At 72.1% G+C, this 43,980-nt stretch carries 44 protein-coding genes and 1 riboswitch; of the genes, 18 read left to right on the top strand and 26 right to left on the bottom strand.

Going from position 1 to position 43,980, the window contains the following annotated elements; all coding sequences use genetic code 11:
* The 3 genes from ACGWYJ_RS31245 to ACGWYJ_RS31235 all read right to left on the bottom strand — a co-directional run.
* On the bottom strand, window positions 1-2,416 hold a 2,416-nt coding region (locus ACGWYJ_RS31245), incomplete at its 3' end, for a hypothetical protein (RefSeq protein WP_395110042.1).
* Window positions 2,413-4,203: an HSP90 family protein gene (locus ACGWYJ_RS31240; RefSeq protein ID WP_395110041.1), complete on the bottom strand. Its 1,791-nt coding sequence runs from the start codon at window positions 4,201-4,203 to the stop codon at window positions 2,413-2,415. The genes ACGWYJ_RS31240 and ACGWYJ_RS31245, both read right to left, overlap by 4 nt.
* A 325-nt stretch (window positions 4,204-4,528) precedes the next feature.
* Window positions 4,529-5,518, bottom strand: coding sequence for a malate dehydrogenase (locus ACGWYJ_RS31235; protein ID WP_395110040.1), 990 nt, complete (start codon window positions 5,516-5,518; stop codon window positions 4,529-4,531).
* 100 nt (window positions 5,519-5,618) lie between these two features.
* Between ACGWYJ_RS31235 and ACGWYJ_RS31230 the strand changes: the two genes are divergently transcribed.
* Entirely contained in the window at window positions 5,619-6,581 is a 963-nt protein-coding gene (locus ACGWYJ_RS31230) for an ornithine cyclodeaminase family protein (protein WP_395110039.1), read from the top strand.
* Window positions 6,582-6,642: 61 nt separating this feature from the next.
* On the opposite strand, the gene ACGWYJ_RS31225 is transcribed toward ACGWYJ_RS31230, so the two are convergent.
* Together ACGWYJ_RS31225 and ACGWYJ_RS31220 are read right to left on the bottom strand one after the other, a co-directional pair.
* The gene (locus tag ACGWYJ_RS31225) at window positions 6,643-7,860 is read right to left on the bottom strand and encodes an NADP-dependent isocitrate dehydrogenase (protein ID WP_395110038.1); all 1,218 of its coding nucleotides are present in this window, start codon (window positions 7,858-7,860) and stop codon (window positions 6,643-6,645) included.
* Window positions 7,861-8,008: 148 nt separating this feature from the next.
* Window positions 8,009-8,473 carry a DUF3017 domain-containing protein gene (locus ACGWYJ_RS31220; RefSeq protein WP_395110037.1) on the bottom strand — a complete coding sequence of 155 codons (465 nt, stop codon included), beginning with the start codon at window positions 8,471-8,473 and terminating at the stop codon, window positions 8,009-8,011.
* A 293-nt stretch (window positions 8,474-8,766) separates the two neighbouring features.
* Here ACGWYJ_RS31220 and ACGWYJ_RS31215 point away from each other — a divergent pair, with 293 nt between their 5' ends.
* Complete coding sequence (locus ACGWYJ_RS31215; RefSeq protein WP_285694549.1) at window positions 8,767-9,489, top strand: FHA domain-containing protein; 723 nt, start codon at window positions 8,767-8,769, stop codon at window positions 9,487-9,489.
* 153 nt (window positions 9,490-9,642) lie between these two features.
* On the opposite strand, the gene ACGWYJ_RS31210 is transcribed toward ACGWYJ_RS31215, so the two are convergent.
* From ACGWYJ_RS31210 to purN, 4 genes are all read right to left on the bottom strand, one after another.
* Window positions 9,643-10,497: a bifunctional methylenetetrahydrofolate dehydrogenase/methenyltetrahydrofolate cyclohydrolase gene (locus ACGWYJ_RS31210; RefSeq protein ID WP_395110036.1), complete on the bottom strand. Its 855-nt coding sequence runs from the start codon at window positions 10,495-10,497 to the stop codon at window positions 9,643-9,645.
* A 63-nt stretch (window positions 10,498-10,560) separates the two neighbouring features.
* Window positions 10,561-10,646: riboswitch (ZMP/ZTP riboswitch) on the bottom strand.
* Between the two features lie 61 nt (window positions 10,647-10,707).
* The gene (locus ACGWYJ_RS31205) at window positions 10,708-10,953 is read right to left on the bottom strand and encodes a hypothetical protein (protein WP_395110035.1); all 246 of its coding nucleotides are present in this window, start codon (window positions 10,951-10,953) and stop codon (window positions 10,708-10,710) included.
* A 64-nt stretch (window positions 10,954-11,017) separates the two neighbouring features.
* Window positions 11,018-12,619 (bottom strand): bifunctional phosphoribosylaminoimidazolecarboxamide formyltransferase/IMP cyclohydrolase, encoded by a 1,602-nt coding sequence (gene purH / locus ACGWYJ_RS31200; RefSeq protein WP_395110034.1) that lies wholly within the window; start codon window positions 12,617-12,619, stop codon window positions 11,018-11,020.
* Window positions 12,564-13,256, bottom strand: a complete 693-nt coding sequence (purN, locus tag ACGWYJ_RS31195) for a phosphoribosylglycinamide formyltransferase (RefSeq protein WP_395110033.1) — start codon at window positions 13,254-13,256, stop codon at window positions 12,564-12,566. The genes purH and purN overlap by 56 nt, the downstream gene beginning before the upstream one ends.
* A 140-nt stretch (window positions 13,257-13,396) precedes the next feature.
* On the opposite strand from purN, the gene ACGWYJ_RS31190 reads away from it, so the two are divergent.
* Entirely contained in the window at window positions 13,397-13,870 is a 474-nt protein-coding gene (locus ACGWYJ_RS31190) for a hypothetical protein (RefSeq protein ID WP_395110032.1), read from the top strand.
* 21 nt (window positions 13,871-13,891) lie between these two features.
* On the opposite strand, the gene ACGWYJ_RS31185 is transcribed toward ACGWYJ_RS31190, so the two are convergent.
* The 3 genes from ACGWYJ_RS31185 to sucC form a co-directional block, all read right to left on the bottom strand.
* A complete protein-coding gene (locus tag ACGWYJ_RS31185) occupies window positions 13,892-15,679 on the bottom strand; it encodes a DUF6350 family protein (protein WP_395110031.1) in 1,788 nt (595 codons plus the stop codon).
* Between the two features lie 183 nt (window positions 15,680-15,862).
* Window positions 15,863-16,750 carry a succinate--CoA ligase subunit alpha gene (gene sucD, locus ACGWYJ_RS31180; protein WP_395110030.1) on the bottom strand — a complete coding sequence of 296 codons (888 nt, stop codon included), beginning with the start codon at window positions 16,748-16,750 and terminating at the stop codon, window positions 15,863-15,865.
* Between the two features lie 3 nt (window positions 16,751-16,753).
* Complete coding sequence (sucC, locus tag ACGWYJ_RS31175) at window positions 16,754-17,941, bottom strand: ADP-forming succinate--CoA ligase subunit beta (protein ID WP_395110029.1); 1,188 nt, start codon at window positions 17,939-17,941, stop codon at window positions 16,754-16,756.
* Window positions 17,942-18,259: 318 nt separating this feature from the next.
* On the opposite strand from sucC, the gene ACGWYJ_RS31170 reads away from it, so the two are divergent.
* A complete protein-coding gene (locus tag ACGWYJ_RS31170; RefSeq protein ID WP_395110028.1) occupies window positions 18,260-19,711 on the top strand; it encodes a glycoside hydrolase family 15 protein in 1,452 nt (483 codons plus the stop codon).
* Here the strand turns inward: ACGWYJ_RS31170 and ACGWYJ_RS31165 are convergent.
* Window positions 19,676-20,545: a TrmH family RNA methyltransferase gene (locus ACGWYJ_RS31165; protein WP_395110027.1), complete on the bottom strand. Its 870-nt coding sequence runs from the start codon at window positions 20,543-20,545 to the stop codon at window positions 19,676-19,678. The genes ACGWYJ_RS31170 and ACGWYJ_RS31165 overlap by 36 nt on opposite strands.
* A gap of 289 nt (window positions 20,546-20,834) precedes the next feature.
* Here ACGWYJ_RS31165 and ACGWYJ_RS31160 point away from each other — a divergent pair, with 289 nt between their 5' ends.
* On the top strand, window positions 20,835-21,992 hold the full coding sequence (locus tag ACGWYJ_RS31160; protein WP_395110026.1) for a Tm-1-like ATP-binding domain-containing protein: 1,158 nt from the start codon (window positions 20,835-20,837) through the stop codon (window positions 21,990-21,992).
* Between the two features lie 15 nt (window positions 21,993-22,007).
* Here ACGWYJ_RS31160 and pcrA read toward each other — a convergent pair whose 3' ends face one another.
* The 4 genes from pcrA to dhaK form a co-directional block, all read right to left on the bottom strand.
* Entirely contained in the window at window positions 22,008-24,269 is a 2,262-nt protein-coding gene (pcrA, locus tag ACGWYJ_RS31155; RefSeq protein WP_395110025.1) for a DNA helicase PcrA, read from the bottom strand.
* A gap of 81 nt (window positions 24,270-24,350) precedes the next feature.
* The gene (dhaM, locus tag ACGWYJ_RS31150; RefSeq protein WP_395110024.1) at window positions 24,351-24,731 is read right to left on the bottom strand and encodes a dihydroxyacetone kinase phosphoryl donor subunit DhaM; all 381 of its coding nucleotides are present in this window, start codon (window positions 24,729-24,731) and stop codon (window positions 24,351-24,353) included.
* An 11-nt stretch (window positions 24,732-24,742) separates the two neighbouring features.
* Window positions 24,743-25,408: a dihydroxyacetone kinase subunit DhaL gene (gene dhaL, locus ACGWYJ_RS31145; protein ID WP_395110023.1), complete on the bottom strand. Its 666-nt coding sequence runs from the start codon at window positions 25,406-25,408 to the stop codon at window positions 24,743-24,745.
* Window positions 25,405-26,400 carry a dihydroxyacetone kinase subunit DhaK gene (dhaK, locus tag ACGWYJ_RS31140; RefSeq protein WP_395110022.1) on the bottom strand — a complete coding sequence of 332 codons (996 nt, stop codon included), beginning with the start codon at window positions 26,398-26,400 and terminating at the stop codon, window positions 25,405-25,407. The genes dhaL and dhaK overlap by 4 nt, the downstream gene beginning before the upstream one ends.
* A gap of 160 nt (window positions 26,401-26,560) precedes the next feature.
* Between dhaK and ACGWYJ_RS31135 the strand changes: the two genes are divergently transcribed.
* Window positions 26,561-27,244 (top strand): PIG-L deacetylase family protein, encoded by a 684-nt coding sequence (locus ACGWYJ_RS31135; RefSeq protein WP_395110043.1) that lies wholly within the window; start codon window positions 26,561-26,563, stop codon window positions 27,242-27,244.
* 82 nt (window positions 27,245-27,326) lie between these two features.
* Window positions 27,327-27,800, top strand: a complete 474-nt coding sequence (locus ACGWYJ_RS31130) for an SRPBCC family protein (protein ID WP_395110021.1) — start codon at window positions 27,327-27,329, stop codon at window positions 27,798-27,800.
* A gap of 23 nt (window positions 27,801-27,823) precedes the next feature.
* Here the strand turns inward: ACGWYJ_RS31130 and ACGWYJ_RS31125 are convergent, their stop codons facing one another.
* Together ACGWYJ_RS31125 and ACGWYJ_RS31120 are read right to left on the bottom strand one after the other, a co-directional pair.
* On the bottom strand, window positions 27,824-28,453 hold the full coding sequence (locus ACGWYJ_RS31125; RefSeq protein WP_395110020.1) for a LuxR C-terminal-related transcriptional regulator: 630 nt from the start codon (window positions 28,451-28,453) through the stop codon (window positions 27,824-27,826).
* A 58-nt stretch (window positions 28,454-28,511) separates the two neighbouring features.
* Complete coding sequence (locus ACGWYJ_RS31120) at window positions 28,512-29,705, bottom strand: PspC domain-containing protein (RefSeq protein ID WP_395110019.1); 1,194 nt, start codon at window positions 29,703-29,705, stop codon at window positions 28,512-28,514.
* A 144-nt stretch (window positions 29,706-29,849) separates the two neighbouring features.
* Between ACGWYJ_RS31120 and ACGWYJ_RS31115 the strand changes: the two genes are divergently transcribed.
* Window positions 29,850-31,154, top strand: a complete 1,305-nt coding sequence (locus ACGWYJ_RS31115) for a PspC domain-containing protein (RefSeq protein ID WP_395110018.1) — start codon at window positions 29,850-29,852, stop codon at window positions 31,152-31,154.
* Window positions 31,147-31,383, top strand: coding sequence for a hypothetical protein (locus ACGWYJ_RS31110; protein WP_395110017.1), 237 nt, complete (start codon window positions 31,147-31,149; stop codon window positions 31,381-31,383). The genes ACGWYJ_RS31115 and ACGWYJ_RS31110 overlap by 8 nt, the downstream gene beginning before the upstream one ends.
* Window positions 31,384-31,409: 26 nt before the next feature.
* Here the strand turns inward: ACGWYJ_RS31110 and ACGWYJ_RS31105 are convergent, their stop codons facing one another.
* A complete protein-coding gene (locus ACGWYJ_RS31105) occupies window positions 31,410-31,898 on the bottom strand; it encodes a cysteine dioxygenase (RefSeq protein ID WP_395110016.1) in 489 nt (162 codons plus the stop codon).
* A gap of 299 nt (window positions 31,899-32,197) precedes the next feature.
* Here ACGWYJ_RS31105 and ACGWYJ_RS31100 point away from each other — a divergent pair, with 299 nt between their 5' ends.
* Window positions 32,198-33,751 carry an alkaline phosphatase D family protein gene (locus ACGWYJ_RS31100; RefSeq protein WP_395110015.1) on the top strand — a complete coding sequence of 518 codons (1,554 nt, stop codon included), beginning with the start codon at window positions 32,198-32,200 and terminating at the stop codon, window positions 33,749-33,751.
* 61 nt (window positions 33,752-33,812) lie between these two features.
* Here the strand turns inward: ACGWYJ_RS31100 and ACGWYJ_RS31095 are convergent, their stop codons facing one another.
* The 4 genes from ACGWYJ_RS31095 to ACGWYJ_RS31080 all read right to left on the bottom strand — a co-directional run bounded on the left by ACGWYJ_RS31095 (window position 33,813) and on the right by ACGWYJ_RS31080 (window position 35,881).
* The gene (locus ACGWYJ_RS31095) at window positions 33,813-34,616 is read right to left on the bottom strand and encodes a hypothetical protein (protein WP_395110014.1); all 804 of its coding nucleotides are present in this window, start codon (window positions 34,614-34,616) and stop codon (window positions 33,813-33,815) included.
* Between the two features lie 67 nt (window positions 34,617-34,683).
* A complete protein-coding gene (locus ACGWYJ_RS31090) occupies window positions 34,684-34,815 on the bottom strand; it encodes a hypothetical protein (protein WP_395110013.1) in 132 nt (43 codons plus the stop codon).
* On the bottom strand, window positions 34,812-35,642 hold the full coding sequence (locus ACGWYJ_RS31085) for a radical SAM protein (protein WP_395110012.1): 831 nt from the start codon (window positions 35,640-35,642) through the stop codon (window positions 34,812-34,814). Before ACGWYJ_RS31085 ends, ACGWYJ_RS31090 begins: the two co-directional genes overlap by 4 nt.
* Window positions 35,639-35,881 carry a hypothetical protein gene (locus ACGWYJ_RS31080; RefSeq protein ID WP_395110011.1) on the bottom strand — a complete coding sequence of 81 codons (243 nt, stop codon included), beginning with the start codon at window positions 35,879-35,881 and terminating at the stop codon, window positions 35,639-35,641. Before ACGWYJ_RS31080 ends, ACGWYJ_RS31085 begins: the two co-directional genes overlap by 4 nt.
* A 234-nt stretch (window positions 35,882-36,115) precedes the next feature.
* Between ACGWYJ_RS31080 and ACGWYJ_RS31075 the strand changes: the two genes are divergently transcribed.
* Window positions 36,116-36,883, top strand: coding sequence for a helix-turn-helix domain-containing protein (locus ACGWYJ_RS31075; protein ID WP_395110010.1), 768 nt, complete (start codon window positions 36,116-36,118; stop codon window positions 36,881-36,883).
* Between the two features lie 131 nt (window positions 36,884-37,014).
* Here ACGWYJ_RS31075 and ACGWYJ_RS31070 read toward each other — a convergent pair whose 3' ends face one another.
* The gene (locus ACGWYJ_RS31070) at window positions 37,015-37,599 is read right to left on the bottom strand and encodes a TetR/AcrR family transcriptional regulator (RefSeq protein ID WP_395110009.1); all 585 of its coding nucleotides are present in this window, start codon (window positions 37,597-37,599) and stop codon (window positions 37,015-37,017) included.
* 70 nt (window positions 37,600-37,669) lie between these two features.
* Between ACGWYJ_RS31070 and ACGWYJ_RS31065 the strand changes: the two genes are divergently transcribed.
* From ACGWYJ_RS31065 to ACGWYJ_RS31045, 5 genes are all read left to right on the top strand, one after another.
* Window positions 37,670-38,350, top strand: a complete 681-nt coding sequence (locus tag ACGWYJ_RS31065) for an SDR family oxidoreductase (protein WP_395110008.1) — start codon at window positions 37,670-37,672, stop codon at window positions 38,348-38,350.
* 289 nt (window positions 38,351-38,639) lie between these two features.
* Window positions 38,640-39,215: a UTRA domain-containing protein gene (locus ACGWYJ_RS31060; protein ID WP_395110007.1), complete on the top strand. Its 576-nt coding sequence runs from the start codon at window positions 38,640-38,642 to the stop codon at window positions 39,213-39,215.
* A gap of 89 nt (window positions 39,216-39,304) precedes the next feature.
* On the top strand, window positions 39,305-39,829 hold the full coding sequence (locus tag ACGWYJ_RS31055; protein ID WP_395110006.1) for a PadR family transcriptional regulator: 525 nt from the start codon (window positions 39,305-39,307) through the stop codon (window positions 39,827-39,829).
* A complete protein-coding gene (locus ACGWYJ_RS31050; RefSeq protein ID WP_395110005.1) occupies window positions 39,826-40,512 on the top strand; it encodes an ABC transporter ATP-binding protein in 687 nt (228 codons plus the stop codon). Before ACGWYJ_RS31055 ends, ACGWYJ_RS31050 begins: the two co-directional genes overlap by 4 nt.
* Window positions 40,509-42,776, top strand: coding sequence for an FtsX-like permease family protein (locus ACGWYJ_RS31045; protein ID WP_395110004.1), 2,268 nt, complete (start codon window positions 40,509-40,511; stop codon window positions 42,774-42,776). The genes ACGWYJ_RS31050 and ACGWYJ_RS31045 overlap by 4 nt, the downstream gene beginning before the upstream one ends.
* Window positions 42,777-42,779: 3 nt before the next feature.
* On the opposite strand, the gene ACGWYJ_RS31040 is transcribed toward ACGWYJ_RS31045, so the two are convergent.
* Window positions 42,780-42,965 (bottom strand): hypothetical protein, encoded by a 186-nt coding sequence (locus ACGWYJ_RS31040; RefSeq protein ID WP_395110003.1) that lies wholly within the window; start codon window positions 42,963-42,965, stop codon window positions 42,780-42,782.
* 164 nt (window positions 42,966-43,129) lie between these two features.
* Here ACGWYJ_RS31040 and ACGWYJ_RS31035 point away from each other — a divergent pair, with 164 nt between their 5' ends.
* Together ACGWYJ_RS31035 and ACGWYJ_RS31030 are read left to right on the top strand one after the other, a co-directional pair.
* A complete protein-coding gene (locus tag ACGWYJ_RS31035) occupies window positions 43,130-43,273 on the top strand; it encodes a hypothetical protein (RefSeq protein WP_395110002.1) in 144 nt (47 codons plus the stop codon).
* Window positions 43,273-43,980: CHAP domain-containing protein (locus ACGWYJ_RS31030; RefSeq protein WP_395110001.1), on the top strand; the 708-nt coding region annotated here is incomplete at its 3' end. The genes ACGWYJ_RS31035 and ACGWYJ_RS31030, both read left to right, overlap by 1 nt.

The following is a 43,980-nucleotide window of genomic DNA, read 5'->3' as shown; positions in this document are numbered from 1 at the left end:
CCTGCCTGCGGGCGCGGACGGCGCCGTACGGGTCGCCCGCCGTCTCGAACGCGTCGGCCGCCGCGCCGAACCTCTCGGCCGCGAGGGCGTCCTTGTCGAGGGCGGTCAGCACCTCCCCCGCCATCTCCAGCAGGCCCGCGGCGGACAGCGGGTCGTCGCCCTCCTCGCCCGCCAGCTCGGTGAACAGGTCGGCGGCCTGTTCCTCGCCCAGTTCCCGCTGGGCGTGGGCCAGCAGCAGCCGTGCCCTGCGGAAGGCGTCGGGGTCGCCGAGCCGGCTCAGGACCGGCATGGCCTCCTCGGCCGTCTCGGCGGCCTCCAGGTGGCGGCCGGTCGAGTAGTACGCGCCGGCCAGATCGAGCCGCGCGTACGTGGCCTGGGGCATGGCGCCCGCCGCGGTGAACCCGGCGACCGCCTCCGCCGAATCGGGTACGGCGTCACCCGGGCGCTCCATCATCAGCAGCAGGCTGCCGCGCTCGGCGTGCGCGACGGTCGCCGGCCAGGCGTTGCCCGCCTCCCGGGCGGACGAGACAGCCTCGTCGAGCAGGCCCAGCGTCTCGTCCAGGATCTCCTTCCGCCCTTCGGCGGTCTGGCCCGCCCGGTGCGACAGCACCTTGGCCAGCAGCAGGCACGTGTCCGCGAGCTGCCCCTTCTCATCGAGGTCGGCGAAGAGCGCGCGGGCCTTGCGCAGCAGCGGCTCGGCGGTGTCCGTCTCGCCCGTGGTGAGGTACGTACGGGCGCGCATCAGCAGAATCTCACCCGCGTCCAACGGTGCCTCGGGGTCCAGGCCGTCCAGGGCCGCCCGTGCCTCTTCGGCACGGTTCTCGTTCAGCAGCGTGCCCGACAGGCGCAGGCGGGCGGCGAGCGCACGCCTGGTGCCCGCGGCGTGCTCGTCCAGGTAGGCGGCACTGGCGTTCAGCAGCGGGAAGCCCTCGTCGGTCCGGCCCTGACCGCACAGCAGCGCGCCGACCCGGCCCAGCGCGGCATGCCGGGAGACCAGGTCATCGGCCTCCTCGTAGAGCTCCGCCGCGCGCCTCCACTCGGCCACGGCCCCGTCGATGTCGGCCTCGCCGTACCGCCGCGCGCCCTCCGCGTCCGTCCGCCGGGCCCGCTGCAGCGTGGTGAGCTCGGCGGACGCCGCCAGCTCGTCGAACCGCAGCCAGGCGGGGACGGCGCGGTCGATTCGCCCGTCCTGCCACTCCCGCTCGCCGATGTCCAGCAGGGCGTCCAGGTCGTGGACGTCCGCGTGCGCCCCGACGGTGCCCGTGGGCGGCGAGGGGACGGTGACGCTCGCCGGAGCCCGGTCGTACTCGGTCAGCGGCAGGCGCTCCACCCAGGGCTCGGCGTTCAGCACGTCCCGGACGACCGCGCTCTGGTGCTCGTTGCCGTTGCGCGCGTCGAACCTGGCGGCCAGTTCCTCGGCCCGCTTGGTCAGCTCGGCGCGCAGCTCCCCGACGGCCACCTCCACCGGCTCGGCGCCCTCCTCCGCCGCCGGGCGGACGATCGTCAGCCCGCCGTGCCCGATCTCCTCCACCCTCCGCAGCAGCAGCGCGGCGGTGGCCGAGAACCACAGGTCGGCGTACGGGGTGGGCGCCCGGTCGAGCCACCCCAGATGCCGCTGGACGATCTCCAGTCCGCGCGCCTCGTTGCCCGTCCGGGCGCAGAACTCCACATGATCGCCGATCAGCTCCAGCTCGCTCAGCCGGGACCGCAGCAGCCGGTACGCCCGCAGGTGCGCGCCGCGCGCCTCCTCCAGCCGCCCCGAGCGCACGTACACGCGCAGCATCTGGGTCAGGATCGTCTGGGGCTGCTCCGTACAGGTCAGATCCTCGGTGACCACCGGTTCCGCGATGGCCAGCGCCTCCTCGTCGCGGCCCCGCCAGTCCAGGAAGGAGACCTTGAGGCCCGGGTCGCAGCCCTCGCAGTCCGACAGCGCGTCCCGCGGGGTGGTGTGCCACAACGCGAACCAGCGGTCGGCCGCGTCGGCGTTGCCGAGATGCTTGGCCACCAGCGTGCGCCGCCCGTACACGGCCTGAAGGCTGTGCCCGCCCATCTTGTAGCGGCGCTCCATGTCGTCCAGGACGGCACGGGTCCGGTCCAGCGGCACCTCGGGGAAGTCCGTCAGCGAGTCCACGATGCCCTTGAACTCCCACAGCAGCAGATGCGCCGCTCGGGCACCGTAGAACGCCGGGTCGGCGTCGTACTCGGCCAGGCACCGGCTGAACGCGCCGAACCGCTTCACCGGCTCGGCGCCGTACCCGTAGGCGGTGCCGAGGGCCATCCGCACGTCGAAGATCAGCGCCCTGTCGCCGGCCTCCTCCGCGCGGCGCAGCGCCTCCTCCACCACCACCGTCCGCGCCTCGCCGTAGGGCAGTGAGTACGCCCGTTCCATCAACTCCTGGACCTGCTCGAAGCTCACGTGCCCTCTCCAGATTCCTGTCCACCCGTACCGTGCACGGCCCACTCCAGCAACCCGAGGAAGGAGCGGTTCAGCGCCGCGGTGTCGGCGGGTCGCAGCGGATGCCGGCCGTACAGCAGCGCCTGCCCGTACAGGCCCTGCACCGCCAGCTCGATCAGCGCCTCGTCGGTGAGGGAGGTGATCCTCCGCGCCAACGGGTTGCGGTGGTTGAGCACGAGCTGCGGACGGTCCGCGGTGACGGCGCCGCTCAGCGCGCCCAGCACGTCCGACCACAGCTCGTCGGCCATCTCCCTGGCCTCGGTCATCTCCTCCTGGTACTGGGCGGCGCGACTGGTCAGGTACAGCGCGGGCAGCGACGCCGGGTCGAAGTCGCGGATCACCACCTCGCACCGGAGCCGTTCCACCGCGCGCTGCGCCGCCGCCAGGAACGGCCGCAGCTCCAGCTCCGCCGCGGGGTCCAGGACGCCGAAGTGGGTGGTCAGCTCGGCGGCGTCCAGCCGGAGCAGCGCCGCGTCCGGGTCGATCGCGGGCAGCCGCTCGATGATCTCGGTGTCGTGCACGTAGCCGCCGTTGACCAGGCCCACGCCCTGCGCGCCCGACACCGCCGACAGCCGCCGGAACTCCTCCACGCTGGTCACGTACCGCGCCTTGGGGTGGCGGCGGCGGAACTCGGCCAGCGTCATCGGGCCCGCCGAGGTCTCGAAGTCCAGCCAGCGGTCCACGATCCGCAGCATGTCGTCGTCCTGCAACGCCATGGCCTTGACGCCGAGCTGGTGGAGCCGCAGGAAGCCGCGCAGCCGGACCGGGTCGGTCTCCGAGAGCCGCACCAGCCACTGCCGCAGCCGCTCGCCCAGGGCCCGCCGCGTGGACTCCAGCAGCTCGTCCTCGTACAGCGCCTCCCGGCTCGCCGTGGGCCGCAACTCGCTCGCGTCCACCACGCACCGGACGAAGAACGCCCACTCCGGCAGCAGCGCCTCGACGTTCTCGGCCAGCAGCATCCGCTTGAGGTACACACGATGCGCGCCGCGTGCCGTGGGCGCCACCGGCTGGGGCAGCACGAACGCCACGCCCGTCAGGCCCGCCTCGGGAACGTCCAGATCGATCACGTCGTAGGGGACGAACCCGTACAGCTCCTGGCAGTAGGCGTCCAGGGCACGGCGGCGGCGCGCCGGATCGGGATGCGCCGCCTGCCACACCGGCCCCTCACCGGTGATCGCCTCGCCGTCCACGGTGAGGCCGACCGGCAGCAGCGACCCGTACGAGCGCGCCAGCCCCTTCACGATCTCCGGCCGCAGCAGCTCGGCCGACCCGGGACGGGCGCGCAGCGAGACCGTCGTGCCCGGCGCGTCACGGTCGGCGGGATCCACCCGGTAACGACCGTCGGCGTACCCGGTCCACCGCACGGCCCGCTTCGGCGCCCCGTCCCGCGCCGACCGGGTCACGACCTCGATCTCGTCGGCCACCAGGAAGCCCGACAGCAGCCCGATCCCGAACTGGCCCAGGAAGTCGTGCCGGGCGAACCCGAGCTCGTCCCGCTTGGACGACCGCCCGATCGTGGCGAGCAGCCGGTGGACCTCCTCCTCGGTCAGCCCGATCCCGTCGTCGTGGACCCGCAGCCCACCGCCGCTCGTCTCGATCCGCACCGTCCCCGGCCCGCCACCGCGCGCCGTGATGGCGTCCACCGCGTTCTGCAGCAGCTCCCGCAGGTAGACCCGCGGGCTGGAGTACAGGTGCCTGCTGAGCAGGTCCACCACACCACGGAGATCGACCTGAAACGCCTGTTCCACGCTGCCGTCCCTTCACCCCGAGATCAGGGTGAAGCCTAACGGCGACTTCGGACACCTATGCCCCGATTTTCCCCGCCCGCACGGCCGCCCGACCACCGAGACCGCCTCCGGCGATCCCAGCACAACCACCCCAGCCCGCAACCCCAGCCCCGAACGGTCGCCCAAGCGCTGCGATCGCGACCGAAGGCAGGTTCCGAGCCTGCGAGGAACCTGATCGCGAAGCGAGCCCCTAGGGCGAGTCGAAGCGATGCAGCGATCGCCGCAAGCACGACAAGCGACGAGCCCCCAGGCGAGGAGCACAGCTCGTGCTTGCCATAAAACCAGACTAGATCAGCCCGAGCTTTTGGACGGCTTCGCGTTCTTCCGCGAGTTCGGCGACGGAGGCGTCGATGCGGGCGCGGGAGAAGTCGTCGATCTCCAGGCCCTGGACGATCTCCCATTCGCCGCCGCGGGTGGTCACGGGGAAGCTGGAGACGAGGCCCTCGGGGACTCCGTACGAGCCGTCCGACACGACGGCCATGGAGGTCCAGTCGTTGTCGGGGGTTCCGTGCACCCAGGTGTGGATGTGGTCGATCGCGGCGGAGGCGGCCGAGGCGGCGGAGGACGCGCCGCGGGCCTCGATGATCGCGGCGCCGCGCTTGGCGACGGTCGGGATGAAGTCGTTCTCCAGCCAGTCCTGGTCGTTGACGGTCTCGGCGGCGTTCCTGCCGGCGATCTCGGCGTGGAACAGGTCGGGGTACTGGGTGGCGGAGTGGTTGCCCCAGATCGTCAGCTTGGTGATCTTGTTGACGGGGACGCCCGCCTTCTTGGACAGCTGGGCCAGTGCCCGGTTGTGGTCGAGCCGGGTCATCGCGGTGAACCGGGACGCGGGGACGTCCGGCGCGTGCCGCTGCGCGATCAGGGCGTTGGTGTTGGCCGGGTTGCCGACCACGAGGACCTTGATGTCGTCGGCGGCGCCCGCGTTGATCGCCTCGCCCTGCGGCTTGAAGATGCCGCCGTTGGCCTCCAGCAGGTCGCCGCGTTCCATGCCCTTGGTGCGGGGACGGGCGCCTACCAGCAGCGCGACGTTGGCGCCCTCGAAGGCCCTGGTGGGGTCGTCGAAGATGTCGATCCCGGCCAGCAGCGGGAACGCGCAGTCGTCCAGTTCCATGGCGGTGCCCTCGGCCGCCTTCACGGCCTGCGGGATCTCCAGCAGGCGGAGGCGTACTGGGGTGTCGGCGCCCAGCATCTGGCCCGATGCGATACGGAACAGCAGCGCATAGCCGATCTGACCTGCGGCGCCGGTGACGGTGACGTCCACTGGGGTGTTGGTCATTGCCTCTGTCTCTCGCTGTCGAGATAGTTCCCGGTCAGGCTATCGCGCACGGCGACCCCGCTTCTGGGTGCCCCCATGGGCGGACATTAACCTGCGGGCCGTGACGGAACTCCTCATGCTCAGCGCCGCCGATGTCGAGAAGGTCTTCGATGTGAGCCTGGCCATCGAGTCCCAGCGGGAGGCGTTCGGCGCGCTCGGGCGGGGGGACGCCCGGCTCGCGCCCCGCGCGCTGCTTCCCGGGCCGGACGGCGACATCGCCTTCTCGTACGCGTCGCGGCTGCCCGGGACCGGTCCCATCGGCAAGTTCGGCAGCGTCAATCCGGGCAACGCGGCGCGCGGCCTTCCCAGCGTGCACGCCCTGGTCACGGTGCTCGACCCGGACGACGGACGGCCCGTCGCGATCATCGAGGGGGAGGCGGTGACCACGCTGCGCACCTCCGCGGCCAGCGCCGTCGCCGCCGACCACCTCGCGGTGCCGGACGCCTCGTCCCTCGCGGTCATCGGCCACGGCGTCCAGGGACGGGCGCATGTGCGCGCCCTGGCTCAGGTCCGTCCCCTGACAAGGGTGCGCCTGGCGGGGCGCGACAAGGCGGCGTGCGCGCGTGCCGCCGCATCGCTCGGCGCCGAGCTGGATCTGCCCGTGGAGGCCGTTTCCTCGGCGCGTGAGGCCGTTTCCGGCGCCGGGCTGGTGGCGACGTGCACGACGAGTTTCACGCCCGTTCTGGAGGCGTCCTGGCTGGCGCCGGGCTGCACCGTGCTGAGCGTCGGCTCGTTCGCCCCCGACCGGCGCGAGGTCGGCCCCGACCTGCTCGACCGTGCCGCCGCCGTCGTCGTGGACGATGTCGCGACCGCCCGCGCCCAGGCCGGTCCGCTGGTGGACGTCCCGGACCTGGACCTGGTCCCGCTCGGCGACGTCGTCACCGGCGCCGCCGCCCCGCGCCGCTCCCCCGACGACGTGATCTTCTACAACAGCGTGGGCCTGGGCGTGCAGGACGCCGCCGCGGCCGCCCGCATCGTCGCCCTCGCCGCCGAGGCGGGCGTGGGGCGCCGCGTAGCCCTGTAAGGGCGTCCGGGAACGCCGAAGGCCGCCCCGGGATCGCCGGGGCGGCCTGCGTGGGCACGGCTCAGCCGTTGATCTTCTTCTGCAGGTTGGTGTCCAGCGCCTCGAGGAACTGCTGGGTGGTGAGCCAGGGAGTGTCGCCGCCGACCAGCAGGGCCAGGTCCTTGGTCATCTGGCCGGCCTCGACGGTCTCGACGCAGACCTGCTCCAGGGCGCGGGCGAAGCCGATGACCTCGCTCTGGCCGTCGAGCTTGCCGCGGTGCTCCAGCCCCCGGGTCCAGGCGAAGATGGACGCGATCGGGTTGGTGGAGGTCGGCTTGCCCTGCTGGTGCTGCCGGTAGTGGCGGGTCACCGTGCCGTGCGCGGCCTCGGCCTCGACGGTCTTGCCGTCCGGGGTCATCAGGACGGAGGTCATCAGGCCGAGCGAGCCGAAGCCCTGCGCCAGGGTGTCGGACTGGACGTCGCCGTCGTAGTTCTTGCACGACCAGACGAAGCCGCCCTCCCACTTGAGCGCGGCGGCGACCATGTCGTCGATCAGCCGGTGCTCGTAGGTGAGGCCCTTGGCGTCGAAGTCGGCCTTGAACTCGGTCTCGAAGACCTCCTGGAAGATGTCCTTGAACCGGCCGTCGTACGCCTTGAGGATCGTGTTCTTGGTCGACATGTAGAGGGGCAGCTCGCGGTCCAGCGCGTACCGCATGCTGGTGCGGGCGAAGTCCCTGATGGAGTCGTCGTAGTTGTACATGCCCATGGCGACGCCGCCGCCGGGGAACTTGGCGACCTCGAACTCCATCGGGTCGGAGCCGTCCTCGGGGGTGTAGGTGATCGTCACCGTGCCCGGTCCGGGGACCACGAAGTCGGTGGCCTTGTACTGGTCGCCGTGCGCGTGACGGCCGATGATGATGGGCTTGGTCCAGCCGGGGACCAGCCGCGGGATGTTGGAGACCACGATGGGCTCGCGGAAGATCACGCCGCCGAGGATGTTGCGGATCGTTCCATTGGGGGAACGCCACATCTTCTTCAGGCCGAACTCCTCGACCCGGGCCTCGTCGGGAGTGATGGTCGCGCACTTGACGCCGACGCCGTACTTGGCGATGGCCTTGGCGGCGTCGACGGTGACCTGGTCGTCGGTGGCGTCACGCTCCTCGATCCCCAGGTCGTAGTACTTCAGGTCCACATCGAGGTAGGGCAGGATCAGCTGGTCCTTGATGAATTTCCAGATGATCCGCGTCATTTCGTCGCCGTCGAGTTCGACGACCGGGCCCGCTACTTTGATCTTGGGCATGCTGTGGCTGTCCCTTTCCTACACCGGCCGGCTTGAGCCGTTCCGTCCTCCGCGAGGCCGCTGGTTCCGCCCCGGGGCCGAGGCCGGACGAACGTGACTCATCCTTGTAAGGCTCAACTCGGAAGGCTATCCGAGTGCGGCCGCAGCCTTAGACCTGGGCCTGACCCGTACCATGCCTGCGCAGCAGGAACCGTATGCCCCGCACCACGAACACCACCGCGATCAGCACCCCGAAGCCCGCGGCGATCATCAGTCCGGCGCGGTGCATGGGCGGGACGCTGAGCGCGACGAACGCCACGGCCTCGCCGAGGATCACCAGCGTCCAGCAGTCGAAGGAGCGGCTCCGGACGGCCAGCATGCGCAGCCGCGACTCCGGCAGCACCAGCCGGGCCAGCGCGCCGAACAGCAGCGCGGCGGCGATCAGCACCGAGCCCTTGCGGAAGTAGTGCAGCGAGCACAGCCCCAGCCCGGCCGTCACGCCGGTCAGCACGATCATGTACGGGATCCGCGCGACCCAGTCCTGCGCGGACGTCCCGGGCGCGCCCGGCCGCCGCCGGCGCCGGCGGCGCACCTCGGTGCCCGCGTACCCGATCCCGTCCGGCCTTTCCGACATGAAGGTGACGTTAGCCGGTTCCGGCCCGTCCTGGAGCCCATCCCCGGGCGGGTGCCCGGCCCGGCGCCACATCGTTGCAACGACGGCGCCGTTACGTGGGAGGTTTCCGCCACGGGGGACCTTCTCACCGGAACCCCTTCACCCTTCCGGGCGTGACTGCTGAGGCCCAGAAGGTCCCGATGGACGCCACATGCCCCGTGCCATCGGTCCTACTGGCCAGTAGGAGGGTGTGACGGTTTACCCGGACGGGTAACCCGCCAGACAGGGGTCGCTAACTAGCTGGGAGGACTGCCGTGGAGGGGCCGTTCATGCGGATCGAGGACAGCGGGCTGGTGATGCCGCTGCGCCCCGATGTCACGACGGTCGGGCGCGGGCGGGGAGTCGACATCCGCCTCGACGACCCGAGTGTGTCCCGATTGCACGCAGAGATCGTTCGGCGCGGCCCGTACGTGTACGTCGTCGACATGGGACTGTCCCGGAACGGGACCCGTGTCAACGGCCGGCCGATCGCCCGCCGCGTCCTGGAGGACGGCGACGTCGTCAGCTTCGGGACGGCACGCTGCCGGATGGGGGGCATCCCCCGTGAGGAGGTCGATCCGGACGTCGAGCTGCGCCGCGCCGTGGCGCCCGAGCTCACCCGCCGCGAGGTGGACGTGCTCACGTCGCTGTGCCGTCCCGCGCTGTCGGACGAGGCGTTCGTCGCCCCCGCCACCGCGCGGGAGATCGCCGGGGACCTCGTCGTCACCGAGGCCGCGGTCAAGCAGCATCTGCTGCGGCTCTACCAGAAGTTCCGTATCCCCGAGGGCGCCAACCGGCGCACCCGGCTCGCCAACGAGGTCATCGCGATGGGCCTCGTCCGTCCCCTCCCTCCGGTGCACGTGCCTCAGCAGAACCGGCCGCCGATCGACGGCGCCCGCCGGGGACCCGAGGTACGCCGCCCCGGGGCGCCCCATCCCGCGAGTCACGTGACGGGACCGGGCCGCCACCCGACCGCGGCGGGCAGGAGGGCGAGCTGATCTGACCGTGCGATCGCCTCGCCCGGGTAGCGCAAACTCTGAGGCGATCGTCACATCACACGTACGGGGCCGCGCAGCGTTCGCGGCCCCGTACGTGTGAGCAGAACGTGAGCAGGGCCGATCGGGACGCCCGGGACGCCCGGGACGCCGGGCTCAGGCGGACGCGGCGCGCTCGGCGGCCTCGACGACGTTGGACAGCAGCATCGCGCGGGTCATGGGCCCGACGCCGCCGGGGTTGGGCGCCACCCACCCGGCGACCTCGCGGACATCGGCGGCCACGTCGCCGGCGAGCTTGCCGTCCACCCGGGAGACGCCCACGTCCAGGACGGTGGCGCCGGGCTTGACCATGTCGGCGGTGATCAGGCCGGGCACCCCGGCGGCGGCCACGACGATGTCGGCCCGGCGGGTGTGCGCGGCCAGGTCGCGGGTGCCGGTGTGGGCGAGGGTGGGCGTCGCGTTCTCGCCGCGCCGGGTGAGCAGCAGGCCGAGCGGGCGCCCGACGGTCACGCCACGGCCGATCACCGTCACCTCGGCGCCGCGCAGCGGGACGTCGAACCGCGCGAGCAGCTCGACGATGCCCTTGGGCGTGCAGGGCAGCGGCGCGGGCTGCATGAGGACCAGCCGGCCGAGGTTGACCGGGTGCAGGCCGTCGGCGTCCTTGAGCGGGTCGATTTGTTCCAGCACCCGCTGCTCGTCCAGGCCCTTGGGCAGGGGTAGCTGGACGATGTACCCGGTGCAGGACGGGTCGGCGTTCAGCTCGTCCACGACGCGCTCGACGTCGTCCTGGGACGCGTCCGCGGGCAGTTCGCGCCGGATGCTCTCGATGCCGACCTCGGCGCAGTCGCGGTGCTTCATGTTCACGTACGAGTGGCTGCCGGGGTCGTCGCCGACCAGGACCGTGCCGAGGCCGATGGTCACGCCGCGTTCCCGCAGCGCCTCCACGCGTCCCTTGAGCTCGGACCTGATCTCGGCCGCCGTGGCCTTGCCGTCCAGGATTCGTGCCGTCATCCGCACCTCCGCGCTGAATCGTGGCCGGGAACTCGCGGGGCGCGCGGGAACCCGGCTCTGGGTCCCGTCCGCCCAGGCGCGCGGCGTACGGACTGTTCCGCTCCCCGGTGGTCGCCTCCACCTTGATCGCGCCAGTCGCGTAACACCAGCTTAGCGAGGCGGGCCGTGCGGACGGGAAGGCGTGACCCGCCAGGCGGAAGCCCGGCCCGCTCAGTCCTTGCCGGTCTTGGAGCGGTCGGCCTTGGAGCGCCGGGCGAGGACGCGGTCGGTGCCGTGCCAGCCGAGCCGGGCGGCGGCGATCGCGGCGACGAAGGCCGCGACCAGGCCGGCCACCTGGCGCAGGTCGGTGAGCAGCGCGGCGGTCTGGGCCGTGCTCACCACCAGCAGGGCGATGAGGACATCCATGGACTGCTCCAGCGAGGGGACGATCGCGCGTGACCCGGCCGAGGCTACCAACGGGCAACCGTAAAATCGCCCATGATCGGTCAAACCGCCCGGCCGGGGCCGTCCCCGTGCGGGCTCAGTGGAAGAAGTGCCGCACGCCGGTGAAGTAGAGCGTGACCCCGGCCCGCTCCGCCGCGTCGATCACCTCGTCGTCGCGGATGGAGCCGCCCGGCTCGACGATCGCCCGTACCCCCGCCCGTGCCAGCACCTCAAGGCCGTCCGGGAACGGGAAGAACGCGTCGGATGCGCCGACCGCGCCCATCGCCCGCTCGTCCCCGGCGCGCGACACCGCCAGCCGGGCCGAGTCGACCCGGTTGACCTGGCCCATGCCGACGCCCACCGTGGCGCCGTCCGCGGCCAGCAGGATCGCGTTGGACTTGACCGAGCGGCACGCCCTCCAGGCGAAGGCCAGATCGCGCAGCGTGTCCTCGTCGGCGGCCTTGCCCGCCTTCAGTTCCCAGGTGGACGGGTCGTCCCCGGCGGCGTCCACCCGGTCGACGGTCTGAAGGAGCAGGCCACCGTCGATCCGGCGGTACTCGGCCCCGCCCTTCGGCCCCTCGGCGGCCCGCAGCAGCCGCAGGTTCTTCTTCCGGGTCAGGAGCTCCAGCGCCGCGTCCTCGAAGCCGGGCGCCACGATCACCTCGGTGAAGATGTCGGCCACCTGGCGGGCCATCTCCGCGGTCACCGGACGGTTGACCGCGATCACCCCGCCGTACGCCGACACCGGGTCGCAGGCGTGCGCCTTGCGGTGCGCCTCCGCCACGTCCGCGCCGATCGCGATGCCGCACGGGTTGGCGTGCTTGATGATCGCGACCGCGGGCTCGGCGAAGTCGTAGGCCGCGCGGCGGGCCGCGTCGGCGTCGACGTAGTTGTTGTAGGACATCTCCTTGCCGTGCAGTTGCTCGGCCCCCGCCAGCCCCGGCTCACCCGCCGTGGTCATGAACAGCGCGGCCCGCTGGTGCGGGTTCTCGCCGTACCGCAGGACGTCCGAGCGTTCCCAGGTGGCGCCGAGGAAGTCGGGCCAGCCCGCGTCGGCGGCGGTCTCGTCGGGCGCGTAGGCGCTGGCGAACCAGGACGCCACGGCCACGTCGTAGGACGCGGTGTGCGCGAACGCCCGCGCGGCCAGGCGGCGGCGCTCCTCCAGCGTGAAGCCGCCCGCCCTGACGGCCTCCAGCACGTCCCCGTACACGGACGGGTCGGTGACGACGGCGACGCTCGCGTGGTTCTTGGCGGCGGCGCGGACCATGGCCGGGCCGCCGATGTCGATCTGCTCGACGCACTCGTCCGGGCGCGCGCCCGAGGCGACGGTCTCGGAGAACGGGTAGAGGTTCGCCACCAGCAGGTCGAACGGCTCCACCCCGAGGTCGTCGAGCTGCTGGAGGTGGTCGTCCTTGCGGCGGTCGGCCAGCAGCCCGGCGTGCACCTTGGGGTGCAGCGTCTTCACCCGGCCGTCCAGGCACTCGGGAAACCCGGTCAGCCTCTCCACCCTCATCACCGGCACGCCGGCGGCGGCGATCCGGCCCGCCGTGGAGCCGGTGGAGACCAGTTCCACCCCCGACTCGTGCAGGCCCCTGGCCAGTTCCTCAAGCCCGGTCTTGTCGTACACGCTGATCAGCGCGCGCTTAATCCCCACCCGACTCACCGGCCGAGCTCCCCTCCGTGTTGGCGGACGTCCCATCGGCGGACGACGGCGTTCCGCAGACCCTGCACTTCATGGAGACCCGGCGGCCCTTCTCGGTCCAGCCGTCGCGGGCGAGCCTCCCGACGACCTCCACGAGGAGCCGCCGCTCCACCTGCTTGATGCGCTCGTGGAGGGAGTCCTCGTCGTCGTGCCAGCGGACGGGCACGGCCTCCTGGGCGATGATGGGCCCGGTGTCCACGCCTTCGTCGACGAAGTGCACCGTACAGCCCGTCAGCTTGACCCCGTACTCCAGGGCGGCGCGTACGGCGTGCATGCCGGGGAACGCGGGCAGCAGCGCCGGGTGCGTGTTGACGGTGCGGCCGCCGTACCGGGCCAGGAACGCCGGGCCGAGGATCTTCAGGAACCCGGCGGACACCACCAGGTCGGGCCGGTGCTCGCCGACGGCCTCGGCGAGCGCCTTGTCCCACGCGGCGCGGTCGGGGAAGTCGGAGACCCTGACGGTGAAGGTCGGCAGCCCGGCGCGCTCGGCGCGGGCGATTCCACCCGTACCGTGGCGATCGGCGCCCACGGCGACCACCTGGGCGCCATAAGCTGGATCCGCGCACGCGTCGAGCAGCGCCTGGAGGTTGGTCCCCGCTCCGGAGACGAGGACGACGAGCCGGGCGGACACCATGACTCCTTGAACGGTGCTGGTGGACGGATGGGACGTCGGGGCAGGTGGCGTGGCTTCGCCGGGCCCCGCCCCAGCCTAACGGGACTGCTGGACGCGTCGTCATCCGCACGGACCCAGGCTCGGCGTCAGGAGGATCCAAAGTGAGTGAGCAGCCCGGACGGGGCGACGGCGGGGCCGGGCAGGGAACCGTCCAGACGACCGGCGGAGGGCCCGGACGGCAGGGCGAGGACCCCAACCGGACCGGCGTACGGGCTCTGTGGCTGGGCGCCGGGGCGCTCGTGCTGTCGCTCTTCGTCTTCCCGATCGGACTGGTGCTGGGCATCGCCGCCATCGTGATCGCGATCAGGGCGCACAAGCTCGGCGCCGGCTCGCGCACCCCGGTGACCGGTGTGGTCCCGGCGATCGTGCTGGCCTCGTTCGGGCTGGCGGTGGCGGGCCTCCAGCTCGTCGTCACGGCGATGCTGTTCCCCGAACTGAACAGCCGCCAGGAGTGCCTGTCCTCCGCCAACACCACGACCGACGAGCAGGTCTGCAAGGACCGCTTCCTCACCCAGGTCGCGAAGAAGTTCGGCATCCCCAAGGAGCAACTGGAGCCCTACAGCGACTTCTTCTGAGCCTGAGCCGTCCGGGCGGCGTCAGCCGTCGTGGCCGTGCGGGCGGTCTTCGGGCTCGTTCTTGAGCACGTAGATGGCGCCGCCTCGGGTCTCGGTGCGTTCCCCGTCCTCGGCGTCCCCGCGCGGCGCGGGAACGGCGCGTCCCGGCGGGGCGGCCTCCCTTTCGGGGTGGGCGGCGGTGGGTCCGTCCACCAGGACCTCCTCCTCGGCGGGCGCCGCGGGCGGTTCGGGCGGTTCGGGCGGGGGCTCGGGCGACCGGGGGCGGCGCCTGGCCTTGGACCTGGCGGGCTTGCGCGGCCCGAGGACGGGCTCGGCCTCCTCGAACTCCAGCGGGCTCGGGACGTGCGGAGAGGGCTTGCGAACCGGCGCGGAGCGTTCCGGCGCCGGACGCGAGGACCGGGACGGTGACGGGGACCCGGACGGCGCGGGCGACGGAGACGGCGGGGCCGGGACGACCGGCGGCGGGGGCTCCTGACGGCGCCTGACCCGTCCCCGCCTGGCCCCCTCAGACCGGCCCGACCGGCCTTTCCGGGCCCCGTCCGGCGCGTTCTCCAGCGCGCGGAGGACGCGCCAGTTGGCCAGCCACGCCGCGATCGCCGCCGCGATCCCGACCTCCAGGGCGGCCAGCAGCCCGACCTGCCACGCGGACGGGCCCACGGTGGCCATCCGCCCGTCGCCGAGCGGGCCGCCCGCGAGCGCGCTCAGCACGGCCGCGACCAGCCCCGTCAGCGCCCCGGTCAGGAAGCCCCAGAGCGGCGCGCCCTCGTACACCGGGCTCGGCATGGCGCGGATCGTCAGCACCCCGCCCACGGCTCCGGCGATGAACGGGGCGGCCAGCGCCGGCAGCGAGACCAGCGGCGCGGGACCGGGCTCGGGCAGCGCGGCCAGCGCCGGGAACATGGGGACGACGTCGAAGAACACCCCCGAGGTGGACACGCCCGTGCCCGCGCCGACCGAGAAGCCGGGGCCGATCGTGTACGCCATTCCCCAGATGACCGCGTTCGGCAGGAACGCCATCTCCAGCAGCAGGAGCAGGACCCCGCCGACGATCCCGGGCGCCAGCACGTCGTAGATCTCGGCCGCCTCGCTCAGATGCAGCGCCAGCGACGCCCCGACGAGGACGGCGCCGGACGCGAGCAGGACGGCGGTGGCGCCGGACACGCCGATCACCAGCGAGCGGGGGCGTGCGGGCAGCAGCCGCAGCAGCGCGCCGAGCCCGGACCTGACCCGTCCGCGCCGCGCGGCGACCAGCGCCCGTGCCGCGCCCAGGGCGCCCGCGACGAAGGCGACGACGAAGGCGGCGACCAGTGCCTGCCAGGCGGACGGCCGGACGGTGTCCGAGGAGGCGGCGAGCGCGAGCAGCACGGCCAGCAGGGAGTACGGGACGGCCAGGGCCGCCGCGACCCGCACCACGCCCGTCGAGCCCTTCCGCGCGCCTCCCGGATGGCCCGGCGTCCCGGCGGCACGGATCATCCAGCCGCCGCTGCGGTAGAGCGGGGCGCCGGGCAGGACGATCAGGCCGAGCGGCAGCAGCCCGACCCTGCCCTGCGGCGCGGAGAAGCCGGCATGGTGGGCGACCAGCCACAGGTTGACCGCCGTGCGGAACACCCCGGGCAGGCCCGAGCCGATCGCGGCCCCGGGCGCGGCGATCCAGCCGACGAGCGTGAGCGTGATGACCACGGCGAGCCCGATGCCGATGCACCACAGCGAACCGACCAGCCCCGACACGTACAGGGGGCGCGGCGCCACGGCCGCCGCCGCCCGGAGGTCGTCCGCGGTGGCGCCTTGTCTGGGGCTGGCTTCTCTCACGCGGTCAATGCTGGCAGCCCGGCGCCCGCGGGACGGGAGGCCCGCCCGGCGTGTCGCCGTTGCGGCGGGCGATCACTCGGCGTAATGGGCGCGCGGGCGCGGGCCTCGCCCGTGGGGGCCCGGAAGCGAAAGACGCCCGGCCGCCGGGCGGCTCGGGCGCCTTTCGCCGTCTCTGATCGGGGATCAGAGGTTCTTCATGATCTCGCGCATCAGGCGGGCGGTCTCGCTGGGGGTCTTGCCGACCCGGACGCCGACCTTCTCCAGCGCCTCCTTCTTGGCCTGCGCGGTGCCGGCCGAGCCGGAGACGATCGCGCCGGCGTGGCCCATGGTCTTGCCCTCGGGGGCGGTGAAGCCCGCGACGTAGCCGACGACCGGCTTGGTCACGTGCTCCTCGATGTAGGCCGCCGCGCGCTCCTCCGCGTCCCCGCCGATCTCACCGATCATCACGATGGCGTCGGTGTCCGGGTCGTCCTGGAACGCCCGCAGGGCATCGATGTGGGTGGTGCCGATGACCGGGTCGCCGCCGATGCCGACGCAGGTGGAGAAGCCGATGTCGCGCAGCTCGTACATCATCTGGTACGTCAGCGTGCCCGACTTGGACACCAGCCCGATCCGGCCGGGGGTGGTGATGTCGGCCGGGATGATGCCCGCGTTGGACGCGCCGGGGGACGCGATGCCGGGGCAGTTCGGGCCGATGATGCGGGTCTTGTTGCCTTTCTTCTGCGCGTACGCCCAGAAGTACGCGGTGTCGTGCACCGGGATGCCCTCGGTGATCACCACGCACAGCGGGATCTCCGCGTCGATGGCCTCCACGACCGCGTCCTTGGTGAACCTCGGCGGGACGAACACCACCGAGACGTCGGCACCCGTCCGCTCCATGGCCTCGGCGACGGTGCCGAACACCGGCAGCGTGGTGCCGTCGAAGTCGACGCTCTGCCCGGCCTTGCGGGCGTTGACGCCGCCGACGACCTTGGCGCCGGAGGCGAGCATCCGGCGGGAGTGCTTCATGCCCTCCGAACCGGTCATGCCCTGCACAATGATCTTGCTGTTCTCAGTGAGCCAGATGGCCATCGGTCATGCCCCCGCCGCCAGTTGAGCGGCCCGCCTGGCCGCGTCGTCCATCGTGTCGACCTGCTCGACGCCCGGCAGCGCCGCGTCCTTGAGGATCGCGCGCCCGAGCTCGGCGTTGTTGCCGTCCAGCCGGACCACCAGCGGGCGGTCGACGGTCTCGCCCCGCTCGTCCAGCAGCTTGTAGGCGGACACGATCCCGTTGGCGACCGCGTCGCAGGCGGTGATGCCGCCGAAGACGTTCACGAACACCGACCGGACGTCGGCGTCCGACAGCACGATCTCCAGGCCGTTGGCCATCACCTCGGCGGACGCGCCGCCGCCGATGTCCAGGAAGTTGGCGGGCCTCTGGCCGCCGAACTCCTCGCCCGCGTAGGCGACCACGTCCAGGGTGGACATCACCAGGCCCGCGCCGTTGCCGATGATGCCGACGCTGCCGTCCAGCTTGACGTAGTTGAGGTCCTTCTCCTTGGCGCGCGCCTCCAGCGGGTCGGCGGCGGCCTTGTCGGCCAGGGCCTCGTGCGACTCCTGGCGGAACCCGGCGTTGTCGTCCAGGGTGACCTTGCCGTCCAGGGCCATCACACGCCCGTCGGCGGTCAGGATCATGGGGTTGACCTCGACCAGGGTGGCGTCCTCGTCGGCGAACACCGCCCACAGCCGCTCGATCAGCTCGGCGGCGCCGTCCACGGCGGCCTCGGGCAGCCGGCCGGCCAGCGCGATCTCGCGGGCCTTGGCCCGGTCCACGCCGTCCAGCGCGGAGATCTCCACCTTGGCGACGGCGTCGGGGTTGGTGGCGGCGACCTCCTCGATCTCCATCCCGCCCTCGGCGGAGCAGATCGACAGGAAGCCGCGGTTGGCGCGGTCGAGCAGGAAGGAGAAGTAGTACTCCTCCGCGATCGCGCTGCCCTGCTCGACCAGCACCTTGCGGACCGTGTGGCCCTTGATGTCCATGCCGAGGATCCGGTCGGCCAGCGACTCGGCCTCGGCGGCGTCATCGGCCAGCTTCACACCGCCGGCCTTGCCTCGGCCCCCGGTGAGGACCTGGGCCTTGACGACGACCTTCTTGCTGCCCGCGGCGAAGAGCTCCTCCGCGATGGTCCGGGCTTCTTGGGGAGTATGGGCGACCTTGCCGGTGGGCACCGGTACCCCGTACTCGGCGAAGAGGTCCTTCGCCTGATGTTCGAACAGGTCCACGAGGCGTCCTTCTCGGGATTCGACAGCCGATGACCGCACGAGTGTGGGGCACGGGGGGCGCCCGTGCGGAGTGCCAACCCTGCGGTCCGCTCCGTCGATGCAGCCTAGTCTCCTCGTGTCCCTGATGAGGCGGCCGGGGTCCATCCAAGCTCTGACCTGGGTGTTTCTCGATGTGACGGGGGATGACCGAGTGAATTGTGAGGGTATGGGTCTTAAGGAGGAGGAACTCATTTGTGTCGCCTGATGTACTTAACCCGAACTTAGTCTCGACGATGGGGGCCGTGCGGTGGAGCCGGGCCGGCAGGGGGAGTAACGGCGGTGGCCAAGGACCTGGTCAGGGTGCCTCGGGGCACCACACTGCGAAGGGTCCGGCGCATCGCCGTATTGCTTCTGGTCGCGGCGCTCGTCGCCACCTGTGGCGCGACGCTCCCCGACCAGGGCGGGCCGGGCTGGTCCAGTCCCGGGCTGGTCGGCGGTGGCGGCTGGCCCTACAACGGGGTGCCGCTCACGCAGGACGACGCCGAGGGGGCCGCGTACCTCCCCGGCAGTTCCGTCGTACGGCTGAGGGACGGTCGGGTGCGGCTCGTCCCCTTCGGCACCGATAGCAGCATCACAGTGGAAGCGAACGACCCGAGGGTCATGCAAGCCGTGCTTTCCGACAGGCAGTGGCTGCTGGCGGGCACCATCCCCAATGGGGGCGCCGCCGTCCCCACGGACAGCAGGCAGGTGTTCGGGGAGATGGCCGCGCGGGCCTTGCTCGACCTGCGCCTGCTCACCCGTCCCAACGGGGCGTCCCTGGCGTCCTGGTACGGGGCATGGCGCTACTCGTGGCCACGGGACTCGGCGTTCACGGCCGCGGCGTTCACCATGACCGGCCGTCCCGAGGAGGCGCGGCGGATCCTCCGCTTCCTCGCGAACGTCCAGCACGAGAACGGGCTCTGGGCGGCCCGCTACCACCCTGACGGGACGGCGGTCACCGATGGCCGCGAGCCGCAGCTCGACTCCCTGGGGTGGGTGCTGTGGGCGGCCTGGCTGTTCCACGTCCAGGACCCTTGGGCCGCGGCCAGACTGCCGCAGCTGTGGCCGATGGTGGCCCGTGCCGCCGACCACCTCGCCGGTGCCCTGGACGCGGAAGGGCTGCCGCCGCCTTCGTCCGACTACTGGGAGCGCAAGCCCGGCACTGAGCAGGACCCGCGCCGTCCCACTCTGGGCGTCGTTGGGCCTGTCCTGACGGGGCTTCGCTCGGCCGCGTCCTACGCCTTCGACACCGGCCGCAGGGACAAGGCGGCCGCCTGGTCGCAGGCGGCCTCACGGTTATCGGACGCCGTGACGCGTCAGTTCACCCCCTACGGCTACCCACGCTCCCCCATCCCGGGCGGGCTGATGGACACGTCGGTCACCTTCGTGGCACCACCGTTCGCACCGCCCGACCCCGGGGTGACCGCGGCCATCGCCAACGCCTTCCACCGGCTGCGCCTGCCCAACGGAGGTGTCCTCCCAGGAGAGAAGTGGTCGGGCAACCCGGAGGTGGCCTGGACCCCGGAGATGGGCCTGTTCGCCTTGGCGGCCGCCTCCTCGGGCCGCACCCTGGACGCCCTCGACCACCTCGACTGGCTCGCCTCGCACCGCACCCCCTTGGGCGTCCTGCCCGAGAAGGTCGACGCGGCGGGAGAGCCCGCCTCCGTGGCGCCGCTCGGCTGGACGGCGTCCCTGGTCCTGCTGACCCTGGCCGCCCTAGAGCGTCCCCTGCCGATCCCGCCCGCCTCCTGACGGGCGCGCTCCGCGCTGGCGGGCCGCCTCGTACAGGGCGACCGTGGCGGCGCTGGCGGCGTTGAGCGAACTGGCCGTCCCGGTGATCGGGATCCGCGCCATGATGTCGCAGCCCTGCCGCCAGCCCGCGCTCAGCCCGGACGTCTCGTTCCCGACCACCAGCAGCGTGGGGCCCGTCAGGTCGACCTCGTGGATGTCGGCGCTGCCGTCCTCGTCGGTCCCGACCACGGTCAGCGGGCGCCCGGCCGCGCGCCACCGCCGCGTCCACTCCAGCACCTCCCGGTGCGAGCGGACGCGCACGACCGGCACCGCCATCAGCGACCCGGTGGACGCACGCACCGCCTTGGGGTCGTACGGGTCGGCGGCATGCCCGGTGACGATCAGGCCCGCGCCGCCGAACGCGTCCACCGAACGCACCATCGTGCCGATGTTGCCCGGCCCGGCCGGCCGGTCGAACACCACGCCCAGGAACGACGGCCCGACCGGGATCCGTGACAGGTCCTCGTCCGGCAGCGCGACCACGGCCACCAGCTCGGGGACCTCCTGCTCCTTGCCGCTGAGCTCCCGCAGCAGGTCGGGGGCCATGGCGACGCGCTCGCCCCCGGAGCGCTCCAGCATCTCGGACGCCCACCGCGACAGCGTCCGCTCGGCGTCGTAGATCAAGGCCACCACCGGCCAGCCGCGCTCCACCGCCAGGGTGATCGGGCGGACGCCCTGCACCAGGAACTGCCCCGCACGACGGCGCTTGTTCTGGTTCCGGGACAGCGCCTCCCATTGCTGGAACCGCGCGTTACGCCGGGTGATGCGCAGCCCGCCCGCCACCGAACGCCCCATTTCCTTGTGTCTTCCCGTGTCTCGTGTCTTCGCCGTGCCCCATCGGCGAACGACAAGGCTCCCACATGTCCCGGCAGGGACAGGGATGGGGCGTGAACTCTAGGATGGCCGGATGTGTGTCGCGGCGGCGCCGCGCGGCGGGTAAGGAGCCAACGGCCCGTCGTACCTGAAACCTGCTGGGCGCCGCGCCCGCACCTGTTCACCGGGTAAGCCCTGGACGCCCAAACGCCAGAAAACTGCGGCGGCGCCGCCGCTTGTCCGGCCGCCGGAGGCGACGAACAGTGCTCATATGCCCGTCGTCGTACTGATCGGTATGTTGGACGTCCAGGGCCTGGAGTACGCATGGCTGCGCGACAGGCTCGTCTCCCTGGGCACCGAGGTCGTACTCGTCGACACCGGCATCCTGGACGCCCCGCGGGTGCCGCCCGACATACCGCGCGAGGAGGTGGCCGGGGCCTCCGGCGTCCCCCTCGCCCGCGGCACCGGCCGCGACAGGGCGATCGGCGCCATGGCGGGCGGCGCCGCCGAGGTGGCGAGCCGGCTGTTACGGTCCGGGCGGCTGGACGGGGTCCTGGCCGTCGGCGGCCAGGGCAACTCCGCGATCGCCGCCGCCGCGATGCGCGCCCTGCCGGACGGCGTGCCCAAGCTGTTCGTGCACGATCCGGGCGACGCGCCTCCCGACGCGACCGGGCTGGTCCTCATGGACGGCATGGACCCCCTCCCCACGGCCGCCGCCGCGATGGCGCGCATGGTCACCGGCCATCCCGCCGAGGGCGGCGACGGCCCGATCATCGGCGTCACGGCCGCGGACGTCACGGCCGAGGGCGTCCAGGCGTCCCGTGAGCTGCTGGGCATCCTCGGATACGAGGTCCTGCTGTTCCAGGACGCGGGCCGCGCCTACGAGACGCTGGCGGCCGGGGGCATGCTGACCGCCGCGCTCGACGCCACACCCGCCGGCCTGGCGGCCGACCTGCCGGCGGGCGACCCGTACCCAAGGCGTCTCGCGGGCGCCGTGCGCGGCGGCGTCCCCCAGGTGGTGAGCCTGGGCGGGCTCGACCTGGCGCGCTTCGGCGGCGCCGTCCCGGCCCGGCCGGCCGGAAGGCGCTTACGCGTCGACGGCGCCCGGTCCGCGACGCTGGTCCGCACCACACCCGCCGAGGCCGCCGAACTGGGACGCCGCGTCGCCGCCAGGCTCCGGGACGCCGTCGCCCCCACCGCCGTCTACGTCCCGCTGCGCGGCCTCTCCTCGCTGAGCGCGCCCGGTGGGCCCTTCCACGATCCGGCCGCCGACGCGGCGCTCTTCGACGCCGTACGGGACGGCCTGTCCGGCACCCGGGTGGAGATCCACGAGCTGGACACCGACATCAACGACCCCGTCTTCGGCCGCGCCATGGCCGACCACCTGCACGCCACCCTCAGCGGCTTCCCCGTCAGCGCCGCGTCCTAGCCGCCAGAGCTTCTGTCAGAGCTTCTCGACCGGGGCGTAGCGCAGGATCAGGCGCTTGACCCCGTACTCGCCGCCGAAATCGATGCTGGCCGCGGCGCGCTCACCGGCGCCGTCGACCGTCACCACGGTGCCCAGGCCGAACGAGTCGTGCGTGACCTTGTCACCCGGCGCCAGGGAGGGCACGGGACGGTTCCCCGCGGACTGGACGCCGGGACGGGCCGCCATCCTGGTCATCGCCGACCCCGACACCGACGACGCCGACCGTTCCCACCGCACCAGCGACTCGGGCACCTCGCCCAGGAACCGGGACGGCGGGTTCACCTGAGGCGCGCCCCACGAACTCCGCATCGTGGCGCGGGTCAGGTAGAGGCGCTGCCGGGCCCTGGTGATGCCCACATAGGCCAGGCGGCGTTCCTCTTCGAGCTCCTTGGGGTTGCTCATGGCCCGCAGGTGCGGGAAGACGCCGTCCTCCATGCCGGTGAGGAACACCACCGGGAACTCCAGGCCCTTGGCCGTGTGGAGGGTCATCAGCGTGACCACGCCCTGGTCGGTCTCCTCCGCCCGCTCGCCGGGCGGGACGGGGCCGCCCTTGGCGCCACCGGGGATCGAGTCGGCGTCGGCGACGAGCGCCACCTGCTCCAGGAACTCGACCAGGCGGCCCTCGGCGGACTCCCCGTCCAGGCGCTCCTCGAACTCGCGCGCCACGGCCTCGAACTCCTGGAGGTTCTCCAGCCGGGTCTCGTCCTGCGGATCCTTGGACGCCTGGAGCTCGGCGACGTACCCGCTCTTGACCAGGACCTGGTCGATCAGCGCGGCGGGGGTCATGGTCCCGGCGGCCTCCCGCAGCTCGTCCAGCAGCGTGACGAACTCGCGGACGGCGTTGATCGAACGGGTCGCCATGCCGGGGACGTCCTCGGGGACCCGCAGCGCCTGCCAGAACGAGATCCGCTCGCGCGACGCGTACGCCTCGACGCACGCCTCGGCGCGGTCGCCGATGCCGCGCTTGGGCACGTTCAGGACGCGGCGCAGCGAGACCGTGTCCTCGGGGTTGGCGAGCACGCGCAGGTAGGCCAGCAGGTCGCGGACCTCCTTGCGCTCGTAGAACCGGACGCCGCCGACCACCTTGTAGGGCAGCCCGACCCGGATGAACACTTCCTCGAACACACGGGACTGGGCGTTGGTGCGGTAGAAGACCGCGACATCGCCGGGGCGGACGTCCTCCTCGTCCGTCAGCCTGTCGACCTCCTGAGCGACGAACGCGCCCTCGTCGTGCTCGTTGTCGGCCACATAGCCGATGATCTTGTGCCCCTCGCCCTGGTCCGACCAGAGCTTCTTGGGCTTGCGGTCGGCGTTGCGCTCGATCACCGCGTTGGCCGCCGACAGGATCGTCTGGGTGGAGCGGTAGTTCTGCTCCAGCAGGATCGTCCGGGCGTCGGGGTAGTCGCGCTCGAACTCCAGGATGTTGCGGATCGTGGCGCCCCGGAACGCGTAGATCGACTGGTCGGCGTCGCCCACCACGCACAGCTCGCCCGCGCCCAGCCCGTCGACCGGCGCCGTCAGCTCCCGCACCAGCTCGTACTGGGCGTGGTTGGTGTCCTGGTACTCGTCCACCAGCACGTGCCGGAACCGGCGGCGGTAGTGCTCGGCGGCCTCCGGAAACGCCTGCAGCAGGTTGACCGTCATCATGATCAGGTCGTCGAAGTCCATCGCGCCGGCCTGCTGCAACCGGGCCTGGTACATCTCGTACGCCTCGGCGAGCGTCTGCTCCATGTGCGTGGACGCCCGGTCCTTGAACGTCTCGTAGTCGATCAGCTCGTTCTTCAGATTGCTGACCTGGGCGGAGAACGACTTGGGCGGATACCGCTTCGGATCGAGGTCGAGCTCCCGGCAGACCAGCGCCATCAGCCGCTGCGCGTCCGCCTGGTCGTAGATCGAGAACCCCGACGGGAACCCGAGCCGCCTGGCCTCCCGGCGCAGGATCCGCACGCACGCGGAGTGGAAGGTCATCACCCACATGGCCCGGGACCTGGGCCCCACCAGCGCGTCCACCCGCTCCTTCATCTCGGCCGCGGCCTTGTTGGTGAAGGTGATCGCCAGGATCTGGCCGGGATGGACGTCCCGCTCGCTCAGCAGGTACGCGATCCGGTGGGTGAGCACGCGCGTCTTACCCGACCCCGCGCCCGCGACGATCAGCAGCGGCCCGCCGGAGTGGACCACGGCGTCACGCTGCTGCGGGTTCAGGCCGTCGAGCAGGGAAGGGGCATCGGTCTTCGACATCATGTGCGAGTCTACGGTGGGGGCACGACGGACGTTGCCCACCACACTGTTTTGCGGGCGGCTTCGCCCCCTGCCACGGCCTTATCTCTTGCGGTGGTCGTACGCCGATTCGGCGGCGGCTACCACGGTGGCCAGGTCGGCGCCGGTCGCGGCCATGGAGGCGGCCGCGACGGCTCCTTCGGCCAGGGGCGCGTCGGCGAGGACGACCTCGCCCTCGGCGTCGTCGATCACCAGTTTGGCGGTCAGCACGGAACTGCCCAGGTCGGCGAGCAGCACCACGCCGTCGCCGTCCTGGACCGTCTCGACGGCCTGCTCGACCAGCTCGATGCTGGTGCCCATGCCGCCTTCGGCGTCGCCCCCGGCGGGTTCCACCGCGGCCTTCCCGACGCCCAGCTCGCGGGCGAGCTCGGCGACGCCTTCCGAGAGCGTCCGGCTGTGAGAGATCACCACGATCCCGACCATGCGCGTTCCCCTCAGTCCTCGATCGCGGTCTCGGCGCCCGGGAGGGTGCCGGTCACGGTGTCGGCCAGGGCGCGCAGGATCAGGGCGGTGGAGGCGGCCCCGGGGTCGAGGTGCCCGGCGCTGCGGGCGCCCAGGTAGCTGGCCCTGCCCTTGCGGGCCTGCATCGGCACGGTCGCGTCCGCGCCCTTCTCCGCCGCGTCGGCGGCGGCGCGCGCGCAGGCGGCCAGGTCTCCGCCATCGGCCAGGGTCGCCTGGTACGCGGCGACGGCGGGGGCGAGCGCGTCCACCATCGTCTTGTCGCCCTCGGCCGCCTGGCCCAGCTCGACGATGCCGTCCAGCGCCGCCTTGAGCGCGGTGCCGAGCGTGGCCGCGTCGATCTCCTCCGCGTCGCCGAAGGACTTCCCGGCCCGGCGCAGCGCCGTCCCGTAGAGGGGACCGGACGCGCCACCGGTCTTGGACACGATGGCGCGCCCGGCGCCGATCAGCACCTTGCCCGGGGGAACGTCCTCCTGGAGGCCGTCGACCGCGGCGGTGAGGCCCCTGGTGAGGTTGTGGCCGTGGTCGCCGTCGCCGATGGCCGCGTCCAGGCGGGTCAGCCTGGCGGCGTCGGCGGTGACCCATTCGGCGGCGCGCCGGATCCACGCGGCGGTCAGCGCGGTGTCCATCGTGGCGCTCATCGGCCCCACCGCAGGCCGGGGGTCTCGACCGGGGCGTCCCAGAGCCGGGTCAGCTCGGGCGTGAGCCGGCACACCGAGATCATCACGCCCGCCATCTCCAGGCTGGTCACGTACGGCCCGACGAGCGGGCGCGCGACGGTCGCCCCGTGCCCGGCGAGCCAGTCCGCGGCCGCCGCGTACGCGATGTACTGCTCGATCAGCGGGGTGCCGCCCATCCCGTTGACCATCACCAGCACCTCCGAGCCGGACAGCGGCATGTCGGCGTCGATGGCGGTGAGCGCCGCGTCCACGATCTCGGCGGCGGGCATGGTCTTGACGCGTTCCCTGCCGGGCTCGCCGTGGATGCCGATGCCCAGTTCGACCTCGTCGGCGCCGAGCTCGAAGGTGGGCTCTCCCGCGGCGGGCACGGTGACCGACGACAGCGCCACGCCGAAGGAACGGCTGCGCTCGTTCACCTCGCGGGCCACCGCGGCCACCGCGGACAGGTCGCCGCCCTCCTCGGCCAGCGCCCCCGCGATCTTCTCCACGAACACGGTCGCGCCGGTGCCGCGGCGGCCCGCGGTGTAGGTGCTGTCCTCGACCGCGACGTCGTCGTTCACCACCACGGGGACGACCTCGATGTCCTCGTCCTCGGCCAATTCGGCGGCCATCCGGAAGTTCAAGACGTCGCCCGTGTAGTTCTTCACGACATGAAGCACGCCCGCGCCGCCGTGCACGGCGGTGGTAGCGGCGAGGATCTGGTCAGGGACGGGGCTGGTGAACACCTCGCCGGGCACGGCCGCGTCGAGCATCCCGTACCCGACGAAGCCGCCGTGCAGCGGCTCGTGGCCGGAGCCGCCGCCCGAGACCAGGCCGACCTTGCCGGTACGGGGCGCGTCGCCCCGGACGATGACGCGCCGCTCCGGGTCGACCCGCAGGGATGGATGCGCGGCGGCGAGGCCGCGCAGTGCGTCGGAGACCACGTCCGCCGGGGCGTTGATGAGTTTGCGCATGTCTCAGCTCTACCCCTGTCCGGCCTCGCATCCCAGGCCCAAGCGGGCATGGATCGCCCTTGCCGTCCTCTGGAAGATCAACGGTGCCGGTGGCACGGCCTATCGTTGAGCCGTGACCAACGTTCTGGACGACGGCGAGGTCCGGAGGGTGCTGGCCGTGATGGCGCATCCCGACGACGTGGACTTCGGCTGCGCCGGCACCGTGGCGCGGTGGACCGACCGGGGCATCGAGGTGACCTACCTGATCGTGACGGACGGGGACGCGGGCGGTGTGGACGACGGCCTCGGCCGGGCGGAGATGGCGGAGCTGCGCCGCGCCGAGCAGCGCGCCGCCGCCGGCCGCGTGGGGGTCGAGGACGTGCGGTTCCTCGGCTACCCGGACGGGCGGGTGGAGGCCACCCTGGATCTGCGCCGCGACATCGCCCGGGTGATCCGGCAGGTGCGGCCGGACCGGGTGCTGACCCAGAGCGCCGAACGCAACTACCAGCGGATCTATCCCAGCCATCCCGACCACCGCGCGGTGGGCGCGGCGACCCTGGACGCGGTCTACCCGGACGCGCGCAACCCCTACGCCTTCCCCGAGCTGCTGGAGGAGGAGGGCCTGACCGAGTGGACGGCGCGCGAGGTGTGGACCAGCGGAGGGCCCCTGGTCAACCATTACGTGGACATCACCGACACCGCCGACCGCAAGCTGGCCGCGCTGAAGGCGCACGCCTCCCAGACCCGCCACCGGGGTGAGGAACTGGAGCGGTCGATACGCGGCTTCCTGGGGCACAACGCCTCGCTCGCCGGGCTGCCCGAGGGCCGTCTCGCCGAGGGGTTCCAGGTGATCGGCACCGCCTGAGCCGCGGGGCCCTGACCTGCTCGCCTTGTTGCCCGGCGCGCCGCTGGTTACGGTGATGATCCTGACTCGCGGGGAGACGGTGATGCCAGAGCGGACCGGGCCGTACACGATCGGGGCCACCGCCACCTCACGCGCCGACGCCGAAGTGATCTTCAAGCATCTGGCGGTCGCGGAGGCGTGGAGCGAGTGGGGCAGCTTCCCGTCCAGGGCACGGCGCGAGCGGGCCGGCAGCCCGACGCCCAACGGGGTCGGGGCGATCCGGGCGATCCCCCCGGCGCGCGAGGAGGTCGTCGAGTACGACCCGCCCCGCCACTACGCCTATGTCGCGGTCTCCGGGCTGCCGGTCAAGGAGTACCGGGCGGACGTGACGCTGGTGCCGCGCGGGCTCGACACGCTGATCCGGTGGGAGGCCAGGTTCGAGCCCACGTACGCGGCCACGGGCCCCCTGCTCAGGATGGTCCTGGACCGGATGGTCCGCTCGTTCGCGCGCCGCGTCGCGCACCACTCCGAGCGTTGCGAGCCGGGGTGCCCGGCCCGTCTCCCGAACGTGCTCTAGCCCGGCTCAGGTCGCGGGCCGGCTCAGACCAGGCGGCGGGCCGCCGCCCACCGCGACAGCTCGTGCCGGTTGGACAACTGGAGCTTGCGCAGGACGCTCGACACGTGCGTCTCGACCGTCTTGACCGAGATGAACAGCTCCTTGGCGATCTCCTTGTAGGCGTAGCCGCGGGCGATCAGCCGCAGCACCTCGCGCTCGCGCTGGGTCAGCTGGTCGAGCTCGGGGTCCACGGCCGGGACGTCGGACGCGGCGAAGGCGTCCAGGACGAACCCCGCCAGCCGGGGCGAGAAGACCGCGTCGCCCTCCGCGACCCTCGCGATCGCGTCGGTCAGCTCGGGTCCCGAGATCGTCTTGGTGACGTAGCCGCGCGCGCCGCCGCGGACCACCCCGATCACGTCCTCGGCCGCGTCCGACACCGACAGCGCCAGGAACCGCGACGGCACCGCGCCGTGCAGCCGCCGCAGCACCTCGATCCCGCCCCCGCCGGGCAGATGCACGTCCAGCAGCACCACGTCGGGCTTCTCGGCCCTGATCACCGAGACCGCCTCGTCCACGTCCCCGGCCTCTCCGACGATCTGCACGGACTCGCCCAGCTCGGCCTTCACCCCGGTCCGGAACATCTGGTGGTCGTCGACCAGCACGACGGTGTTCATCGGCTCGCTCCGCTCGCATCCGGGCCCGCGCCGCCCGCAGGCCCGCGGCCGCTCACGTTCACGCCTTCTTCATCTCCAGCCGTACCTCGGTGCCCTCGCCCGGGGCGGTGCGGATCTCCGCGGTGCCACCGTTGCGTTCCATGCGTCCGATGATGGACCCTCTCACGCCCATCCTGTCCTCGGGTATCTGCTCGAAGTCGAAGCCCTTGCCCCGGTCGCGGACGAAGATGGCCACGGTGTCACCCTCCACCTCGGCGTACACCGACACCGACGCGGAGTCGGCGTACTTGGCGGCGTTGACCATGGCCTCGCGGGCGGCCTGGAGGGCGGCGCCGAGCCGTTCGTCCAGCTCGGTGTCGCCGACGCAGACCACCTCGATGGGGACGCCGTGGTCGTCCTCGACCTCACCGGCGGTCGCGCGGATCGCGGCGGCGAAGGTCTGGCCGGGGTCGGCGCGCGGCTGGTAGAGCCAGGCCCGCAAAGTGCGTTCCTGGGAGCGGGCCAGCCGCTGCACTTCGCGGGGCTCGTGCGCGTTCCGCTGGATCAGGGTCAGCGTGTGCAGGACGGAGTCGTGCACGTGCGCGGCCAGTTCGGCGCGTTCCTGGGAGCGGATGCGCTCGTGCCGTTCGGCCTCCAGGTCCTGCCAGAGCCGCACCACCCAGGGCGTGACGATCACCGCGACCCCGGTCAGGATGATCAGCATCGCGATGAGGACGGACCGGGCCTGCGACACGTCCACCCGCTGCGCCACGAACCCGCCGATCCCGCCGACGACCAGCAGCACGCCCAGCAGGCTGCGCAGCCACATCTGGCGGAGCGGCACCACCCAGCGCGCCCGCTGGTCGCGGTCGGCCTGCTGCCAGAGGATCGAGGCGCCGACACCGCCCGCGACGAACGGCCACAGCGCCGCCTGCGCGAAACCGGCGCCCCACGTCAGCGCCGACAACCCGCCCGCGACGGCGGTATAGGCCAGCAGCTGCCCCCAGTCGTGCCCGCCGAGCCTGGACGGCTTCCCGTCCTCCCGGGGACCCATCGGGACCAGCACCCAGAAGGCGACGTAGGCGGCCATCCCGAGCCCGCTGGCGAGCGTCAGCAGCACGAACGCCGCGCGCACGACGAAGACCTCCACCCCCAGGTGGCCGGCCAGCCCGCGGCACACCCCGGCGATCAGCCTGCCGTCGGGGCGCCGCTCCAGCCGCGCCGGCGGCCCGGAAGGCGTAGCCTGCGCCGTGGCAGGGTCCTCTGTCACCATCGCGCTTCCCACGTTACCGATGCTCACATGGTGCGCCCGCATGCGCATCAGGGCGCTGCCCTGAAGCCGCGGAGATTTCCTCAGGGTCGGATCAGGGTGGTCCCCGATACCGCGTACGGGCGCGAAAGGACCACGATGGGGGGCATGGTCGAGGAGGAGAGCACAGCGGTACGGAGGGATCCGCCCTCACGGCTGGCGCGTGTGCCCGAGGGACGCGTCCTGGGCGGGGTGTGCACGGGCCTTGGGCGCTACACCGGCATCGACCCGATCGTCTTCCGGGTCGGGTTCGGGATCCTGGTGCTGACGCAAGGGCAGGGGATCCTGCTCTACATCGCGGCGGCGCTGTTCATGCCGGCCGGGCCGGATCGCGCCTCGGTGGCCGAGCAACTGTTCCGCCGCCGGTTCGACGCTCCCGCCGTCCTGTCCATCCTGGCCGCGCTGCTCTGCGGGATCGTGGCCTTGAACGTGCTGGGCAACGGGCTGGCCGGGCTCCTGGGAGGGAACGTGTCCACCGGCGCGTTCGCGGTGCTCACCGTGCTCGGGCTCATCCTGCTGGTCGCGCACGGCCGCGGAGTGGATCTGACGGCGGAGGCGCGGACGTTCCCCGAGCGGCTTCAGGGCTACCCGCTCGACCCCTCCGACCACGTCGAGACGCATGCGGCCGAGCCCGTTTCGCTGTACAAGGAGGCCCCGTCCGGGGGCGGGCTGCCCGAGGGGATGATCGACCTCGCCACGCTGAGCCCGCCCGCCGCCGGGGCCACGGCCGCCGCTCCGGAGGAGGACCGGACGAGGCGTCCGCACGGCTCCCGGGACGCCCGGGTCACCAAGAAGCGCCAGGGAAGTCCCGCCGTGACCTCCATCACACTGCTGGCGGCCATGGCGGCCGCGGCGGCGTGCTGGCCGACGGCGCAGGCCCACCCGGCCCCGGAGCAGACGATGATCCTGCTCTCGGTGGCGCTGGCCGTGGTCGGGTGCGGGCTGCTGGCCGGCGGCTGGTTCAGGGTGCGCGGGCTGGCCACCGTCGGGACCGTCCTCACCTGCGCCCTGCTGACCACCTCGGTCGTCGCGGAGGCGCCGCCCGACACCCGGTACGGCGAGGTCGAGTGGCGGCCCACCGACACCGCGGGCGTCCAGCGCGAGTACACGATGGGCGCGGGCGCCGGCCGTCTCGACCTGACCCGGCTGCCGCTCGGCCCCGGCCAGCGGGTGGCGGTCAACGTCAGGGTCACCGTCGGCACGCTGGACGTCACGCTGCCGCCGGGCGCGCGGGTCGAACTCGACGCGCGGGTGGCGCTCGGCGACATCCAGGTGGCGGCCCGGACGATCAGCGGCCCCGGCGCCCGCTCGCGGGAGGTGCTCGAACCCGAGACCCCGGGCACGAACAACCCGCCCGTGATCGCTTTGCGGATCCGCGGCCGGCTCGGGGATGTGCAGGTGTCCCGTGGCTGAGCGCCGTCCCGAACCCCGCGCCGGCAACGGTCCGGCCCGCCGCCGCAGGTTCGACTTCGGATCGTGGCTGACCGGGCTGTTCTTCCTGCTGGTCGCGGCGGTCTTCCTCGTCGGGGGCCTGTCGGACGACCCGATCGACCGCCCCCAGGTGATCGCCCCCGCGCTGGTCGTCGGGCTGGGCCTGGTGGGCATCGTCCGCGTCCTCACCCGCTCGCGCCGCCACCGCTAGCGAGCGTCGGGGGAGGCGACGGCCCGCTAGGCCAGGTCGCCGTGAAGGGTGATGGCGTACGCGGGCCCCGGGTTGGTGAGCTCGTGCGTGCGCCCGCCGCCGTGGACGCGCACGCGATTGGTCCGCAGCGAGCGTTCGGTCACGCCATGCGGGGTGATCCGCACCTCGGTGAGCTCGCCCGCGATCAAAGTGTTCACGCGCGTACGCCCGAGTGCCCGGACGCCTGAGGACGGCCCCTCGCACAGGCAGACGTCGTCGTGGTCGTGCACGCCGGTGCGATAGCCGGGCGGCCAGGTGACCAGCCAGAGCCGGACGCCGTCCGCCTCCGCCAGCGGCACCCGTACCGGCTCGTCCCGCTCGAACCTGGCCAGATGCCACCAGTCGCCGGGGCTGGCGCTCAGCGCGTGGACGCGGGCGGCGAGCTGCCCCACAGTGGGGGGACGGAGGGCGACGGCACGGCCATGCGGGTCGTCCTGCCCGCGCATCGTGAGATCGGGAACCATGTCGAGGTTCACGGAAGGTCCTTCGGTGTACGGCCGGAACCGGCCGGTCGGAGCGAATCAGGGCTTCTGGCTCAACGACACGAAGGACGACACAGCGCGCTGGCCACGCGGCGCAGGGCCACGGGACCGCAGACGGAGACTCGCGCTGGCATGGGTCAAGGACATCGGTTCCCACCGGCCGATGTCAAATCGATCCGCGTCGATCAGCCGAAGATCGCTGGATCCCCGGCGTTCACGCTGCGTCCATCGGCCCGCAGGAGCATGCGACTCCTACGGCGCTCGATGAGCATGCGATGAGAACGGAGCCAGTGATGACACCGGATCGACGGAGCTTCCTGCGGGGTGGCCTGGTGGCGGGCACCGGAACGGCCCTGGGCGGCCTGCTCGGCGGAGGCTCGGCCCTCGCCTCGCCCGGACTGGTCCGCCGGGACCGGCCGCGGCTGACCCACGGCGTTCAGAGCGGCGACGTCACCGCCCACGACGCGGTGATCTGGGCCCGCTCCGACCGTCCCGCCAGGATGCTGGTGGACGTGAGCCGCAGGCCCGACCTCCGGGACGCCAGGCGGATCCCCGGCCCCGTGCTGACCCCGGAGACCGACCTGACCGGGAAGACGTTCCTGCGCGGCCTGCCGTCCGGTGAGGAACTGCACTACCGCGTGGTGCTGGCCGACACCGACCGGCATTCCGTCCGGTCCGAGCCGGTCACGGGACGCCTGCGGACCGCGCCCCGCGTCCGCGCCGACGTGCGTTTCGTCTGGTCGGGCGACCTGGCCGGGCAGGGCTGGGGCATCAACACCGAGCTGGGCGGCTACCGCATCTTCAAAGCGATGGCCGCACGCGACCCCCATTTCTTCCTGTGCAGCGGCGACCTCGTCTACGCGGACGGCCCGTTGTCCGAGACGGTGGCGCTGCCGGACGGCCGCACGTGGCGCAACCTCGTCACCCCGGAGAAGACCAAGGTCGCCGAGACGCTCGCGGAGTACCGCGGGCAGTTCCGTTACAACCTGCACGACGCCAACCTGCGCGCCTTCAACGCCCGGGTGCCCATGATCTACCAGTGGGACGACCACGAGGTCACCAACAACTGGTACCCGGGCGAGATCCTCGACCTGCCCGCCTACACCGAGAAGCGCGTGGACGTCCTGGCCGCCCGCGCCCGCCGCGCGATGTTCGAGTACACCCCCACCGCCGTCCGGGCCCCTAAGGGCGGACGGCTGTACCGCCGCCTCTCCTACGGCCCCCTCCTGGACGTCTTCGTCCTCGACATGCGCACCTACAAGGACGCCAACGGCCCCAACGACTCCCCCACCCAGCGCAAAGGCGTGCTGGGCGCCGAGCAACTCGCCTGGCTCAAGAGCGAACTGCGGCGCTCCAAGGCCACGTGGAAGGTGATGGCGGCCGACCTGCCGATCGGCCTCATCGTCCCGGACGGCAGCGCCCAGGAAGGCATCGCGCAGGGCGACGACGGAGCCCCGCTGGGCCGCGAACGCGAGATCGCCGACCTGCTCTCGTTCGCGAAGAGGAACCGCGTCCGCAACATGGTGTGGCTGACCGCCGACGTCCACTACACCGCGGCCCACTACTACGACCCGTCCAAGGCCGCCTTCAAGGACTTCGACCCGTTCTGGGAGTTCGTCTCCGGCCCCCTCAACGCCGGCGCCTTCGGCCCGAACACTCTGGATAACACCTTGGGCGGAGTACCCAAATTCGTACAGGCCCCGCCGCGCGCGAACACGTCACCGGCGGAGGGATTCCAACACTTCGGGGAGGTCGACATCGAGGCCGACACCGGCGATCTGACGGTCTACCTCCGCGACATCGATGGGACCGTCCTGTATCAGCAGACGCTCACCCCGCTCCGGTAGTTGACACGCCACCACCGTGCCGTGCGGGCCGTACCACGTAGGGCAGGGGCACCCGGGGCCGCTAGCGGGCCCGGTACGACGCCCACTCCTGCGCGGCCAGGTCCATGCGCTTGGTCCACGCCGAGCCGTCGCCACCGGCGATCTCTGACCACAGGTTCGCGCTGGCCTCAGCGAACGCCGTCACCGCCTCGCGCGGTGCCGCCGTCCAAGCCGGGAGAGCGCTCACCACCTGCTCGGCCTGTGCGGCGGTGTGGCCACCGGCCATCAGCCGCAGCACCAGGCATGCCGGGTCGATCCAGCCCGCGCCCCTGGTGGGCCACGCCCAGTCGATCAGCAGAGCCCGGCCGCCGGCGATCAGGACGTTGTCGGGCGCGTAGTCGGTGTGCAGGAGGACGTCACCCCCGAACAGGTGGACGTGGGCCGGGTCGCTGACGTAGTTCGCCCACCGCTGGGGCGCCTGCTTGACGGGCAGGTCGGGGCAGCCGATGGCGCCCAGCGTGGCCATCGTCTCCACCAGCAGCGGCAGATCCGGCGACCCCGGCTCGTAGGACGCGTGGCGCCCGTCCACGGCCTGGAACCCGAGCAGGTCCCACTCCGCGCCGACGTGCCGGAACAGCAGCCGCGGCGAGATCTCCGCCACGACCGGGTTGATCAGCGCCTCGGCGTCCTGCGTCCAGCGCCGCGGGTAGTCCACGCGCAGGCCCTTGACGAACACCCGCCCCGACTCGGTGTCCAGTACCGCGGCGATCGCGGAGTTCTTGCCCTCGGACATGGTGGTCGCCGCGTGGATCGTCCCCGTGTGCCGCTCGACCCGGCCGCGGACCTCTCCCGGCAGGTCCGCCCAATGGATTCGTGCAACTGGCAAGCTGCCTCTTCTTCCCCAACAGCAAGGACCGTCCCCCACGGTAGGGGACGGCCCCGCCGATCGCCGGTCAGTACGGCTGATCGTCACCGGCCGCGCACGAACACTTGTCGGCCGCCACCAGGTCGTCGACGTCCTCGACGACGGCGATCTCGTCGTCGTCCAGTGGCCTGGGCGACAGTTCGATCATGACGGTACTCATCCGGCTGACACCTCCTCCCTGTCTCGCTCCCGGTGCTGGCAGTAGGTGGCCAAGGGAGCCTTGGCCTTGCGGTAGAGCTGAACGAGCGGCATGCACGTGCCGCACGTGCCCTGAAGGGTGCAGCCGGTGCAGCCGCCTTGCCGCAGCAGCAGCCCATCGGCGATCTCGCCGAGCCGGGCGAGCCCCTGGGCGCCTTCGGCGAGGAGGTCGATGTTGGGTTCCCGGCCGATCTTGCAGATCGACGCTCTGCCGAACGGGTCGACGTGGAAGAAGGTGCGCCCGGCGTTGCAGCCGGTGAAGGGCCTGCGCCTGCGTAGATGCTCAACGCTCTGCGACGGCAGGGTCTCGGCGCCGCCGTGGATGGTGGGCGACATGTTGGAGTACACGTCGTACGGGACGCCGAGCTGATCGGAGAAGCGCTTCATCTCCTCCAACTCGGCGGCGTTGCGTTCGGTCACGATCAGGCTGAACGACAGTGGCACACCCGCCTCAGTGGCCGCGTGCACTCCCCGGACGAACGCCTTGAATGCGCCCCGCCGCCGTGTCAGCCCGTCGTAGCTGGCCTCGGTGGCGCCGTACACGCTCACGGTGATCTGAAGCGGGCGTCGCTGGGTCAGCAGTTCCAGGATCGGCGCGGCGTGCAGGCGTGACCCGTTGGTCAGGATCGAGATCATCATGCCCAGGTCGAACGCGGTGGCGTACACCTCGGGGAACAGCCGGTCCACCAGCGGCTCCCCGCCGGTGAGGGCGTCCTGGGCGAGCAGCACGCCCCACCCGTACGGCTCCAGGCCGTGACGCAGCAGCACGAACCGGCCGGTGTCGATCAACGCTCCCACCCCCACGCGCGGCGGATCGCGTGCTCAAGCTCGGCGGGCTGTTCGGCCTCGACCAGGCGGGCCGGGCCGACCATCGCCCACCAGTGGCCGGTGAACGGGCCGTACCAGGCCAGCACGTCGTACTGCTGCCGCAACATCTTGATGATCGGGCCGTGGCTCGCCTCGGCGATCGTGCCGGGGTCGGCGGCAGTGGCCGCAGGGGCAGTGGCGGGGATCGTAGGATCTCGCATAGGTCGGACCTCACTTCCGGCCGAGGCCCCGGATCACGGCGTTCGCACCGCCGCCGGGGCCGTCCGCGTCTTGGCCGAGACGCGAACCCCTTCTCCGGACAGTGCGCGTCCCGTTACTCGTCGAGGGTGCTCCTCAGGCCGGGACGGTCATACGACGTTCCGGGGACGCTTGGGACGTTTTCGGGATAGCTTCAAGATGCGTCCCTACGGTCCTACGCTTAGGGGTGAAGGACGATGCCGAACGACGCACTCCGGCGAGCCATGGCCGAGGCTCACATCACCGAGGCGGACCTCGCCGAGCAGTGCGGAGTCGACGTCAAGACCGTCAGCAGGTGGATCAACAGCGACGGCCGCCTACCGCACCCGCGGCACCGCTGGGCGGCGGCCGACGCTCTGGGAGTTGATGAGGCCATGCTCTGGCCAGACGGGGTCCGCCGGAACGTCAAGACCGGCCCCGACCGCGAGATCGTCGCAACCTACCCCTACCGGTCCGCCTGCCCCAGGTCGGTGTGGCGGTCCCTGATCACCGACGCGACCAGGGACATGGTGTTCGCCGGCTTCACCAACTACTTCCTGTGGCTGGAGATCCCCAACCTGCGGGGCGTGCTGCGACGCAAGGCCGACCGCGGGTGCCGCGTCCGATTCCTGGTCGGCGACCCCGACAGCGAGGTCACCCGGCGCCGCGAGGAGGTGGAGGCCGTCCCGTTGACGGTCGGGACGCGGATCCGCATCACCCTGGCCGAGTTGTCCAAGCTGGATGGCGTTCCCAACCTGGAGGCCCGGTTCGGCGATGACCACATCGCCATGAGCGTGTTCCGATTCGACGACCAGATGCTCGTCACTCCGCATTTGGCCCGCTTGGTCGGGCACGACTCGCCGATGCTGCACCTGCGGCGCTGCCAGGACGACGGCTTGTTCGACCGGTTCGCCTTCCATGTCGCCGAGCTATGGGACATGGGCCGCCCGGTCGAACTAGGCCGGTACGCCACGCCGCCGGAGTAGGACGGGCCACCCGGGGCGCATGCACCGGTTCTCGGCGAGGTGGCCATCGACGCCCCGAGCGGGGGCCTGACCGTCCACCTCCACGACATCGACGGCAAGGCCCTCTACTCCAAGTCCCTGCGACCCGCCCGTTAAGGCGACCGTGCGCTGACGCCACGGAGCACGAACTCCGCGAGATCACGCCCCGCCGCCTCGTCTAGCGGGGCGTGGTCGAGCATCAGCCGGTACCACAGCACCCCGTAGACGACATCGATCGCGAGCTCCAGATCCATCTCGGGGCTGATCTCCCCGCGCTCCCTCGCCCGCTCCATGATCTGCCGCAGCACCATCCTGCGCGCGAACAGGAAGCGGTCACGGAACACCTTCGCGAACCCGGGATCCAGCAACGCCTGCGCCATCAGCCCGATCAGGATCGGTCGCTGCCCCCGCTGCCGGAACGTGGCCTTGAGGAAGGCCACCAGATCGTCGCTCAACGTCCCCGTGTCCGGAACGGCGACCACGGTCTCGGCCATGTCCACCATCGCGTCGAGCACCACGTCGGCCTTGGACGGCCACCAGCGGTAGACGGTCTGCTTGCCGACACCGGCCCGCGCCGCGATGCCTTGCATGGTGAGCCCGCGGTAGCCGCGTTCCTTCAGCTCGTCCAGCGCCGCGGCCAGTATCGCCCGCCGCGCCTCCTCACTGCGCGGCCGTCCCGGCCGCCGTCCCTCCGCCATCCCGCCACTTTACAAGACGTGACGTCTCGAATTAGTATCGAGACACCGCGTCTAGAAATGGAGCACGTCCATGCGTGTTGTGATCATGGGTGGCACCTCCGGCATCGGCCTGGCCACCGCCGACCTCCTGACCGCCGACGGTGCCGAGGTCATCGTCACCGGCCGCGACCCGGACCGGGTCGCCGCCGTCAAGACGGCCACCGCCGCGTCCGTCGACGCCACCTCGGACGAGGACCTGACCGCCTTCTTCGCGTCCACCGGCCCGTTCGACCACCTCGTCCTGGCCTTCAGCCAGGGCCACACCGGCGTGGGACCGCTCGCCGCCATCGGCCCGGACCACATCCGGGCCGCGTTCGAGGGCAAGGTCTTCCCCTACCTGTCCTGCATCCAGAAGGCCCAGGTCACGAGCTCCATCACCATGATCTCCGCGTCCTCGGCCCGCTCCACCCTCCCCGGCATCACCGCCCTGGCCGCCGCGAACGGCGCCATCGAACGCATGGTCTCCCCGCTCGCCGCCGAGCTGGCCCCCGTCCGCGTCAACGCCGTGTCCCCCGGGGTCATCGACACCCCCTGGTGGTCGTTCCTCCCCGAACCCCAGAAAGAGGCCCAGTTCGCCACCGCCGCCGAGTCACTCCCCCTCAAGCGCGTGGGCCGGCCCACCGAAGTGGCCGAAGCGATCCGCTACCTACTGACCGCCACCTACGTGACCGGCGCGATCCTCCCAGTAGACGGCGGCTTCACCGTCGCCTGACCTTCCCGGCCACGGTCCGACCGGATACCGCTGCAGGGTGAGGCCAGCCACTTGCTGATCTCCTTGCGGGACAGCGCGAGGACCGGTGGCAGGCAGAGCACGGCCGAGCGCCTGCGTGACCGCACCCGTCCGGCCGCTGGGTCTATGGCGGAGCGCGTTGGCGACCGGCTCAGCCGTGGCAAGCTCCACATGACCGTCCGGCGATGGTTCGTAGCCGAGTGGTCGGCTTGCGGCCTGCGCACCCAAGTTGTCACGCTGTGGATGCATCTGATCGCACTCAGTCACGCGGATGGCCCAGCCGGTCTACCTGCGTATCGCCGACGATCTGCGGCGCAGGATCGTGGAGGGGCGGTTCACCCGGTCGTGGTACCGCGAGTCGCGTGGCGGGTCGCCGTTCCGGGCCGACATGGAGAGCCAAGGGCGCACCGGGAGCTGGCGCGCGAGTTCGGAGACCGCCACGGCACCACCGGCGATCGCCGAACGGCTCGGCGTGCCGGAGGGCGCCGAGGTGATGCGGACCCGCTACACCTTCTTGGCCGACGGCGAGCCGGCCATGCTGTCCACCTCGTGGGAGCCGGTGGACATCACCCGTGGCACGCCCATCATGCTGCCCGAAGAAGGGCCGTACGCCGGGGCCGGGGTCGTGGCGCGGATGCGCGCGATCGGAATCGAGGTGGAACTCGCCACCGAGGTGGTCACCGCGCGAGCGATCCTGGCCGAGGAGGCCGCGCTTCTGGACGAGCCCATCGGGACGATCGTGATGGTCATCCAGCGCACGTACTCTGGGGAGCGGCCCGTCGAGACGGCCGACATCATCGCCCCGGTCGACCGTTACGAGGTGGCCTACACCATCCCCGTCGACTGATCGCGAGCCACGCGCCAGGCCCGTCTGGTCGCACGGCTATACGCCGAGCGTATAGACGGGATGTATACGCTCGGCGTATAGTCGGGCGCATGAGTGTTCCTTTGACGTTTCTTGGCCTGCTTGAGCGGGCGCCCAGCCATGGTTACGACCTCAAGCGGGACTACGACGCCTTCTTCAGCCGGGGCAAGCCGCTGCCGTTCGGGCAGGTGTACGCCACGCTGGGGCGGCTCGCGCGGGACGGGAAGGTGGTGGTCGCCGAGTCCGAGGCGGGCGCCGGGCCCGAGCGCAAGCGGTACGTGATCACGGATAAGGGGGCGACCGAGTTCGAGACCTGGCTCGCCGAGCCGGTGGAGGCGGTGCCGCACTTGCAGACGGTGCTGTTCGCGAAGGTCGTCCTGGCGCTGATGCTCGGACGGGACGCCGAGGGCTATCTCGACGCCCAGCGGTCCGCGCACCTCAGGCGGATGCGCGAGCTGACGGAGGTCAAGCGGACCGGCGGGCTGGTGGACGCGCTGCTGGCCGACCACGGGCTCTTCCACCTGGAGTCCGACCTGCGCTGGATGGACCTCACCGCGGCACGGCTCGACGCGCTCGCCGAGACGGTGCGCTCGTGACCGGGCCGATCATCGAGGCGCGCGATGTCGTCCTGTCGTTCGGGCGGACGCCCGCGTTGCGCGGAGCCGAGCTCGCGGCCCATCCCGGGGAGATCCTGGCGATCATGGGGCCGAGCGGGTCGGGGAAGACGACGCTGCTGCACTGCCTGGCCGGGATCCTGGTCCCCGACTCCGGCGAGATCCACTTCGGCGGCCGCCGGATCGACACCCTGAGCGAGACCGCGCGGAGCACCCTGCGCCGCGACCGGTTCGGGTTCGTGTTCCAGTTCGGCCAGCTCGTGCCGGAGCTGACCGCCGAGGAGAACATCGCGCTCCCGCTGTTGCTGGCGGGCGCCAAGAGGCCGGCCGCGCTCAAGGAGGCGGCGGACTGGTGCGCGCGGCTCGGCCTGGACGGGCTGGAGAAGCGCCGGTCGGGCGAGCTGTCCGGCGGGCAGGCGCAGCGGGTGGCGCTGGCGCGCGGCCTGGTGGCCGGCCCCGAGGTCCTGTTCGCGGACGAGCCGACCGGCTCGCTGGACTCGCTCAGCGGGGAGCAGGTCATGGACCTTCTGGTCGCCGCCGCGAGGGAGCGGGGCACCACCGTCGTCGTCGTGACCCACGAACCCCGCGTGGCCGCGTACGCCGACCGTGAGGTCATCGTCCGGGACGGAAAGGTGAGCGGGCTCCCGGCCGCGCGAGCGTCGTGATCGGGTTCGGGCTGCGCCTGACCTTGCGCGGCGGCAGGGAGGCGGCCGTCCGGCTGGCCCTGACGGCGGCGGCCGTGGCGATCGGTGTGGCGCTGCTCCTGATCACGGTGGCGGGGATCAACGGGGTGCGGGAGCAGAACGCCAGGTTCGCATGGCTCAACTCGGGGATCGCCGAGGTGACGTCGCCGCACGTCAAGCCGTCCCCGCACCCGCTCATGGGGCGTATCGCCAACGACCACTACAAGGACGAGCGCATCATCCGGGTCGACGTGGCGGCCACGGGCCCGCGGTCGCCTGTCCCGCCGGGTATTCCCAGAGTGCCGGGGCCGGGGCAGTACTACGCCTCGCCCGCGCTGCAGAAGCTGCTCCGTTCCGAGCCCGCCGCCGAATTCGGTGACCGCTACCCCGGGTCCCTGGCCGGGACGATCGGTAAGGAGGCGCTCCCGTCCCCCGGCTCCCTGATCGTCGTCGTCGGGCACGCGCCGCGTGACCTGACCGAAGCGCACGGCGCGGGGCCGATCGCCAGTATCGCGACGCTGTCACCCGGCACCTGCGGGCAGTGCCGGTACGGCATGGAGGAGAACGTCGTCGCGCTGGTCCTGGCGGTCACCTCCGGGGCGCTGCTGGTCCCGGTGCTGATCTTCATCGGCACCGCGACGCGGCTGTCGGCCGCCCGCAGGGAACGGCGGTTCGCCGCGATGCGGCTGGTCGGCGCCACGCCCCGGCAGATCTCGGTGATCGCGGCCGTGGAGTCGGCGGTGGCCGCGGCGGTGGGCACGGCCGTGGGCTGCGGCCTGTTCCTCCCCCTCCGCGTGCCGCTGGCGGCGGTGCCGTTCACCGGCGAGTCCTTCTACCCGGGCGACCTGTCGCCGAGCCCGGCGCAGATCGCGCTGGTCGGGCTGGGCGTCCCGGTCGCGTCGGCGGTCGCGGCGTGGTGGGCGCTGCGCCGCGTACGGATCTCGCCGCTGGGCGTCGCCCGGCGGGTCACCCCGAGCGCCCCCAGGGCGTACCGGCTGATCCCGCTGGTCGCCGGGATCGCCGAGCTGACCTACTTCCTCGGCCGCCGTCCCGACACCACCAACGGGCAGATCGCCGCGTACATGACCGGCGTCCTGCTGATGATGGCCGGCCTGATCGTCGCCGGCCCGTGGCTGACCATGACCGGAGCGCGGGTCATGGCGCGGCGCGCGCGCCGTCCCGCCGCGCTGATCGCCGGACGGCGGCTCGCGGACGATCCGAAGGCGGGCTTCCGCGCCATCAGCGGTCTCGTCCTCGCCCTGTTCGTCACCACCACCGCGATCGGGGTGATGACCACGTTCGTCGCCGAACGCGGCACGCAGCGCGGCGACAGGACGGCCGCGAGCACGCTGGTGGCCGACTTCGAGCACCGCACGATCCGTGGGGCGGGCGGCCCCCAGCCGGGGCTGGCCTCCGTCCCGTTCGGCACCCTGGACGGGCTGCGCGCGGCCCCGGGCGTCCACGGCACCATGGTGCTCCGCCAGGACCCGTCAGGCCCCCGCGACCCCGGCGATCCGAGCTCGCGCGACCTCCTGATCTCCTGCGCGGACCTGGCCGGCGCCACCGGCTTCGGCCGCTGCGCGCCCGGCGCGACGACGGCCGCCGTCCCGAGCCACTTCGCCTGGATCCTGATGGACGAGGAGCACGACCGCCGCGACACCGTCTGGCCCGCGTCGCCGGTCGCCCCCGAACGGCTGCGGACCCTCCCCGTCCAGGCCGTCATGGTCAGGACGGACGGCTCGCCGCGAGCGATCGAGCGGGTGCGGACGACCCTCACCCGCGCGTTCCCGCTGAGGGCCGATCCCGCCACCGTCGCCGAGTCCGGCGCGGACACCGACACGGCCCGCGTGCTCACCGGCTACCAGCGCCTGGTGAGCGTCGTCATCATCGCCAGCCTGTGCATCGCGGGGTGCAGCCTGGCGGTGGGCGTGGTCGGGAGCCTGAACGACCGCAAGCGCCCGTTCAGCCTGCTGCGCCTCACCGGCGTCCCGATCGGCGTGATGCGCCGGGTCGTCCTGCTCGAAAGCGCCGTCCCGCTCCTGGTGACCGCGGCGGCGGCGACCGGCGCGGGTTTCCTGGCCGCGGAACTGTTCCTGAGATCGCAGCTCGGCTACACCCTGGTCGCGCCGGGTCCCGGCTACTACCTGACCGTCCTCGGCGGGCTCGCGGGGTCCCTCGCCGTCATCGGGCTGACCCTGCCGCTGATGGAACGGATCACCGGTCCCGAGACCGCCAGGGCCGAATGACCCCTACGACTGGAAGGCGGGCCCCAAGGTAAGGCTGAGCAGGGTCATCAACGCCAGGACCGCCACGACCGTGGCGGTCCTGCGCGCCCCCGCCACCACCGGCCCCGCCCGCCGGACCGGCGTCTCGTCCTCGTACAGGTAGTAGATGAGAAACCCCGGCCGGCACGGCCGGGCGCTCGCAGGCGGCATGACATCTCCCCGAATATCCGTCCTGTTCAAATGATCGCCAACACCCGGCGCCTCGGCACGCCCAGGCCGGATGTGGCTACCGATCTGACCGGACATTGTTGCACTCTTGGTAGTCATATGACTACTCTTTGCATCAACATGGGGACACGACCGCTGGGGGATCAGTGAGTTTGCCCGAGGAGATGGAGCACGTGGACGTGCATCCCGATGTGCACAGGGCCACCGAGCCGGACGAAGAGGACGTTCTGCGCGAGCTGTACGGGGAGCCCGACGAGAACGGCTTCTACACGGGGACCGAGGAGACCTGATGGGCAGCGCCGGTGGAATGATCGCCGCGGCCCGCACATCCCTGGGAATGTCCGGGCGGCCCAACGCGATCACCAAGGCTTACGCGAAGCGGCACGGCAAGGAGTTCCTCAAGGCGCCGTGGTGCGACATGGCGGTCACCGAGTGGGCCCGCCAGAGCGGCAACGCCGACGCGGTGCTGCCCGGCGGAGACCGCGCCTACACCGTGTGGCACGCGCAGGACTTCCAGAAGATCGGCCGCTGGTCCTCGGGGACGACCGAGAACGTCAACGGGGCCCAGCCCGGATGGATCGTGTTCTTCGACTGGGGCCAGACCAACCGGGTGACCGCGATCGACCATGTCGGAGTGGTGGAGAAGGTCCTGGGCGGCGGACGGGTGCAGACGATCGAGGGCAACACCGGTGACGCCTGCAAGCGCAGGGTGCGCGCGTCGAGCGTGATCGCCGGTTTCGGAAGGCCCGCGTACGGCTTCGCGCACTGGACGGAGGAGATCGTCGGCAGACTGCCGACCCTGCGCAAGGGCGCCGAGGGCGAGCACGTGCAGACATTGCGGGCCCTGCTGATGGCCCGCTCCCACCCGGAGATCGGCACGGTGGACGGCCCGTTCGACACCACGGTCGAGCTGGCCGTGCGGGCCGTGCAGATGTGGGGACGGGTGCAGCCCGACGGCGTCGTCGGGCCCAAGACGTGGCCGGTGCTGCTGCGCGTT

This window comes from Actinomadura sp. SCN-SB (assembly GCF_043906805.1).
In the GTDB taxonomy this organism is placed as follows: domain Bacteria; phylum Actinomycetota; class Actinomycetes; order Streptosporangiales; family Streptosporangiaceae; genus Spirillospora.
Note: the sequence above shows the minus strand (reverse complement) of the source record. Positions and strands in the feature narration are given on the sequence as shown.

Excerpts from the sequence above, each read along its gene's own strand:
- ACGWYJ_RS31235 (WP_395110040.1), bottom strand. The coding sequence starts at position 5,518 with ATGACCAACACCCCAGTGGACGTCACCGTCACCGGCGCCGCAGGTCAG.
- ACGWYJ_RS31225 (WP_395110038.1), bottom strand. The coding sequence starts at position 7,860 with ATGCCCAAGATCAAAGTAGCGGGCCCGGTCGTCGAACTCGACGGCGAC.
- ACGWYJ_RS31220 (WP_395110037.1), bottom strand. The coding sequence starts at position 8,473 with ATGTCGGAAAGGCCGGACGGGATCGGGTACGCGGGCACCGAGGTGCGC.
- ACGWYJ_RS31210 (WP_395110036.1), bottom strand. The coding sequence starts at position 10,497 with ATGACGGCACGAATCCTGGACGGCAAGGCCACGGCGGCCGAGATCAGG.
- purH (WP_395110034.1), bottom strand. The coding sequence starts at position 12,619 with ATGGGACGTCCGCCAACACGGAGGGGAGCTCGGCCGGTGAGTCGGGTG.
- purN (WP_395110033.1), bottom strand. The coding sequence starts at position 13,256 with ATGGTGTCCGCCCGGCTCGTCGTCCTCGTCTCCGGAGCGGGGACCAAC.
- sucD (WP_395110030.1), bottom strand. The coding sequence starts at position 16,750 with ATGGCCATCTGGCTCACTGAGAACAGCAAGATCATTGTGCAGGGCATG.
- ACGWYJ_RS31165 (WP_395110027.1), bottom strand. The coding sequence starts at position 20,545 with ATGGGGCGTTCGGTGGCGGGCGGGCTGCGCATCACCCGGCGTAACGCG.
- ACGWYJ_RS31160 (WP_395110026.1), top strand. The coding sequence starts at position 20,835 with ATGCCCGTCGTCGTACTGATCGGTATGTTGGACGTCCAGGGCCTGGAG.
- pcrA (WP_395110025.1), bottom strand. The coding sequence starts at position 24,269 with ATGTCGAAGACCGATGCCCCTTCCCTGCTCGACGGCCTGAACCCGCAG.
- dhaM (WP_395110024.1), bottom strand. The coding sequence starts at position 24,731 with ATGGTCGGGATCGTGGTGATCTCTCACAGCCGGACGCTCTCGGAAGGC.
- dhaL (WP_395110023.1), bottom strand. The coding sequence starts at position 25,408 with ATGAGCGCCACGATGGACACCGCGCTGACCGCCGCGTGGATCCGGCGC.
- dhaK (WP_395110022.1), bottom strand. The coding sequence starts at position 26,400 with ATGCGCAAACTCATCAACGCCCCGGCGGACGTGGTCTCCGACGCACTG.
- ACGWYJ_RS31135 (WP_395110043.1), top strand. The coding sequence starts at position 26,561 with ATGGCGCATCCCGACGACGTGGACTTCGGCTGCGCCGGCACCGTGGCG.
- ACGWYJ_RS31130 (WP_395110021.1), top strand. The coding sequence starts at position 27,327 with ATGCCAGAGCGGACCGGGCCGTACACGATCGGGGCCACCGCCACCTCA.
- ACGWYJ_RS31125 (WP_395110020.1), bottom strand. The coding sequence starts at position 28,453 with ATGAACACCGTCGTGCTGGTCGACGACCACCAGATGTTCCGGACCGGG.
- ACGWYJ_RS31120 (WP_395110019.1), bottom strand. The coding sequence starts at position 29,705 with ATGGTGACAGAGGACCCTGCCACGGCGCAGGCTACGCCTTCCGGGCCG.
- ACGWYJ_RS31115 (WP_395110018.1), top strand. The coding sequence starts at position 29,850 with ATGGTCGAGGAGGAGAGCACAGCGGTACGGAGGGATCCGCCCTCACGG.
- ACGWYJ_RS31100 (WP_395110015.1), top strand. The coding sequence starts at position 32,198 with ATGACACCGGATCGACGGAGCTTCCTGCGGGGTGGCCTGGTGGCGGGC.
- ACGWYJ_RS31090 (WP_395110013.1), bottom strand. The coding sequence starts at position 34,815 with ATGAGTACCGTCATGATCGAACTGTCGCCCAGGCCACTGGACGACGAC.
- ACGWYJ_RS31080 (WP_395110011.1), bottom strand. The coding sequence starts at position 35,881 with ATGCGAGATCCTACGATCCCCGCCACTGCCCCTGCGGCCACTGCCGCC.
- ACGWYJ_RS31075 (WP_395110010.1), top strand. The coding sequence starts at position 36,116 with ATGCCGAACGACGCACTCCGGCGAGCCATGGCCGAGGCTCACATCACC.
- ACGWYJ_RS31070 (WP_395110009.1), bottom strand. The coding sequence starts at position 37,599 with ATGGCGGAGGGACGGCGGCCGGGACGGCCGCGCAGTGAGGAGGCGCGG.
- ACGWYJ_RS31065 (WP_395110008.1), top strand. The coding sequence starts at position 37,670 with ATGCGTGTTGTGATCATGGGTGGCACCTCCGGCATCGGCCTGGCCACC.
- ACGWYJ_RS31060 (WP_395110007.1), top strand. The coding sequence starts at position 38,640 with ATGGCCCAGCCGGTCTACCTGCGTATCGCCGACGATCTGCGGCGCAGG.
- ACGWYJ_RS31055 (WP_395110006.1), top strand. The coding sequence starts at position 39,305 with ATGAGTGTTCCTTTGACGTTTCTTGGCCTGCTTGAGCGGGCGCCCAGC.
- ACGWYJ_RS31040 (WP_395110003.1), bottom strand. The coding sequence starts at position 42,965 with ATGCCGCCTGCGAGCGCCCGGCCGTGCCGGCCGGGGTTTCTCATCTAC.